The 52,454-nt window shown below is 60.3% G+C and carries 44 protein-coding genes and 1 pseudogene; 21 read left to right on the forward strand and 24 right to left on the reverse strand.

Going from position 1 to position 52,454, the window contains the following annotated elements:
• Positions 1 to 207: 207 nt before the first annotated feature.
• The gene (locus GSQ93_RS31630) at positions 208 to 1,683 is read right to left on the reverse strand and encodes a PLP-dependent aminotransferase family protein (RefSeq protein ID WP_158939923.1); all 1,476 of its coding nucleotides are present in this window, start codon (positions 1,681 to 1,683) and stop codon (positions 208 to 210) included.
• 219 nt (positions 1,684 to 1,902) lie between these two features.
• Between GSQ93_RS31630 and GSQ93_RS31635 the strand changes: the two genes are divergently transcribed.
• Both GSQ93_RS31635 and ggt read left to right on the forward strand, forming a co-directional pair.
• Complete coding sequence (locus tag GSQ93_RS31635; protein WP_158939885.1) at positions 1,903 to 2,625, forward strand: GNAT family N-acetyltransferase; 723 nt, start codon at positions 1,903 to 1,905, stop codon at positions 2,623 to 2,625.
• Positions 2,626 to 2,911: 286 nt separating this feature from the next.
• On the forward strand, positions 2,912 to 4,534 hold the full coding sequence (gene ggt / locus GSQ93_RS31640; RefSeq protein WP_254074167.1) for a gamma-glutamyltransferase: 1,623 nt from the start codon (positions 2,912 to 2,914) through the stop codon (positions 4,532 to 4,534).
• A 104-nt stretch (positions 4,535 to 4,638) separates the two neighbouring features.
• Here the strand turns inward: ggt and GSQ93_RS31645 are convergent, their stop codons facing one another.
• From GSQ93_RS31645 to GSQ93_RS31655, 3 genes are all read right to left on the reverse strand, one after another.
• Entirely contained in the window at positions 4,639 to 5,949 is a 1,311-nt protein-coding gene (locus tag GSQ93_RS31645) for a UDP-N-acetylglucosamine 1-carboxyvinyltransferase (RefSeq protein WP_158939887.1), read from the reverse strand.
• Positions 5,950 to 6,142: 193 nt separating this feature from the next.
• Entirely contained in the window at positions 6,143 to 6,883 is a 741-nt protein-coding gene (locus tag GSQ93_RS31650) for a hypothetical protein (RefSeq protein WP_158939888.1), read from the reverse strand.
• Between the two features lie 275 nt (positions 6,884 to 7,158).
• Entirely contained in the window at positions 7,159 to 7,722 is a 564-nt protein-coding gene (locus GSQ93_RS31655) for a TetR/AcrR family transcriptional regulator (protein WP_158939889.1), read from the reverse strand.
• A gap of 128 nt (positions 7,723 to 7,850) precedes the next feature.
• Here GSQ93_RS31655 and GSQ93_RS31660 point away from each other — a divergent pair, with 128 nt between their 5' ends.
• Positions 7,851 to 9,056, forward strand: coding sequence for an MFS transporter (locus GSQ93_RS31660; protein ID WP_158939890.1), 1,206 nt, complete (start codon positions 7,851 to 7,853; stop codon positions 9,054 to 9,056).
• A 64-nt stretch (positions 9,057 to 9,120) separates the two neighbouring features.
• Here GSQ93_RS31660 and GSQ93_RS31665 read toward each other — a convergent pair whose 3' ends face one another.
• Positions 9,121 to 10,365, reverse strand: coding sequence for a nitrate/nitrite transporter (locus tag GSQ93_RS31665; protein WP_158939891.1), 1,245 nt, complete (start codon positions 10,363 to 10,365; stop codon positions 9,121 to 9,123).
• Positions 10,366 to 10,369: 4 nt separating this feature from the next.
• Complete coding sequence (locus tag GSQ93_RS31670) at positions 10,370 to 11,323, reverse strand: helix-turn-helix domain-containing protein (RefSeq protein WP_158939892.1); 954 nt, start codon at positions 11,321 to 11,323, stop codon at positions 10,370 to 10,372.
• A 212-nt stretch (positions 11,324 to 11,535) separates the two neighbouring features.
• On the opposite strand from GSQ93_RS31670, the gene GSQ93_RS31675 reads away from it, so the two are divergent.
• Positions 11,536 to 12,429, forward strand: a complete 894-nt coding sequence (locus tag GSQ93_RS31675; RefSeq protein ID WP_158939893.1) for an NAD(P)H-binding protein — start codon at positions 11,536 to 11,538, stop codon at positions 12,427 to 12,429.
• A 217-nt stretch (positions 12,430 to 12,646) separates the two neighbouring features.
• On the opposite strand, the gene GSQ93_RS31680 is transcribed toward GSQ93_RS31675, so the two are convergent.
• Positions 12,647 to 14,743: a pyridoxamine 5'-phosphate oxidase family protein gene (locus GSQ93_RS31680; RefSeq protein ID WP_158939894.1), complete on the reverse strand. Its 2,097-nt coding sequence runs from the start codon at positions 14,741 to 14,743 to the stop codon at positions 12,647 to 12,649.
• Positions 14,744 to 14,794: 51 nt separating this feature from the next.
• The gene (locus GSQ93_RS31685; RefSeq protein WP_158939895.1) at positions 14,795 to 15,445 is read right to left on the reverse strand and encodes a glutathione S-transferase family protein; all 651 of its coding nucleotides are present in this window, start codon (positions 15,443 to 15,445) and stop codon (positions 14,795 to 14,797) included.
• Positions 15,446 to 15,559: 114 nt separating this feature from the next.
• Here GSQ93_RS31685 and GSQ93_RS31690 point away from each other — a divergent pair, with 114 nt between their 5' ends.
• On the forward strand, positions 15,560 to 16,471 hold the full coding sequence (locus GSQ93_RS31690; RefSeq protein ID WP_158939896.1) for a LysR family transcriptional regulator: 912 nt from the start codon (positions 15,560 to 15,562) through the stop codon (positions 16,469 to 16,471).
• A gap of 66 nt (positions 16,472 to 16,537) precedes the next feature.
• On the opposite strand, the gene GSQ93_RS31695 is transcribed toward GSQ93_RS31690, so the two are convergent.
• Positions 16,538 to 17,773, reverse strand: coding sequence for an acyl-CoA dehydrogenase family protein (locus GSQ93_RS31695; RefSeq protein WP_158939897.1), 1,236 nt, complete (start codon positions 17,771 to 17,773; stop codon positions 16,538 to 16,540).
• A gap of 351 nt (positions 17,774 to 18,124) precedes the next feature.
• Between GSQ93_RS31695 and sfnG the strand changes: the two genes are divergently transcribed.
• The 9 genes from sfnG to GSQ93_RS31740 all read left to right on the forward strand — a co-directional run bounded on the left by sfnG (position 18,125) and on the right by GSQ93_RS31740 (position 28,342).
• Positions 18,125 to 19,237 carry a dimethylsulfone monooxygenase SfnG gene (gene sfnG, locus GSQ93_RS31700; RefSeq protein ID WP_158939898.1) on the forward strand — a complete coding sequence of 371 codons (1,113 nt, stop codon included), beginning with the start codon at positions 18,125 to 18,127 and terminating at the stop codon, positions 19,235 to 19,237.
• Between the two features lies 1 nt (position 19,238).
• Entirely contained in the window at positions 19,239 to 20,372 is a 1,134-nt protein-coding gene (locus tag GSQ93_RS31705; RefSeq protein ID WP_158939899.1) for an AMP-binding protein, read from the forward strand.
• Positions 20,372 to 21,169 (forward strand): ABC transporter ATP-binding protein, encoded by a 798-nt coding sequence (locus tag GSQ93_RS31710; protein ID WP_158939900.1) that lies wholly within the window; start codon positions 20,372 to 20,374, stop codon positions 21,167 to 21,169. Before GSQ93_RS31705 ends, GSQ93_RS31710 begins: the two co-directional genes overlap by 1 nt.
• 46 nt (positions 21,170 to 21,215) lie before the next feature.
• On the forward strand, positions 21,216 to 22,097 hold the full coding sequence (locus GSQ93_RS31715) for a branched-chain amino acid ABC transporter permease (protein ID WP_158939901.1): 882 nt from the start codon (positions 21,216 to 21,218) through the stop codon (positions 22,095 to 22,097).
• An 8-nt stretch (positions 22,098 to 22,105) separates the two neighbouring features.
• Entirely contained in the window at positions 22,106 to 23,152 is a 1,047-nt protein-coding gene (locus tag GSQ93_RS31720) for a branched-chain amino acid ABC transporter permease (protein WP_158939902.1), read from the forward strand.
• Between the two features lie 64 nt (positions 23,153 to 23,216).
• Positions 23,217 to 24,587 carry an ABC transporter substrate-binding protein gene (locus GSQ93_RS31725; RefSeq protein WP_158939903.1) on the forward strand — a complete coding sequence of 457 codons (1,371 nt, stop codon included), beginning with the start codon at positions 23,217 to 23,219 and terminating at the stop codon, positions 24,585 to 24,587.
• Positions 24,588 to 24,589: 2 nt separating this feature from the next.
• Positions 24,590 to 25,387: an ABC transporter ATP-binding protein gene (locus GSQ93_RS31730; protein ID WP_158939904.1), complete on the forward strand. Its 798-nt coding sequence runs from the start codon at positions 24,590 to 24,592 to the stop codon at positions 25,385 to 25,387.
• Positions 25,388 to 26,016: 629 nt separating this feature from the next.
• Entirely contained in the window at positions 26,017 to 27,297 is a 1,281-nt protein-coding gene (locus GSQ93_RS31735) for a lactonase family protein (RefSeq protein WP_216857705.1), read from the forward strand.
• A 130-nt stretch (positions 27,298 to 27,427) separates the two neighbouring features.
• Positions 27,428 to 28,342: a LysR family transcriptional regulator gene (locus GSQ93_RS31740; protein ID WP_158939905.1), complete on the forward strand. Its 915-nt coding sequence runs from the start codon at positions 27,428 to 27,430 to the stop codon at positions 28,340 to 28,342.
• A 5-nt stretch (positions 28,343 to 28,347) separates the two neighbouring features.
• On the opposite strand, the gene GSQ93_RS31745 is transcribed toward GSQ93_RS31740, so the two are convergent.
• Positions 28,348 to 29,064: a peroxiredoxin-like family protein gene (locus GSQ93_RS31745; RefSeq protein ID WP_158939906.1), complete on the reverse strand. Its 717-nt coding sequence runs from the start codon at positions 29,062 to 29,064 to the stop codon at positions 28,348 to 28,350.
• Between the two features lie 267 nt (positions 29,065 to 29,331).
• Between GSQ93_RS31745 and GSQ93_RS31750 the strand changes: the two genes are divergently transcribed.
• On the forward strand, positions 29,332 to 30,099 hold the full coding sequence (locus GSQ93_RS31750; protein ID WP_158939907.1) for an SDR family NAD(P)-dependent oxidoreductase: 768 nt from the start codon (positions 29,332 to 29,334) through the stop codon (positions 30,097 to 30,099).
• A gap of 222 nt (positions 30,100 to 30,321) precedes the next feature.
• Complete coding sequence (locus GSQ93_RS31755) at positions 30,322 to 30,609, forward strand: DUF1330 domain-containing protein (RefSeq protein WP_158939908.1); 288 nt, start codon at positions 30,322 to 30,324, stop codon at positions 30,607 to 30,609.
• Between the two features lie 134 nt (positions 30,610 to 30,743).
• On the opposite strand, the gene GSQ93_RS31760 is transcribed toward GSQ93_RS31755, so the two are convergent.
• Complete coding sequence (locus tag GSQ93_RS31760; protein ID WP_158939909.1) at positions 30,744 to 31,097, reverse strand: hypothetical protein; 354 nt, start codon at positions 31,095 to 31,097, stop codon at positions 30,744 to 30,746.
• 323 nt (positions 31,098 to 31,420) lie between these two features.
• On the opposite strand from GSQ93_RS31760, the gene GSQ93_RS31765 reads away from it, so the two are divergent.
• The gene (locus GSQ93_RS31765) at positions 31,421 to 32,374 is read left to right on the forward strand and encodes a LysR family transcriptional regulator (protein ID WP_158939925.1); all 954 of its coding nucleotides are present in this window, start codon (positions 31,421 to 31,423) and stop codon (positions 32,372 to 32,374) included.
• On the opposite strand, the gene GSQ93_RS31770 is transcribed toward GSQ93_RS31765, so the two are convergent.
• Positions 32,371 to 33,315: a cupin domain-containing protein gene (locus tag GSQ93_RS31770; protein ID WP_158939910.1), complete on the reverse strand. Its 945-nt coding sequence runs from the start codon at positions 33,313 to 33,315 to the stop codon at positions 32,371 to 32,373. The genes GSQ93_RS31765 and GSQ93_RS31770 overlap by 4 nt on opposite strands.
• A gap of 174 nt (positions 33,316 to 33,489) precedes the next feature.
• Positions 33,490 to 34,380, reverse strand: a complete 891-nt coding sequence (locus GSQ93_RS31775) for a LysR family transcriptional regulator (protein WP_158939911.1) — start codon at positions 34,378 to 34,380, stop codon at positions 33,490 to 33,492.
• 155 nt (positions 34,381 to 34,535) lie between these two features.
• On the opposite strand from GSQ93_RS31775, the gene dld reads away from it, so the two are divergent.
• Both dld and GSQ93_RS31785 read left to right on the forward strand, forming a co-directional pair.
• Positions 34,536 to 36,281 carry a D-lactate dehydrogenase gene (gene dld / locus GSQ93_RS31780; protein WP_158939912.1) on the forward strand — a complete coding sequence of 582 codons (1,746 nt, stop codon included), beginning with the start codon at positions 34,536 to 34,538 and terminating at the stop codon, positions 36,279 to 36,281.
• A gap of 12 nt (positions 36,282 to 36,293) precedes the next feature.
• Positions 36,294 to 36,700 (forward strand): annotated as a pseudogene (locus tag GSQ93_RS31785) (hypothetical protein).
• A gap of 89 nt (positions 36,701 to 36,789) precedes the next feature.
• On the opposite strand, the gene GSQ93_RS31790 reads toward GSQ93_RS31785, so the two are convergent.
• The 11 genes from GSQ93_RS31790 to GSQ93_RS31835 form a co-directional block, all read right to left on the reverse strand.
• On the reverse strand, positions 36,790 to 38,142 hold the full coding sequence (locus GSQ93_RS31790) for a TAXI family TRAP transporter solute-binding subunit (RefSeq protein ID WP_158939913.1): 1,353 nt from the start codon (positions 38,140 to 38,142) through the stop codon (positions 36,790 to 36,792).
• A 260-nt stretch (positions 38,143 to 38,402) separates the two neighbouring features.
• Positions 38,403 to 38,981 carry a peroxidase-related enzyme gene (locus GSQ93_RS31795; RefSeq protein WP_158939914.1) on the reverse strand — a complete coding sequence of 193 codons (579 nt, stop codon included), beginning with the start codon at positions 38,979 to 38,981 and terminating at the stop codon, positions 38,403 to 38,405.
• Positions 38,978 to 39,502 carry a CMD domain-containing protein gene (locus GSQ93_RS37680; protein WP_174254704.1) on the reverse strand — a complete coding sequence of 175 codons (525 nt, stop codon included), beginning with the start codon at positions 39,500 to 39,502 and terminating at the stop codon, positions 38,978 to 38,980. Before GSQ93_RS37680 ends, GSQ93_RS31795 begins: the two co-directional genes overlap by 4 nt.
• A complete protein-coding gene (locus GSQ93_RS31800) occupies positions 39,499 to 40,833 on the reverse strand; it encodes an acyl-CoA thioester hydrolase/BAAT C-terminal domain-containing protein (protein ID WP_174254705.1) in 1,335 nt (444 codons plus the stop codon). Before GSQ93_RS31800 ends, GSQ93_RS37680 begins: the two co-directional genes overlap by 4 nt.
• A 7-nt stretch (positions 40,834 to 40,840) precedes the next feature.
• Complete coding sequence (locus tag GSQ93_RS31805) at positions 40,841 to 42,418, reverse strand: ABC transporter substrate-binding protein (protein WP_254074166.1); 1,578 nt, start codon at positions 42,416 to 42,418, stop codon at positions 40,841 to 40,843.
• 39 nt (positions 42,419 to 42,457) lie between these two features.
• Positions 42,458 to 43,471, reverse strand: a complete 1,014-nt coding sequence (locus GSQ93_RS31810; RefSeq protein ID WP_158939915.1) for an ABC transporter ATP-binding protein — start codon at positions 43,469 to 43,471, stop codon at positions 42,458 to 42,460.
• Positions 43,468 to 44,514 carry an ABC transporter ATP-binding protein gene (locus tag GSQ93_RS31815; protein WP_158939916.1) on the reverse strand — a complete coding sequence of 349 codons (1,047 nt, stop codon included), beginning with the start codon at positions 44,512 to 44,514 and terminating at the stop codon, positions 43,468 to 43,470. The genes GSQ93_RS31810 and GSQ93_RS31815 overlap by 4 nt, the downstream gene beginning before the upstream one ends.
• Complete coding sequence (locus GSQ93_RS31820) at positions 44,511 to 45,446, reverse strand: ABC transporter permease (RefSeq protein WP_158939917.1); 936 nt, start codon at positions 45,444 to 45,446, stop codon at positions 44,511 to 44,513. Before GSQ93_RS31820 ends, GSQ93_RS31815 begins: the two co-directional genes overlap by 4 nt.
• Complete coding sequence (locus GSQ93_RS31825; RefSeq protein ID WP_158939918.1) at positions 45,443 to 46,417, reverse strand: ABC transporter permease; 975 nt, start codon at positions 46,415 to 46,417, stop codon at positions 45,443 to 45,445. The genes GSQ93_RS31820 and GSQ93_RS31825 overlap by 4 nt, the downstream gene beginning before the upstream one ends.
• A complete protein-coding gene (locus tag GSQ93_RS31830; protein WP_158939919.1) occupies positions 46,414 to 47,889 on the reverse strand; it encodes an NAD(P)/FAD-dependent oxidoreductase in 1,476 nt (491 codons plus the stop codon). The genes GSQ93_RS31825 and GSQ93_RS31830 overlap by 4 nt, the downstream gene beginning before the upstream one ends.
• Positions 47,886 to 48,875 (reverse strand): LysR family transcriptional regulator, encoded by a 990-nt coding sequence (locus GSQ93_RS31835; RefSeq protein ID WP_158939920.1) that lies wholly within the window; start codon positions 48,873 to 48,875, stop codon positions 47,886 to 47,888. Before GSQ93_RS31835 ends, GSQ93_RS31830 begins: the two co-directional genes overlap by 4 nt.
• A 576-nt stretch (positions 48,876 to 49,451) precedes the next feature.
• Here GSQ93_RS31835 and GSQ93_RS31840 point away from each other — a divergent pair.
• Positions 49,452 to 51,506 (forward strand): alkyl/aryl-sulfatase, encoded by a 2,055-nt coding sequence (locus GSQ93_RS31840; protein WP_158939921.1) that lies wholly within the window; start codon positions 49,452 to 49,454, stop codon positions 51,504 to 51,506.
• Between the two features lie 33 nt (positions 51,507 to 51,539).
• Positions 51,540 to 52,079, forward strand: a complete 540-nt coding sequence (locus tag GSQ93_RS31845) for a hypothetical protein (protein ID WP_158939922.1) — start codon at positions 51,540 to 51,542, stop codon at positions 52,077 to 52,079.
• Positions 52,080 to 52,454 lie beyond the last annotated feature (375 nt).

Here is a 52,454-nt window from a genome sequence, read left to right on the forward strand (position 1 = left end):
CGTTTCTTTGTCGCTAAGGACCAAGAAATGACGTGCCGCCACGCACAGTGGCTAACAGTGATAAAGAGAAAATCCGACTCACGCAGACCGCTAACGCCGAAAGCAGCAACCCGGCACCAACCCCGCCCCCTAACCCCAAAACCGACCACCCCAAAGCCCAAACCCCCGACCCCGTCCACCGGCGCGAGCGAAAAACCAATCCAATCGCTAGACCTTCACTCCCCGAACCAGCCTAGCCAGAAGCCTGACCAAAGGTTCGAACAACTCCGCGGAAGTATTCCCATACCCGAGCACGAGCCCGTTGTCCTCTGGCATGGGCTGCAGCGCAAAGCTGGATAGGGGAGCAGGCGCTATGCCATGCTTCCGGGCGGCATCGGCGATCTCGCGGTCCGGGTAACACGCCGGCAACCGTACCGTTAAGTGCAAGCCACAATACCCGCCTTCAATGACATGTGGCATCGGCAAATGCCGGGTCAGCGCTTCTCTCAACGCGTGCTGCCGGTCGCGGTACAAACGCCGCATGCGGCCCAAATGCCGGCTGAACTGGCCGCTCTCAATGAACTCGGCCAACGCGAGCTGTTCATAACGGTGACCGCCTCGCAGCATGTCGTCCAGCGGCGTGCGCATCTGCGCCACCAGGGTCTCGGGCAAGACCAGAAACCCCAGTCGTAACGACGGAAACATCGTCTTGCTAAACGTGCCCACATACAGCACGGGCGCCTGTGTCACCAAACCCTGCATGGCGCCAATAGGTTCGCCTGCGTGGCGGAATTCACTGTCGTAATCATCTTCGATAATCCACGTGCCATGACGTTGCGCGTTAGCAATCAGCTCAAGGCGCCGCGCGACGGTCAGCACCGCGCCCGCGGGATATTGATGCGAAGGCGTGGTGTAGATCAGCCGCGGCGGTTGTGACGTCCAAGCGTTTTCATCGGCGATGAGGCCATCGGCGTCCACGCGCATGGGCACCATGTGCAGGTCACCCGCGCGCATCGCGGCCTTTGCCCCCCGATAACCCGGATCTTCGATCCACGCCGTATCGCCGGCATTGGTCAGCAAGCGCACGCACAACGAAAGCGCTTCCTGTGCACCCTCGGTTATCACCACTTGAGCGGGATCACATCGCACGCCTCGCGCTATACCCAGATGCCGCGCAATGGACGCACGTAACGCCGGTTCCCCCGGAGGATCGCCATAACCCAGAGCCGATGGCCCCCCGTGGGTAATGGCACGGTCGATGGCCCGTCGCCACGCCGCCAGCGGGAAATGAGACAAGGCGGGGACACCCGGACGCAATGCAGCATTCCCCTCAGCCGACGGCGCGGCCGCCTGAATGCGCGTCAGCCGCTGCGCAGTGGCCGGCGCTACGGGCGCACCGCGCTTGCCTTGCAGCGGCGCCGGACGCGACAACGCCGCTACTCGCGTGCCCTGCCGGTCAGGTTGCACATACCCCTCTGCCGCTAGCAGGTCGTACGCGGCAGTCACCGTGTTACGAGAGATCGCCAGCGCCTCAGCCAGCGAACGTGAGCCCGGCAGGCGGCTTCCTGGCGCGAGGTGACCGCCGAGGATGGCTTCCTTGAATCGATGATGCAACTGACGTTGCATGGGCGCCGCGCCGGGCCCTCTGGCAAGCGGCACTTCAAGCAGGGTTTGCGGCACGGGCGATGAAGCGACGGTTGTCATGAGCGGAGTAACCGGAATAAGCAGCGTAAGCGGAATCAGCGCAATGAACGGAATGGAAAATTGCACGCTTGCAGGTGGTACCACGAGCGTGGAGCCATGAAAAATAGGGAATGTGGCACTTTTTAAGGTTCCATGATGCGCGTACGTTAGCACATGATTCGCCTACGTTTTTGCGTAAGCTCTGCTTTACGACCGCCCCATGCCGCCCGAGGAACCGTTATGCCCAGCACCTTGAATCAGTATCAGCAACCCGTTGGCGAGTCCATGCCTCACTGGACCGCGCGCGTGCACCCGCCGCGCAATCCCATCGAAGGGCAGTATTGCCGGCTGGAGCCGCTCGAACCGCACCACGCGGCCGACCTCTTCGCTGCCTTCAGCCAAGCTCCCGATGGCCGTGACTGGACCTACATGCCGGTAGGCCCTTTCGATGATGCAGCGAGTTATCTGGAGTATGTCGAACGTGCCGCGGTCAGTCCCGATCCCCAGCACTATGCGGTCATCGACCTGAAGAGGGGAACCGCGATCGGCACCCTGGCGCTCATGCGGATTGACCGGGCCAATGGGGTGATCGAAGTCGGCAACGTGGCGTTCTCGCCGCTGCTCAAACGCACGCCGATCTCGACGGAAGCCCAGTACCTCTTGATGAAACACGCATTCGATGTACTCGGCTACCGCCGCTACGAATGGAAGTGCGACGCGTTGAACGCGCCTTCGCGGCAAGCGGCGGCGCGGCTCGGTTTTCAGTTCGAAGGCATCTTCCGGCAGGCCGTGCTCTACAAGGGACGGACGCGGGATACCGCGTGGTTCTCGATCATCGACAGCGAATGGCCCACCGTGCGTGCCGCATTCGAACAATGGCTCGCGCCGGAAAACTTCGATGCCGAAGGCGGCCAGCGCAAGTCACTGAGTGACTTGCGCGCTCAACTATCCAAGGCAGCCTAGCCCCAAGTTTTTCTACTGCGGCTTTTGCGGGTTCCCGTTTGTAATCTTTGTTGGTATTGTGCGCGGTGACTGTGCGGCCCGGTTGAACGGGACGTCAGGTCACCGCTGTCCCAAGCATTGCTCGTTCGCCTCTCGCGTCTTTTCTGCTTTTACCTTTTACTCAGCAACGGACATTCAAACAATGAAATTCGATCGTCTTGCCCAGTCGCTTCTTGCGGCTGCGCTCGCCCTTTGCTATGCCGGCGCCCAGGCCGCTTCGCAAGCCCCGGTTGCCGCCGAGAATGGCATGGTCGTCACAGCCCAACATCTCGCCACGCGCATTGGCGTCGACGTGCTCAAGGACGGCGGCAACGCGGTCGATGCGGCCGTCGCTGTTGGCTATGCGCTGGCGGTGGTTTACCCGGCGGCCGGTAACATCGGCGGCGGCGGTTTCATGACGATCCAGCTCGCCGATGGCCGCAGGACCTTCCTCGATTTCCGCGAAAAAGCGCCGTTAGCCGCGACCGCGAACATGTACCTGGATAAGGACGGCAACGTGATCCCGGGCCTGAGCACGAAGGGCTATCTGGCGGTCGGCGTCCCGGGCACGGTGTCCGGTATGGAAATGGCATTGACGAAATACGGCACCATGAAGCGCGCCGATGTCATCGCTCCGGCAATCAAATATGCGCAAGAAGGATTCGTGCTCGACCAGGGCGACGTTGATATCCTCGGGACCGCGACGGATGACTTCAAGAAAGATCCGAACGGCTCTGGCGCGATTTTCCTGAATCACGGCGAGCCGTACCAGATTGGTCAGCGGCTTGTGCAAAAAGACCTGGCGAAGACCCTGCGCGAGATCAGCGCCAAGGGTCCCGACGGTTTCTATAAGGGCTGGGTCGGCGACGCGCTGGTCTCTTCCACGCAAGCCGGCAAGGGCATCATCACGCAGGCCGATCTCGACCAGTACAAGACGCGCGAACTCGCGCCGGTCGAGTGCGATTATCGCGGTTACCACGTGGTCTCGGCACCGCCTCCCAGCTCGGGCGGCGTCGCTATCTGCGAGATCATGAATATCCTCGAGGGCTATCCGATGCAAACCCTCGGCTTCCGTTCAGCCCAGGCCATGCAGTACCAGATCGAAGCCATGCGCCACGCTTATGTGGACCGCAACAGCTATCTGGGTGACCCCGACTTCGTGAAAAACCCGCTGGACCGTCTGCTCGACAAGAACTACGCGGCCAAGATCCGGGCGGCAATCGATCCGCATAAGGCGGGCGTGTCGCAGGAGATCAAGCCGGGCGTGGCGCCGCATGAAGGCACCAACACGACGCACTATTCGATCGTCGATAAATGGGGCAATGCGGTCTCGGTGACGTACACGCTGAACGACTGGTTCGGCTCGGGCGTGATGGCGAACAAGACGGGCGTGATGCTGAACGACGAGATGGATGACTTCACGTCGAAGATCGGTGTGCCCAACATGTATGGGTTGGTGCAGGGCGAGGCTAACGCGATTGGACCGGGACGGCGTCCGTTGTCGTCCATGAGCCCGACGATTGTCACGAAGGACGGCAAGACCGTGATGGTGGTGGGCACGCCGGGTGGCAGTCGCATCATTACCGCGACACTCCTGACCATGCTTAACGTGATCGACTACGGCATGAACATTCAGGAGGCTGTGGATGCCCCGCGCTTCCATCAGCAGTGGCTGCCGGAATCGACGAATCTCGAACGCTTCACGCTGAGCCCCGATACGCAGAAGATCCTCGAAGGATGGGGTCAGAAGTTCTCCGGGCCGCAGCCGTTCAACCACGTAGCGGCAATTCTGGTGGGCGCGCCTTCGCTGGGCGGCAAGCCGGTCGGCAAGAATCGTTTCTATGGCGCGAACGATCCGCGTCGTAACTCGGGACTCGCGCTCGGCTATTGATTTGATGCATGGAAAACCGTGCCGGCGGATGTTTGACTAACGCCGGCACGGTTGAAGCTTCAAGGCGTCGCGGCTACCGGCCGCGACGCGTTTCACCTCTTACTTCACTCGCTGCTGGTCCATTCCACGTCGGCTCCGACCGAGCGCAGGTTCTCCACGAAGCGCGGATGTGCGCGGCGGATCGGCAGTGCATTGATGATCTCCGAACGCCCCTTGATGCTCGCCGCGACCATCAGCAACGCAATCGCCACGCGAATGATGTACGGGCTCTCCACTTTCGCAGGACTCAAGGGCAGGCCGCCGAACGTGATCAGCCGATGCGGGTCCGATAGGAACACGTGCGCGCCGAACTTCGATAATTCGGTCGACCACCCCATGGCGCCGTCGTAGACCTTGTTCCAGAACATGGCGCTGCCTTCGGCTTTCACGCCGAGCGCAATGAAGATGGGCAGCAGATCGACTGGCAAATACGGCCAGGGCGCGGCTTCCACCTTCGTGAGAATGTTCTGCGTGAACGGCCGGCGCACGCGCAATGGACCGTCCTGGAACGCGCGCGACCAGCCGTCTTTATGCTCCACGTTCACACCGAACTTCGCGAAGGTCCGATCGATTAGCGGAAACTGGTCGGGTGCGGTATTTCTCACCGCGATGTCGCCGCCGGTGATCGCCCCAAGCGCGAGGAAGGTCGCGATTTCGTGGAAGTCCTCGCTGAAACGAAACTCGCCGCCACTGAGTTTGCGGCCGCCCGTGACGCTCAAACGCGACGTGCCAATGCCATCGATGGGTACGCCAAGCAGCGCGAGGAAGCGGCAAAACTCCTGCACATGCGGTTCCGATGCCGCGTTGACCAGCGTCGAGGTGCCGTCCGCCGTTGCCGCGCAAAGTGCGAAGTTTTCGGTGGTGGTGACTGAGGCATAGTCCAGCCAGTGATGATTCGCGGTCATCTGCCTGGCAGTCGAAGGGGTGCGCACGATAAGCGAGTCGGTCGTGCGTTCGACCTGCGCGCCAAAACGTTCGAATACCTCTACGTGCGGATCGATTTCGCGAACCCCAAGCGTGCAGCCCTTGACGTCGTTTTCCAGTCGGGCCACGCCGAAACGTGCGAGCAAAGGCGGCACGAGCATGATGGAAGAACGCATCTCCTCGGGCAAATGATGCGCGACGGGGTCGAAGGTCGTTGCGTGATGATGCAGGTCGAGGATGCCGGTGGAAAAGTCCATCGACACGTTGCTGCCGAGCGTACGGAAAATCTCGAGGATCTTCTTGACGTCGGTGATTTCAGGTACGCCGATAAGACGGAGGGGTTGATCGGTCAGCAGTGTGGCGCAAAGGATGGGGAGGACAGCGTTTTTATTGGCGGACGGTGTGATCTCCCCGCGTAGGGGGACACCGCCATGCACGATCAGATTCGACATGTTCGCAAGAGGCTCGTGGAAGAAGCGAGGGGACAATGATGCCACCGTGTGATGCGCAGGGGCCAGAGATGTTGAGGCTAATTTTGCGTGGCGTCAGGGGGTCGTATCAGCTACGCAACGTGAGATGGATTCGACGAACCGTGGTAAGCGTACGCAAATGCAGTGGGCGCTGAGTCACGCATTGAGCGATGGCTTAACCCGGCTTCACCAGATTCCGCCGTTCATGCCGATTACGCAGCAGACCGGCCCCCACCGCGCCGACAACCAGCGACGCATAGAGCATCAGGAGATCCCGACGCCAGTCATCCAGCTCGATCCGATGCGCGGCGAGTTTCGGATCAGGGGCCGGGAGGGGGGCATTAGCCGCCTCCACTATCCGCGTCATGTGCATGAAGCCGGCCGCCGACAGCAGCGGCAAACCAATGAGCAAGGCGATCAACGCAGGCTTACAACGGCGCATGAATTCGTAGTGGCGAAAACGAAGCCAGAGTCCGAGGCAACCATGTACCCAGCCCGGCGCGAGCAGCGCAAGTTGCAAGCCCTGTGTGCCACTCGAAATCAGGGCGATCACTATTTTTTCGTAGTCCGGTTCGAAGCCGTAGAGCGAGGCGGCGAGGCGGGTTCCCACTGCATGGCGGATCAGCAGGAGAGGCAGGCTGAGTCCTGCCCAGAGACGAATCCATTCGGTGACGGGCAGTACCCAGTGGCGGCGCCCGTAGAGCGTGCGCAAGGCCAGCGAAAAATGGAGCGCGGCCGAGCCATAGAGCAGGATCGTACCGGGGGTGCTGTGCCAGAGCTTGATGGCAAGTATCAGACCGCGTCCTGCCAGATCCAGCGACCAGATGCCGAGCGCATGATTGACCAGATGGAGGAACAAATAGGTCAGCAGCACCACGCCTGACGCAAGCTGCAGATGACGCGAAATCGGTTGCATCTCCATTCCTCTTGACGTCGAACGTGTGCGGTATGTTGTTCTCAATCGTCATTTCGTGCGCAACCGTGTCCATGAGACCTGACAACAAGACCGTCGGCATGCTGGGTTTATTCCCCGTGAACGGGTTCTGGAACAAATCGAGCTTGCCCTATGCGCTCCGATAGGACGATTTCAAGTACAAAACATGAGTTATGGTCGGCATACCTAAGTAGATACTTTTCATTAGATACCCGATGCCGGAAGCCTGAAACAACGAGCTACGCTCCTCACGGCGCTTACCGGCCCGTGGTCAGCAACGTCGCCATGCGGCTGCGGGCAAACGTAGGGTCGATCGGGGCATCGTCGAATAGCAGGCGATAGATAAGCGGCGCGACGACGCCATCCATCACGTTATTGATGTCGGGCGGCGTTTCGCCTCGCTCGATAGCCCGGTCCAGGATCATCCGGATCTGCGAGCGCGTGATGGCCGCGCACTGGCAGGCGGGGCTGCGGGTATCGTTGCTTGCCAGTACATCGCGCGTCATGGCGCGACCGGGCGCCGACGACATCTCTTCCTGATATCCCTGCGCCCACGTTTCCAGATCGCTGCGCAGCGAGCCCGTGTCGGCCGGGCCGTTATCCGGATGAAAACGCTGCAGGGCGACATCGGCGAGAAGGGTTGGTAAATCGCCCCAGCGACGGTAGATGGTGGACGGTGTCACCCCGGCGCGCGCCGCGACTTGCGGCACCGTCAGTTCCTCGCGTGGCATGTCTTCCAGCAACGTCTTGACCGCCTGATGCACGGACTCCTGCACCCGAGCACTCCGTCCGCCGGGTCGCAACCCTTCTCTTGCTGCCATTGCCGTCTATCTCCGCCTTGCTCGTTCGTATCGATGAAACTCGTTAAAGCTAAAAAGTTGCATTAACGAAAAACAACGCGCACAATTCGCTAAAGCAATTATTTTGCGTTTATTTTCCGGAGTGTGCAATGGTCTTCGATGCCGTCCCGCGTTTTAGCCGTGACAGGACACGTTACGCGCTGCCGCTTTATGCGTTGACCTCGGCAATGTTCTTTGCCGCGTCGAGTGCGCCGACACCGCTTTACCGGTTGTATCAGGAGGCATGGGGGTTCTCGTCGGCGACGCTGACGCTGGTGTTCAGCGTCTACGCGTTCAGCCTGTTGGTCGCGCTGCTGACGACCGGGTCACTCTCCGACCACATTGGCCGGCGTCCGGCGATTATCGGTAGCGTAGTGCTCGAGGTCGTGGCGATGCTGATTTTCGCCGATGCCCACAGCGTCGGAGTACTGATAATGGCGCGTGTCCTTCAGGGCTTTGCAACCGGTACGGCCACAAGCGCGCTGGGCGCAGCCATTCTCGATGCCAGTCGTACGCGCGCATCGCTGGTCAATACGCTTTCGCCGCTGCTGGGCATGGGAGTGGGCGCGCTTGGCACGAGCATGCTGGTCGACTATGCGCCCGCGCCCATGCAGAGCGTCTACTTCTTGCTGATCGCGGTGTTCATGCTTCAGGCCGTGGGCGTGTGGATGTTGCCGGAGACGGTCAGCCGCAGCCCGGGCACGCTGGCTTCGCTGGTGCCGCGCGTGCGTGTGCCTCGGGCGGCGCGAGCGGCCATGTTGCGCATTGCACCGGTCAACGTCGCGGTGTGGGCGCTGGGCGGGTTCTATCTGTCGTTGGGGCCGACGCTTGCGCGCGCTGTGACGGGCGACAACGACGTCATGACGGGCGGTTGGGTCGTGTTTGCATTAACAGGTGGCGGACTGGTCGCTGTACTGCTGTTGCGCGCAATGAGCACGCCCCGGTTGCTGATGACGGGTGCGATCGTGCTTGCAGCCGGATTGCTGGTGACCCTGACCGGCGTGCACGCGGGCAATGCGGGAATCTTTTTCACCGGCACCGTTCTGGCCGGCATGGGCTTTGGCTCGGCGTTTCAAGGCGCATTGCGCTCGGTCTTGCCGCTGGCTGAAGCGCACGAACGCGCGGGGCTGATGGCAGCGTTCTACGTGCTGAGTTATCTGGCGTTCAGCGTGCCGGCGATTGTTGCAGGGACGATGGCCCATGTCGTTGGATTGCGTCTGACCACCGACGTGTACGGCATGACGCTAGTGACCTTGGCGGGGATGACCGTTATTGCCAGCGGATGGGGAAGGGGACGGCGCATGGTTGGCGGGTGAGGGTACGCTTGCTGGCAGAACGGTCGCTGCAAAATCCCGCTGCCAAAGAAACGCACCCGAACCGTCACTTGCGCGCCGCTCCCGGGCTAAACCAATAAGCGAGCGCACCAACGGCGAGCGGCACCGACGTCACGACAAACAACCTCGAGTAGAGGTCCGCACTCGATACACCCGTCATGCGCGCTTCCTCTGCGATCAAGCCAAAGACGCTGCTTGCCAGCGCCACGCCTAAAAACACGAGGCTGTTGAGCAGGCCTAGTCCGAGCCCCAACTTGCCCGGCGCAATGATCGCCCGCGCCTGCGACATGACCAGCGGATGAATGCAGCCGACCGACAACAACAGGCAGATAGCGGCAACGCTTAGGATCGGGCTTCGCTGCGGCATTGCCGCGAGCAAGAGTGCCGCCAGAACGCCGCCCGCCTGCCAGAAGAGAGACAAGGACTTGGGAGACCACTGCCGCACCAGAAACGGGATGCAAAACGATGCGCCTATGCCCGCGATACTCATGACGGTCATCGCATTGCCGCGCGCCATCACGTCGAAGCCAAATACGTCGGCCAGATACGGTCCGCCCCAGGACGTGCGAAATGTTCCGCCCACCGACATCGCCAGGCAAATCGGCATCAACGTCCACAAGTCGCTCGTGCGAGCGGGGGCTATCGTCTTTCCTCCGGACGATGGTTGCAATCGCCGGGCGTCATGCAAAGATTCTTCGTCTCGCCGGCGCACGAAGAAAACAACGCCGAGCGTTGCCAGCAGCATCAGCATGGCCGACAACGCCATGACCGGTCGCCAGCCGAAATTCGCCGTGCCCCAGCTTAGCGGGAACGCCGCGAGCAGTCCCCCCGACATGCCAATCGCGCTGGCGGTGGTGATCGAGCGCACATCGCGTGGCCCCGCACCATGACGCAGAACGTGATTGAGCAGTCCCATGAAGACCGGCGCGCAACCGATTCCAATTCCCGCCTGCGCGATGATGGCGAGACGCGGGTCGGTCGTAACCGACACAATCCCGGCGCTCACTGTTCCCACGCTCATCAGGACTGCTGTGGGAAAACGCACGCCGTACCGGTCGAACATGAATCCAACCGGAATTTGCGCTGCGGCAAAGACGAGGAAAAACGCGCCGGAGAACCAGCCGAACAACTGCGGAGTGAAATGAAAATCCCCGATGAGCTGTGTCGAAATCACGGCTACATAGCTGCGGAAAAACTGGCTTAGTACGTAGCTGAATGTCAGCGCCCACAGACCGTAATCGGTTGAATGCCTGGTTGCGGGATTAAGCCGGGTGCCTGAAATATCGGTCATCGACTCAACGTGAAAGCAGTTTCTTATGTGTCGTATTTGCTGTGCTCGCCAGAGCCAGCCCAGCGAGTTGAATCGTCTGCCCACTGTCCTTCACGATCTCGCGCGGCGTAAGTCCAAGCAGCCGGTTCATCCAGTGCGCCATGTGGCTCTGATGGGAAAAGCCCGTTTCCAGCGCCACCTGACTGGTACTGAGCTTGCCCTGCAACAGCAACGCCTTCGCACGTTCGACGCGGCGCTGCACGACGTATCGATGCACCGGCACACCGAGCGTCTCGCGAAACAGCACCTTGAAATGCGGCACGCTAAGTTGGGCCAACGCGGCGAGTTCGTCAAGCGTCAGGCGCTGATCCAGATTGCTTTCGATAAAGTCAGTCACTCGCGTAGCCGTTCTCGGCGCTAACGTACGCCGACGGCCTTCGAGCGTGGCGATGGCCCCGCTGGCGCCACTGTTGGCCAGTCGGACCACCATCGCTGTGCAGAGGCTTTCTGCAAAGAGCGGATCGGACGCGTCGCCCGCTTCGAGTTCCGCCTGCAGCGCCCATGCCAGGTGCTGAAAGCGCGGATCGCGCATCTGCAGTTGTGGACGGATCTCCGCCTCGCCTGATTTCAATTCAAGTTGCTCGAGCGTCTTGAGCGTGAATGACTCACTGATCCAGATGCTGAGGATCGTACAGTCCGATTCGTCGGTCCATTGCCCTTCGAGTCCCGCGGGGATCACGTCGGCGTCGCCATGCGCTTGAACACGTGCATAGCGTCGTTGTTCGCACAGGCAGCGCGCCATCACCGGGGGCCCAACATGCACGCCAACGCGATGATGCGGCATGGCCGGAATCTTGTGCGTGCCCGCCGAAATACCCAGCAGTGCGGCACCGAAGCCGCTCCAGCCTCGGCCGCTGCTGGAGCGCAAATTGACGCGTGAGCCCGAAAGCGGCATGGGCAATGGTGTCACGGCATTCATGGCAGGTCCCGGCAGAGGTCGGCAAGCGAGCATTGTGCTGGGTTTTTCGGCAGTTTGCTCGATGTCCTTACGGGACGGCGTGGTGAGCCGAACCGTCTTGCGGCAGTGCCACAAAACAATCATCCGTATCTGCGCATGCTGATCTTTCCCTGCGCGCCCGGAACCGTCAACCTCCCTACGATAACGACATCCAGTCCAACAAGGAGTTGAATGTGTTCGTGATCTTTGGAGCATCGGGCAAAGTAGGGCGTGTGAGCGCTGCATCGCTTCGCAACGCGGGTCATGCAGTCAGGGCTGTGGTCCGAAACGAGGCTCAGGGAGAACAGCTTGCGCGGATAGGCTGCGAGATCGTGCTTGCCGATCTGACGAACCCGGCGTCGGTCGCGAGAGCAATAGAGGGAGCCGATGCAGTGCAGATACTGTGTCCGGTCCCAGTTGGCGACGCACATCCCGGCAGCACGATGCATCGCATGATTGAAGTGGCCACCGATGCGTTGCGCGCTAATCCACCCGCTCATGTACTCGCGCTCTCCGACTATGGTGCGGAACTGGACCACGGCACGGGCATCACCTTGCTCTTTCATGCCCTTGAAAAGCAGTTGCAAACAGCGGTTCAAAACCTGACATTGTTGCGCGCGGCGGAACATATGCAGAACTGGGCACGCGTGATTCCTGTCGCGCTGGCAACGAGGAAGTTGCCGAGCCTGCATCATCCGTTGAGCAAGCGTTTTCCAACGGTGGCGGCTCAGGACGTGGGGCTGCTGGCGGCAGAACTGATCGTTGGCGAGTCGCGTGGGAGCGGATTCCGTGTCGTCAGTATTGAAGGTCCGCGTCGAATGTCAGCGCTCGATCTCGCTCGCGCATTGAGCGAGGTGAGCAAGCGTGAAATCAGCGCACATGAAGTGCCCCGCAACGAATGGCCGGCCATGCTGGAGCGCGCCGGCCTTGGCGCGGACCATGCACAGCTTATTATCGATCTCTACGAAACGCACAACGCCGGCCGCATCGACGTGGAAGAAGGAATAGGCGAGCGGCGGTTCGGGACGACCGAATTCACCGAGGTCCTGGCTTCGATGCTGCCAGATGCCGCAGTGGTGGCTAGTTAAATGCGCCGCTCGACACAGCAGAAAACGGCGCACTCCGCGCGTTCGCCAGAGGGTTCCGCAATTCGTGCACGCCGCACTAAGCGTGCGTGGCTTGCGATCATCATTGGCCTTGCGGGAGTGGTGGGCGGCTATCGGTTCAAGCGCATGTTAAACGCTCTGCCCGATAGCAACGATGACTTTATTTTCTTCTGATTATCTAAAGCCGTCTATGCCACTTTCACAGATCCAGTACGACGGCCGACGCTTCGCCCGAACCCATCCTCGCGGGTATGGCGCTGCATATCAACGCGTGACCCGCCGGGATCTCGCCTTCGCATGGAATGGGGTATGTCACGTCTCCTGACAGCACGCGTGTCGCACAGGTGCCGCACACTCCGGACCGGCAATTCGATGCAACCGATACCCCGTTCGCCTCTGCAAAATCGAGCAAACTTCCGTCTTCCGGCGCCCACTGCGCGTCGCGATGCGTACGCATGAACACGACCTTCGAGGACCGCTGGGGGTCACGAGGCGCAACAGGCTCCGCCACCGTCAGCGCCGGCACAGCGGTTTGAGTCCGCTTGACACTCGCCGGTCCAAACGCCTCGAAGCGAATCCGGTCGTCCGCAATGTTGAGTGAACGCAAGCCGCTGTACATATCCTGCATGAACGCGCCGGGACCGCACAGGTAAAAGTCGTAATCGCCGAACGGCAACACGCTCTTGAGATACGCAATATCAACCCGTCCGGCGGATGACTTCGCTCCGTCGAGCACATCAGCGTGGCTCTCGCGGAACTGCACCGAGAGATGCGAGTGTGCTTGTTCAGCAGCCTTGAGTTCGTCAGCGAACGGATGGTCTTCGGACCGGCGAGCACCATGGATAAAATGAATATGCTCAGGCTGCGGCTTCCCGCTCGTGTCGGTGAGCAAGCTGTTCAACATGGCGACCATGGGCGTGATGCCAATGCCGGCAGACACCAGGACCACCGAGCGGCCATTCGTGCGATCAAGGACGAACGCCCCGCCTGGTGTCTTGGCCTCGATCTCGATTCCTGCCTCGGCATTGTCATGCAACCACGTCGACGCAGCACCCTCGCGCTTGACTGTGATCCGATAGAACTGGCCTTGGTGAGCATCGGAGAGGGTATAGGTTCTGATCAACGGTGCTGCGAGCCCGGCAACGTGCAACCGGATTGGCAGGAACTGGCCGGGTTCGTAAGCAGGCAGCGTCGATCCGTCAGCCGCTTGAAAATAGAATGACCGCACGCTGGGCGCTTCGTCGATAACCTTGGCGACCTTCAGCTTGCGCCATGCGTTCGTGACCACTTGCTTAATCTCCGGCGCTTTCCAGCTACCCAGCTTCGCAAGTTGCGGCGCGTACTGCACGCCCGACCAGCGCATGGGCAACGCGCGCGACGTGCGACGCACCTCACGCACATGCCAGCGGATCAAGCGCTCGGCGCCATCGAATGATTCGAGTTCCGAGCCTTCCCAAATGATCTCGGCATCGACCGCCAGGTACAGCAGATCGCCGCTGTCGAAGTCGATTACGAGCAACCCGGCACGCGGATCGTGCATCAGGTTGCCGATAGTATTGAAGAACAGATTGCCGCTGAAATCGGGCGTGGTCAGCGTGTTGTCATCGTCGATGCGGATAAATCCCGGCTTGCCGCCACGATGCGATACGTCGGCTCCACGTCCCATCCCTGCCTCGGTCGATGTGTTCGCGCTGGCCACGAAGAACGTATCCGCCCGTGCAAGCAGCGCCCGGTCAGCATCGTTCAGACGATTTGAAACAACCGGCTGCTGCGGCTCTTCTGCTACATCAAATTCGACAGGCGTACGGCTTTGGATGTATTTCGAGCAGTTGCCGAAGCTCTGGCTGACGGCAATGGTGATTGCGTGATCGTCGATGGCGGTAATCACACCGTTCACACGATTGCGCCGACGCGTAGCGGGCTGAATGCCGAGTCCACCCAAGACCGCTCCGACTTGCCACGTACGGGCAAGCGGATCGCCTGCCAGACTTCGGCCGGCTATACGCAAAGTGTGTTCATCCGGCGTCGAAATAAAACCCGGCGCGCCGACCCGCAGCGTGGCCCACGGTTGCCCGGTTTCATCGACTCCACCGAGCACCATGAACGGCTGTTCCGCAAAGAACCGGCGATGCTGCTCGGGCATGTAGTCGCGGATCCCGCGACGCGCGTCAACATCCATTCGTTCGCGCACCCCCGCACGTTCCTGCGCGGCAAGTTCACCGGCATGGAACGGCGATTCCACCGCACGCCAGCCTGAAGGCGGCGCGGCAACAGCAGCAGGTGCAAGAGCGGACATGATGTTCTCGGTATCAAAGAGAAACGTGTGATGGTTGAAGTGCTGCGTGTGTTACGTGGCCTCGGCGAGCAGACCGGCCTTGGTCGCGGGCATTGGTACAAAACGCGGCAGCGCTTCAACGCGCTTCAGCCATGCGCGCAAATGCGGGAACGGTTCGAGCGAGATGCCGCCTTCAGGCGCATGGGCAATGTACGAATAAGCCGCAATATCTGCGATGGTCGGCGTCTGCCCGACCGCAAACGGCTTGTCGCGAAACTCGGGATCGATGATCGCGAACAGATCCTCGGCCATCTTCTTCGCTGTCGCGTAGTCCTTCGGTGCACCGAACACGGTGACCAGCCGCGCGGCACAGGGGCCGTACGCAATCTTTCCCGCCGCCAGCGACAACCAGCGTTGCACCGCAGCCGCGCCTACGGGATCTTCCGGCAGCCACGACGGCTCGCCGTATTTGCGCGCGAGATAAACCAGAATCGCGTTGGAATCGCTCAGGACAACGTCGCCATCTTCGATCACCGGCACTTCGCCGAACGGATTGAGTGCCAGATGCGCCGGCTTGCGGTTATCGCCGGCTTTCATGTTGAGTTCGATCGTTGTGAAAGGCAGATCGAGCAGCGTCAGGAAAAGCTTCGCCCGATGCCCGTGTCCGGACAACAGGGTGGTGTGGAGGCGTATGGGCTGAAGGGGCTTGGGCAGTGTGGGCATGATGGACTCTGAGAGGGTTGAATCAATGTTCCGATAGAGTCAGGATAGTGCGCCGTATTGGGTATGAGAAGACGGATAATGACGGTTATACAATCCTCTTAAAGTGGACAATCCATGACGAGCCTGAGCGCTGTTAACCTTAACCGGCTGGTGGTTTTCGCGGCGGTGGTCGAGGCGGGTTCGCTGACGGCCGCAGCCGACCGTCTCGGGATCGCGAAGACCATGGTCAGTACGCACATGCAACGTCTGGAGGCGGAAGTTGGGGCGACCCTGCTCATGCGCACCACGCGCCGGGTCAGCGTGACGGAGGCGGGCAAGACGTTCTACGAAGCGAGCCGGCAGATCCTGAGCGCGACCGAAGAGGCAATTTCGGCACTGGCGCAGGAGTCGGGCGTGCTGCGAGGAACGCTGCGCGTCGCCACGCCTATCGACTACGGAGCGAGTGTGATTGCGCCCATGCTCGTCGCGCTGCAGCAACGCCATCCGGAACTCAAAGTTGAGTTGGTGTCAGCTGATCGTCAAGTGGATCTGGTCGCAGAAGCGGTCGATGTCGCGATCCGGCTTGGGCGGCTGGCGGATTCGAGTCATCGCGCGGTGAAGATCGGCGGCTTCGTCAAATGGCTCGTTGCGAGTCCCGGTTTTGTGGCCCAGTGGGGCAAGCCGACCACACTCGAAGCGGTCGCGAAATTGCCGTTTGTCGGCATGTCCGCTTTGCAGAAGCCGCTGGTTGCGCCGCTTGAAAGCACGCGCGGCGGGAAGCGGACTGTGCGCTTCAGTGGAGGATTTCTCGCCGACACCGCGCCTACCTGTCGCGCAGCAACATTGGCCGGCGGCGGCGTGGCTTACCTGACGAATTTCTCGATTGGGGAGGACGTTGAAGCGGGACGGCTCGTGCGCTTGTTGCCGGCGTGGTCATCGCCGCCCGCGGGCATTCACGCTATCTTTCCTTCGGCACGATATCCGGTGCCGAAGGTGCGTGTATTTATCGATGCGCTGAAGGCTCATCTGGAGATGAATGGCGGGTAGGCCGATACACCGTGTGCCGGGTGTGCTCGCTCGCGCATTTTCGCAAGCGCTCTAGCGCTCTAGCGCTTACACCGCTCCCGGTCCTGCGCCGATCTGCCAGACGTAGATGGGTTCCTTCTGGTTGATCGACCAGTCGCCAACGAGTTTGGACTTGTACACGATCGGGTTGTGCGACGAGACCGCGCGTGCATTGCGCCAATGGCGATCAAGCGCTTTGCCGCCGCCAATGGCCGATGCACCCAGCGCATCGAACAGATGGGTCGAAGCGCGCAACGCAAGTTCCGTCGCAACGATCTGTCCTTTCGCCGACTCAATTTCGGCCTCTATATTGAAGTGTTTTTCTGCATCGATGTCATCGGCAAAATGCGCTTCATAGGCCCGTTGCGCCGGTTCCGTTGCGCGCAACGCGATCGCCTCTGCGGCATACGCCCACGCCGCAATTTCGCCAACCACTTGTTGAATCTGGACGTCCTGGCTGACATGCGGCGCGTTGCCGTGGCTATAGATGCGCTTGCGCGCACGCACCTCGGCCGCGGCGTCGAGTTCAGCCGCCCGGGCGATGCCGGCCAGCGTCGCCAGATGGAACAGTTGATAGAACGCGGTCTGATATTTAAAGCGCCGCGCGAAGTCGACAATATGACCCGGCTCGACCACCGCGTCCTTGAACACCGTGGTGCCGCTGCCCGTGGTGCGCTGACCGAAACCATCCCAGTCGTCGCTTAACGTCACGCCCGGCTGCTTCGCGGCCACCGCGACAATCACGTCGCTGCCGTCTTCAGCACGCTGTGCATAGACATCGATCCAGTCCGCGAAAATGCTGCCCGTGCTGTAGTACTTCTCGCCGTTCAAGACCCAGCGGTCACCTTGCTTCGCTACTCGGGTGTTGACGCTACCGAGCGCGACATTGCCAACTTCTGTCCATGCATTGCCAAACAGGTCGCCGCGTACAAAGCGCGCGAACCACTGGTCGCGTTTCGGGCTGGCGGGTGCATTGACGACGTCCTCGACGAAAGCGAAGTGGCCACGCAATGCCTGCGGCAGATTCGAATCGGCGGCACCGAGTTCGATCAGCAAGCGGAACAGTTGTTTGACGGAGACGCCCGCACCGCCATGCGATACGGGCACGCGTAGTGCGCCGAAGCCCGCTTGCTTGAGTTCCACGATCTGATCATAAGGCAAGGTTCTCAACTGGTCGCGCTCGACCGCGCCTGCAGCAATGCGTTCAAAAATAGGCCTGAAGCGGCTGGCGACACTTTCGTAATCGGCTCCAACCGATAGCGCGACAGGCGGCAGTTGTGTCATGTCGAAAATCCTTGGGTGCTAGTAAAAGCGAGTTGAGGGCAAGCTGGCGCAAGCGCGCAGGTTTCTCAATCTAGCCCATCGAATCCACCCGCGTTAGATCGTTTTCCGCAATGTTTATCGGCCTGGTACGCATCTCGGTCGCAGCCCAACATCATTGCGCCGATACCACTGTTTCAACGTCGCGTTCCGGCGCTGCTGCTTATCTAAGCCGGCCACCGCACATATACATAGCTGAATAAATTGCTTGGGCGGCTGCGGCTGGCTGAAATAGATTCTGGATCCGTGAGTCGAATTTGCAGCAACGATGCAGGACATCAGTGCATCGGTATGCTAATTAATAAGGAGATTGTCATGAGCGAGAGGCAGAACGAGAATCAGGACGCACTAAAGTTCGCCTATTGGGTGCCCAATGTCAGCGGCGGCCTGGTAGTCAGCACGATTGAGCAGCGCACCGACTGGAGCGTCGAATATAACCAGAAGCTTGCACAGACCGCAGAGAAAGCGGGCTTCGAATACGCGCTCAGCCAGATTCGCTTTACAGCGGGCTATGGCGCGGACAATCAACACGAGTCGGTGTCGTTTAGTCAGGCGTTGCTGCACGCAACCACCAAGCTAAAAGTACTCGCCGCAATCTTGCCGGGACCGTGGAGTCCGGCGGTGGTGGCAAAGCAGTTGGCGACCATCGATCATATCTCCAAGGGACGGATTGGGATCAACGTAGTAAGCGGTTGGTTCAAAGGCGAATTTACGGCAATCGGCGAGCCGTGGCTCGAACATGACGAACGTTACCGCCGGTCGCATGAATTCATTGAAGCGCTCAAGGGCATCTGGACCCAGGACAATTTTACGTTCCGAGGCGATTTTTATCGATTCAACAACTACACGCTCAGCCCGAAGCCGATACAAAAACCGCACCCGGAAATCTTCCAGGGCGGCAGCTCGCGCGCAGCCCGCGACAATGCCGCAAGCGTCTCGGACTGGTATTTCACAAACGGCAATACGCCCGAGAATCTCAAGCTGCAAATTGACGATATCCAGGCGAAGGCCGCCGTCAATAAGCACAAGGTGCGCATTGGCGTGAATGCATTTGTGATCGCCCGCGATACGGAGGAAGAAGCTCAGGCGGTGCTCGCTGACATCATCAAGCATGCACATGTGGAAGCGGTTCATGCATTCGGCGACGCCGCGAAGCAGGCCGGCAGTGCGTCGCCTGAAGGCGAGGGCAACTGGGCCAAATCGACATTCGAAGACCTGGTGCAATACAACGACGGTTTCCGTACCAACCTGATCGGCACGCCACGCCAGATTGCCGAGCGGATCGTGGAGCTTAAGTCGGTAGGCGTGGATCTGGTGCTGGCCGGATTTCTGCACTTCATCGAAGAGGTCGAGTATTTCGGGCAACGCGTGTTGCCGCTCGTGCGTGAGCTTGAAGAGGCAGCGCAACTCGAAGCAAAGGCTGCGTGACATGGGTGCGCAGCAGTCGGAGCTCCCGGACACTTTGCCCGCATGGCTCGCCAAGCAGGCGAGGCACAGCCCCAACGGGATCGCGTTGAGGCATAAGCGGCTGGGCCAATGGGAGCAGCTAAGCTGGCACACGCTGGCCGAGAAGGTCGAGGCACTCGCGGCTGGCCTGGCGGCGCACGATTTCGGTGCGGGCGATGCGCTGCTGCTCGTTAGCCAGCCGCGCGAAGAGGCGCTGTGTTTGTCGCTCGCTGCGCAATGGCGGGGAGGCGTTGCGGTGCCGGTCGAGCCGTCCGTATCGGATCAAACGCTGGGCCGGATCGTGCGGCACCTGACGCCGCTTTTTACCTTCGCCGATGATGACCAGCAGGTCGACCGCCTGCTTGCATTGTCTCAGTGGGTGATAGACGCGAATCCGCGTGGTTTGCGTCCGCATCCGAATGCGGATGTGATTGAGTACAGCACGTTAGCGTCGCCGGGCAAGGACGCCAAAGCCAGCGCGCGACCCGATCATGACGCGTTTATCTTCTATCGCGATGACGCCGGGCACGGCATCGAAGAGCAGCGCATCACTCATGCAACGCTGATTCGCGAGGCGCGTCTGGTCGCGGCAAAGGAACATCTGGATCCGGCCGACGATGCGTTCGCGGCCCGCGCATTTGCAACATCGGCGCAGGCGCGTTATCTCGTTGCGCCGTGGCTCCTGACCGGTTTCCGCCTGAATTTTCCCGAATCGCTGGAGACGCGCGATAACGATCGGCGTGAACTCGCGCCCACCCTGGTTGCAGGAACGAGAGAAACCTATGGCCGCGTTGCACGGCTTGTCGATGCAAGGTTGCCTGGCGCGCATTCGGTCCGGCGCCGCTTGCTTGATCGTTTGGGCGACGAACGCTCTTCCTGGTTTCTGCGCACGGTTGCATGGTGGCTGGTCGCGCGGCCGTTGCGCGAGGTGATCGGCTTCAGGCGAACCCATGCCGCATTGGTTGCCGGCGCCGCGCTGGACGACGATGCAGCACGTCTTTTCAAAGCGTTGCGAATCGATGTCCGCACTTGGCCGGACGAGGGTCAATGGCAGCGTTTGACCGAGCATGTTCCGTCCGCTCAGGAAGCAGCCGACGTGCAAGGACAACCTGCGTGATGTCGCAAGAACAGGCTTTAACTTCCGCCTCGCAAGCCCTGCTTTCACTCGACCGGATTTCGTTATCGTTCGGCGGTGTCAAGGCCATCACTGACATCAGCTTCGACGTCCATCGAGGCGAGATCTGCGCGTTGATCGGCCCGAACGGCGCAGGCAAGAGTTCGCTGCTTAACGTGATCAACGGCGTCTACCGGCCGCAGCAGGGTACCGTGCGTTTCGATGGCACGGAAAGCCGCCGCATGAGTCCGCATGACGCGGCGCATCGTGGAATTGCGCGCACGTTTCAAAACATCGCGTTGTTCCGACGCATGAGCGTGCTTGACAACGTATTGACAGGGCGCAATCTGCATCGCGGCAGCACATGGGTCGAGCAAACCTTTCGAGTTGGCCGGGCTCAACGCGACGAAGCAAGACAACGTCGCTACGCCGAGATCGTGATCGAAGCGTTGGATCTGCAACGCGTGCGGCATAGCGTTGTCGGCACGCTGTCGTATGGCGTTCAGAAACGCGTGGAACTTGCGCGTGCATTGGCTGCCGAGCCGCGTTTGCTGTTACTCGATGAACCGATGGCCGGTATGAACGCCGACGAGAAACGCGCGATGGCGGGTTTCATCGTCGATGCCAACGAGCAATTCGGCGTGACGGTCGTACTGATCGAGCATGACATAGGCGTGGTGATGGATCTCTCCGATCACATTGTCGTGCTCGACTACGGAAAGAAGATTGCGGACGGGATACCCGCCGATGTGCGTGTCGATCCCGCCGTGCTGGCGGCTTATCTGGGCACGCGTCACTGACCTTGCCGATATCGCTTATTTCACCGATTCACCTAAGGCTGCATCCATGAGTTTTTTCCTTGAAGTGCTGCTCGGCGGTTTGTTGGCCGGCGTGATGTATTCCCTTGTCGCAATAGGTTTCGTATTGATCTACAAGGCATCGGGCGTGTTCAATTTCGCGCAGGGCTCGCTGGTGCTGTTCGGCGCACTGACATTCGTGAGCCTGGTCGAACGCCACGTTGCGCCCTGGCTCGCATTCGCGGCGACGCTTGCAGCGTTGGTGCTGATCGCCATCGCGATAGAACGAGCGGTACTGCGACCGCTTGTGAACCGCACGCCTATTGTCCTGTTCATGGCGACGCTGGGCTTGAGCTTCATTCTCGAAGGCGCTGCGCAGTTGTTCTGGGGCGCGCAGGTGCATGGACTGGATCTCGGTATCGACGATAAACCGCTTCAATTGGGCGGCGTGATGATCAGCCAGTTCGATCTCTTCGCGGCAGCCACGGCGGGTGTGCTGGTGATTGCTTTGTCGCTGATGACGAATCGGACGCGGCTTGGTTTATCGCTGCGCGCCGTGGCCGACGATCCGCTTGCCGCGCTCGCTGTGGGTATCCGCCTGCCGCGGATCTGGGCCATTGTCTGGTCGCTGGCGGGGTTTGTCAGCCTCGTTGCAGGCCTCCTGTGGGGCGCACGGCTCGGCGTGCAATTCTCTCTGTCGCTGGTGGTGCTGAAGGCTTTGCCGGTGCTGATCATTGGCGGCTTCTCGTCGATTGGCGGGGCGATAGTCGGTGGTCTGCTGATCGGCGCCTCGGAGAAGCTGGCCGAGGTTTATATAGGCTCCCTAGTGGGCGGTGGCATCGAGAACTGGTTTCCGTATGTGCTTGCCATCCTGTTCTTGCTCGTGCGTCCGGCGGGGTTGTTCGGCGAACCCGCCGTCGAACGGGTATGAGGCCGCTTATGTCGAACATCGCCATTCGCCGCGCGAGGCTGAACGTTGCAACGCCGGTCGCTCCCGGACTCGTTATAGCCGCGGGCTTGGCCATCCTCGCTGCTGTGCCGGGCGTAGCCAGCCAGTACTGGTTAAGCGCGGTGCTGACACCGTTCTTGATCCTGTCGCTGGCTGGGCTCGGCCTGAATCTGCTGACGGGCTATGCCGGTCAACTGTCGCTGGGTACAGCGGCGTTCATGGCTGTCGGCGCCTACGCAACCTATAACTTCGCCGTCCGCGTGCCGGGGTTGTCGCTGCTGGTGGATCTTTTGCTCGGCGGCTTGCTTACTGCAGCTATTGGCGCGTTATTCGGCCTGCCGAGTCTTCGTATCAAGGGCTTTTACTTGATTGCCTCAACGCTGGCCGCGCAGTTTTTCATCGAATGGCTGCTCACCAAAGTGAGCTGGTTCTCCAACAACGATACGTCCGGCGTCCTGAGTGCGCCCCGGTTGTCGATCTTCGGCTGGTCCATCGCCACGCCGGTATCGCGTTATCAGTTTGTTCTCGGCGTTGTTGTTGTGGTGTTCGTGGTGGCCGCGAGCCTTGTGCGCAGCGAACTCGGCCGGCGCTGGATGGCCGTGCGCGACATGGACACGGCAGCTGCGGTCATCGGCATTCCGATTGGCCGCACCAAGTTGCTGGCATTCGCGGTCAGTTCGTTTGTCATCGGCATTGCGGGCGCGCTCTGGGCGTTTGCTTATCTCGGCACGGTCGAGCCGCATGGCTTCGATCTCAACCTGTCGTTCGAGGTGCTGTTCATCATCATCATTGGCGGGATGGGCAGCATTGCAGGCAACTTCTACGGCGCTGCTTTCATCGTTTTGCTACCTATTGCGCTGTCCCACGCGGCCGGTGCGCTTGCTGCTATTGGCGTGGATGTCGGGCAACTCCAGAACCTTCAGAAGATCCTCTTTGGCACGTTGATCATCGTGTTCCTTATCAAGGAGCCGGACGGGCTTGCGCGGCTGGTGCAGATCGCCCGGCAGCGGCTCAGGAACTGGCCGCTGCGGGCCTGACTGTTTGCGCAGAGAAACTTGCATATCCCTAATCTCAATCCAGACAAACACGGACCCGTTCAGCATGAATCTTTCACTATCACGTTTATTCCGCGAGACCTTTTCGCGCGTGGCTGGCATCGCAGGCATATCGCTCGTGCTCGCGGCCGGCGCTCTTACAAGCTCTTCAACGGCGTACGCGGGGGGCGAAGAATATTTCCCCTTGCAGAGTTACCGGGTAGGACCCTACGCGGCGGGCGGCACTGGTTTCTTCGGCGGTTTTATCGACTACATGCAGCTCATCAATACCCGTGACGGCGGCGTGAACGGCGTCAAGCTGACGTGGAGCGAATGCGAAACTGAGTACGTAGTGGAGAAGGGTGTGGAATGCTATGAGCGCCTGAAGTCCGGCCTCAACGGCGCACCGGCGGCTGCCACGAATCCGCTCTCGGTCGGCATAGCGTACGCAACCATCGACCGGTCGACCGCGGACAAGCTGCCGCTGATCACGATCAATCATGGCCGCACGGACTCGACCGATGGCGCCGTGTTCCCCTACGTGTTTCCGCTGCAACTGAACCCGTATAGCGAAGTGTCCGCGATCATCAATTACATTGGGACGCAGTCAGGCGGGTTGCAGGGTTTGAAGGGCAAGAAGATCGTGGTGCTTTATCACGGCTCGCCTTATGGCCGCGAGACCATTCCCGTACTCGACATCCTCGCGAAGAAATATGGCTTCGAACTGACGCAGATCGAAGTGCCGCATCCGGGCAATGAGCAAGGTTCGCAGTGGCTGAACATTCATCGGATCAACCCTGACTGGGTCATCCTGCGTGGCTGGGGCGTGATGAATCCGGTAGCGCTCAAGTCCGCGCAGAAGGTGGGCTTCCCGGCGAATCACATCATTGGCAACATCTGGAGTAACTCGGAAGAAGACGTGCGTCCTGCAGGCGATGCCGCCAAGGGTTTAATCTCGATCACCACGCATCCGTCGGGTACGAACTATCCCGTGCTCCAGGCTATCGATCAATATGTCATCAAGCCGGGCAAGGGCAACCTCAGTGATCCGGCGCGCTTCGGGACGGTGTATTACAACCTGGGCGTCGTGAACGGGATTCTCAATGTCGAAGCGTTGCGCGTTGCTCAGGCGAAATACGGCAACAAGCCGCTGACGGGCGAACAGGTGCGCTGGGGTTTTGAACATCTCGATCTCGACAACCCTCGCCTGAAACAGCTAGGCGCGCTCGGACTGGTACAACCGCTCAAGCTTTCTTGCTCGGATCATGAAGGCGGCGGTGCCGTGCGATTCCAGCAATGGGACGGCCAGCACTGGAAGGTGATCAGCGACTGGGTGCAGGCGGATCGTGCGCTGTTGCGTCCGATTATCGAAAATTCGGCGAATGCGTATGCGAAAGAGAAGGGCATCACGCCGCGCGACTGCAGCAAGGATCTGTAGCAATGGGCGACGCCACGGCACTCGATGTGGACGGCATCGCCGTCACTTATGGCGGCCTTATTTCAGCGCTGCGCGGGGTCTCGCTGAAGGTGACGGAGGGCGCCGTGGTCGCGCTGCTGGGCGGCAACGGCGCGGGCAAAACCACTACGTTGAAGGCTATTTCAGCGCTGCTCGGTGCCGAACGCGGGGAATTGACGGCGGGGCGAATTGCGTATCGCGGCAAGGACGTGACACGGGCGAACCCGTGGACGCTCGCGGAGGCTGGTCTCGTTCAGGTGCTGGAAGGACGGCGTTGTTTCGCGCATTTGTCGGTGGAAGAGAACTTGCGGATCGGCGCGTATGTTCGCCGTCCGTCGGCACGTGATGTCGAGGCGGGGCTTGAGCGTATCTATGAGATCTTTCCGCGCTTGAAGGACCGTCGCAAGTCGCTCGCAGGGCTGACGTCGGGTGGCGAGCAGCAGATGGTCGCGATCGGCCGTGCGTTGATGGCGTGGCCATCGGTGATCCTTCTGGATGAACCTTCAATGGGACTTGCGCCGCAGATTGTCGAAGAGATCTTCGAGATCGTCGCGAGGCTTAATCGTAAGGACGGAGTGAGCTTTCTGTTGGCTGAACAGAATGCGGCCACGGCCTTGCGATACGCAACCTACGGTTATGTGCTCGAAGGCGGGCGTGTCGTGGCGCAGGGAACATCGGCTGAGCTGGAACAACTCGACGTGCTGACGGAGGCGTATCTAGGTGCAGCGAATGGAGCGAGCGGTCGTGCAATACGTCGCTCGTCACGCTTTGCATCGGTGTGACGGCGTCACGGCCTTAAACTCACTGCAACTCACTGCAACTCGCTCCGAATCCCGATCTGAACAAATCAGCTCGGGATTCGTCACTTTGAGTGCGTGACTATCGTGTTCGGAATGTCTGAAAACGGCACAGACGCCGCACGGCGTAAATATATTGGTATCCTAATTAAGTTAAGAAGAACAAGCGTTACCGCCCCTCCGATGGTGAGTGTTTTTTGCTTGGTTGACGCCGGAACATTGCGTGCTAGAATAATCTTCAATTAAAACATATATTCCATAATTAAGGAATACAGCACATGAGACGTTCCCCTATCCTCGATGGACTGATGGCCAGCATCGTGCAGGTCAATAAGCGCGGGTGTGCACAGTTCACATCCAGAGCGGCCGCATTGACTACCGCATGAGGCGAACAAGGCATTGTCAGTGCGATGGCCAAGCTCGAACATTGGCAATAACGCGATCAAACGGCGGTGCGCGCTTCCTGAGCACGGTCTGACGCTCTGTCACGAAGCGCTATCACGCTGGATCGGTGAATCAAAGCTTCAAAACGTGAACGGTATGCGAAACGGTCATCTCTGTCGCGGCGCTCATCTTCACTTGAGGGCTGTCAGTCATCATCCAGGAGGCAAGCAATGAGCAAAGTTCGACATCTCGAAGTCCGTGCATCGCAGGCGCGACGTGGTTGGCTCAAACGCGTGAGCGCGCTGGCAGCCATGTCGGCCATGGGTTCGCTTACAGTAGCTCGTCCCGCACAGGCGGCGAGCGCGGGCTCGGCAACTACATCGCGGACGGCTAAGCCGCTATTCGCCTACGTCGGAACCTATACGCCTAACGGCCTTGGCATTCATCGCTTCCAGGTCGACCCGAGCACCGGCAAGCTAGACGCGCTCGAGCCGCTGCGTGGCATCGAGAATCCGAGCTGTCTCGTCGTCGACCGGCAGCAGCGCTTCCTGTTTGCCGTGAGCGAGATAAAGACTTACAGCGGCACCAAAAACGGTTCCGTCAGCGCCTATGCAATCGAGCAAGGCACGGGTTCATTGCGTCTGATCAACACGGTCAATTCGCAAGGCGCCGGACCGGTGTATTTAAGCCTGCATCCGAATGGCCGCTTCCTGCTGGTGGCGAACTACAACAGCGGAAGCATCGCGGTGTTTCCGGTGGCGAGCGACGGCACGCTGGGCGACGCCGTTTCCGTGCAACAGCCGCAGGCTCCGGCAGGTGCGCAACACGCGGCGGAAGGCGTTCCCGGGAGCTTCGCGGTTAGTGATCACGACGGTTCGCATGCGCACAATATCGTGGCTTCGCCGGATGGGCGATTTGTGATTTCGACTGATCTTGGCGTCGATCGCACCTATGTCTGGAAGTTCGATGAAACGACCGGCGCGCTGTCGCCGAACGATCCGCCGTTTGTTGCCGCTTCGGCAGGCGCGGGGCCGCGACATGTGGTGTTTCATCCGAGCGGCCGGTATCTGTACGAAGTCACCGAGGAAGCGTCGACGCTGGTCGTCTACGCCTATGACCGCGCGCGCGGCGTGCTGACGCAATTGCAATCCGTCTCGACGTTGCCAGCGGCATACCAGGGCACGAGCTTCGCATCGGAGATCCTGCTTTCACATGATGGCCGCTTTATCTATGTCGCGAACCGTCTGCATGACACCATCGTGCAGTTTCGCGTGGGCACGGACGGCCGTTTGACGCGTGTTGGTGAAATTCCGACCGGTGGCGACTATCCGCGAGTGATCAGGTTTGATCCTTCGGGCCGGTTCCTGTATTCATTGAATCAACGCAGCGATCAAATCGCGATCTTTGCGGTTGATGCGCCCAGTGGCAAGCTTCGATTCACGGGCACCTATGTTGCGGTTGGCAGCCCCTCGGATATCGCTTTCGCGTCTCCGGCCGCCACAGGAAAGTAGCGCGCAACGCAACGCGCCATCCGGTCGCGAGCGCTTCGAGCTTGGGCACCTCGAGTCATCAAAGACAGCATGTACCGATGCTCTGTAGACTGTGCTATCCGATTCTGAACAGTTTGCAGGAGAGCGCCGCATGGACCGCATGACCGCGATGGAAACGTTTGTGACCGTAGTGGACGCAGGTTCATTTTCTGCAGCGGCCCGCCGGCTGAAACTGGGCCAGCCGGCGGTCTCGAAGTCGATCGCGCAACTCGAAGAGCATCTCGGTGCGCGCCTCTTGCTCCGGTCAACGAGAGGCCTGACACCGACAGATGCAGGCCAGCGATTCTACGAGCACGCCCGCCGTGCAATCGATGAAGCGGATCAGGCCGAGCAGGCAGTACACGAATCGTCGGACGGCCTCTCGGGACGCTTGCGCATTGGTGCAGCCGTTACGTTCGCGCGGCTGCATGTCCTGCCCGCGCTCAAGATTTTCCTGGACCAGCATCCGAAACTCAGTATCGACATCATCCTCGACGACCGCTCTATCGATCTGCTCGAACAGGGCGTCGATGTGGCGCTCCGGATGGGGGCGCTCGACGACTCGACCATGACCGCGCGGCGCATCCTGCGTGGGCGGCGAGTGGTGGTGGGAACGCCGCGCTATTTTGCGGAAGCGGGCATTCCGAAGACGCCTGCCGAGTTGAGCCGGCACCAGGCGATCGTTTATTCGCTGCGAGGCGGCGGCGAGTCGTGGTCGTTTAGCCGCGATGACGGGACCGAGGTGGCCGTGGTTGTGTCTGGCCGGGTTAGCGTGAGCGCTGCCGAGGGCATGCGCACGGCGGTGCTGGGGCATGTGGGTCTCGCGGTCGCATCGGAATGGATGTTCTCCCCCGAACTCGCCGACGGCACTGTGCAAGCCGTTCTTACCGAATGGACGCTACCGCCCATCGATGTCTGGGCAGTCTTCCCCTCTGGCCGCATGGCGACCACCAAGGCGCGGGCCTTCGTCGCTTTCGTGGAGCAGCTGCTGGGTGAAAGCGGCGCCAGCACTCAAGTCGACGCGTAATCCGCTTACGCCTTCGCGATGGCCTTTTCGAGCACCGGGAACATGTCGCTCGGATCAGGCCGGCGCGTGTAGTCCGGATTGACTTCCGAGTACAGCACGACTCCGTCTTGCCCAATCACGTAACGCGCCGGCATGGGCAGGGTCCAGCTGGGATCGTCGTTGAATGCCGGGAGATCGTTCCTCCGGCGCTTGTATATATCGATGAGATAGTCCGGCAGCGCGAAGCGCAGACCGAATGCCGCGCTGGTCTCTCCGCCGACATCGCTCAGCACCGGGAAACTCAGCTTGTTCTCGCGCACCGCCTTGCGGCTATTAACCGCCGTCTGCGGCGAGATGGCGGCCACGTTCGCACCATGGGCACGAATCTGCGGCAACACGTCGTTGATCGCCTGAAGCTCCAGATTGCAGTACGGACACCACACTCCGCGATAGAACGTCACCACGAGCGGCCCCTGCGCGAGCAGATCGGCCGATGAGACGTCGTGGGCGTTCTGATCCTTTAGCGTGAACTGCGGAGCGCGGTCGCCCGCCTTGATGGCGAGGCAAGCTTGACCGCTCGCGGCCAGTTCAGCCGTCGCACGCGCCATGATGGCGTGGATTTCCGGCGACGCGTTATAGGGCGGCTTGCCGGCCTTGAAGTCGGCCTTGAAAGCGTCGAGTCTGTCTTGCAGTGCCGTCGCGAATCTCCTTGAGTGGTTGAGGCTGCTGGAACCCCGGGTCATATCCCGCCTGCCAGCACGGCGAAAGTGTCAGCCATTACGCGCTGCTTGCTACTCGCGATAGCTACAGATTGAAGCGCTCAGATCATAGGCAGAAGACCCCCGCCATCGATAACAGCTATTCCTCGCGCAGTACTACCGCATATACCGGCACGAGCGGACGATGCGCATCAACCAGTGCATGAATGCATTGGCGCACATGCAGCAGTCGGCTAGCGCCTGCATCTGGGCATGTGAGCGGACCCCTTCAAATTCACTATCGAGACAATCATGACTCAAGCTCTTAAAGGCAAACTCGCACTCGTGACCGGCGCGTCCCGTGGCATTGGCGCGGCTATCGCAACTCGTTTGGCACGAGACGGCGCATCGGTTATCGTCCACTACGCATCGAGTCCGGACCGTGCAGAAAACATAGTCAAGGCGATCCGCGATGCAGGCGGCGAGGCCGAGGCTGTCGGCGCCAATCTGGCAAAACCCGAGGGCGTCACGGCGCTGACGGCTTCGTTGAACGGCGTCTTCGGCGGCAAGTTCGAAGGCCGGCTGGACATCCTTATCAACAACGCGGGCACCGTCGAATACGGACCGTTCCTCGAGTCGTCGGAGACGTCGTATGACACGCATTTCAACCTGAATGTGCGGGCCCCGATCGAACTCGCGAAGGACGCGGCAAAACGCATGATCAAGACGGGCTGGGGGCGCATCATTAATGTAGGCTCGGCTTTCGGTGAAGCAGCGCCGCTGCCCGGCGTGACGCTTTACATCGCGTCGAAATTCGCGATTCGGGGCTTCACACGCGGTCTTTCGCGTGAACTCGGGCAATTTGGTGTGACGGTCAATGCAGTTCAGCCTGGCCCGATCGACACGGAACTGGCTCCCCAGCCCGGAACGGATGCGCACGCCACGATGATCAAGCTCGGCAGCGTCGGCCGCTTCGGCAAGCCCGAAGAAATCGCGGCGGCGGTAGCGTATCTGGCGAGCCCGGAAGCAAGCTACACCACCGGCGAAAGCCTGACGGTCGATGGTGGATGGATTGCCTGAGGAGGCGAAGAGCGGTTTTCGTCAGCTTGCTCCCAGGCGCTGATTCGCTGGCAGAGCCCGCGTGAATCCGGTGCGCCGTGCGGGCGCGAAAGCAACCGCACAGCGCACCGGGTGCCACCGCCGGAAACAGCGCCGTTAGTTTGCACGCCCTCAGTATCCAATAGACTAAGCGATGCAAGCAGCGTGTTTGATTCTTCACCTATTTTTTCAGGAGCAGCAAGCATGGCCACGTATATCGTTTTTACGCGAGAAAGCACACAGGACCAGAGTGAACTTGACGCTTACCAGGCCAAGGTGGGCGAGTCGTTTGCCGGTCATCCGATAAAGGTTCTTGCGGCTTATGGACCACAACAGGTGCTTGAAGGGCCGGCACCCGAAGGCGTCGTCATCGTCGAGTTTCCGGATACCGGCTCTGCCCGTGCGTGGTATGACGGTCCGGAGTATCAAGCGGTCGTGCAGCACCGCTTCAGGGGCGCGACCTATCGGGCTGTCCTTGTCGAAGGCGTGTAGGACATCCCGACGCGCGGAATGTATAGGCCATCGCGGTCCACTCGGGCTCATTGGGCGCGTCATCTGGCAACCGGCTCCTACGCCGGTTTGCGGACCGGCATGATGGTTCGCATTTGAATTGCCAGAGTGGGTGTTTATTTCGAGCGCGAAGCGCGCCGGTGATTGAGCCAGACAAGGCCGAACAGCACAACGCTAATGGCGGTAAGAATGGCGCCTGCGACCATGCAAATGGGCGTGAGCGCGGGGAAGAAGTCTCCGCTTTTATCACGCGTGAAAGCCCAGGCGCCGCCATCAAGCATCAGCCCACAAAATCCCGTGAAAACCGCGGGTTCGATGCCGCTAGACCCGGTCGGCAGTTTTCGAGGTAAATCTGGCACCGGCTCGCGTTTAAATGGTGTCGTGTCTTTGTGTGGCGCGTCCGCGGGGTGTTCTGAAGGCATGGCATTGGCGGCTTTGATCAAGGTGCCAGTGTATAGCGGTAGCGTCATCTTCGCGCGCTTCGTCGTCCATTCGTGCGGTCCGCACTCGTCACCCGATGCGACGATGCACCTTCCAAGCTTTGCGAGCCGTTCGTTGATGAGTTCGCGCAGGCCGGCGTAGTGGCGTGCGCACGCTCGCGTTAATCAAACTTGGCAGCGATCGTCTACATTACACCGTTAGCAGCGGCGTGCCAGTACACTACCCGCTTGAGAAAAACCAGGAACATCCGCTCTGCCACATGCGCCGAAGTTTCGCTGGCAGAGCGTTGAGCGGGGTCGGGGCTTCACGTCGTGAAATCTTTTCGGATCACTCGATCCGCACCATAAACGCCATGGACTATTTTGCCGCGGTACGCGCCTTCGTTTGCGCAGCGGAACTGCAGAGCTTCAGCAAGACCGCGCATGAGATGCAGGTCAAAACCTCGACCGTCTCGCGCTATGTGAGCGAGCTCGAAAAGGACCTGGGCATTGCCCTGTTCAACCGGTCGACGCGGGGTCTGGTACTGACGGAGGGCGGCAGGGTATTTCGTGAGCATGCGCTGATTGCGCTACAGGCGCTCGATGACGCACGCCAGGTCACGTCGTCGCTGAATCTCACACCGCAAGGCCTGCTACGCGTCACAATCCCCTCCGCATTTGGTCGCCGCCACGTCGTGCCGCATCTCGCGGCTTTCATGAAGCGCTACCCGGACATCAGCCTCGATATCGTATCGGCCGACGAAACCCTCAACATGATCGAGGCCGGCATCGACGTTGCGATTCGCATCGGCGTGCTGCCTGATTCGTCGTTGATGGCTAAACGTGTCGCCTCGCACCGGCGCATCGCCTGCGGCAGTCCAGACTATTTCGAGCGGAACGGGATGCCTGCCGTCCCTGAAGATCTGGCCGCTCACGATTCGCTGCGCTTGTCGCTGTTTCCGGACGACAAATGGTCTTTCACCCGAGTCGGGAATACGCAGACGTCGCCGGAGGCGGTACTCGTTGGGTTGAAAGGACGCTTCCGCGCGGACGATTCCGAGGCGGTGCTGGAACTCGCCCTGGCCGGCTGTGGCGTTTCACTGCTGCCAACCTGGCTGGCGGGCGCGGCCCTGCGCGAGGGGCGCCTGGTGCACGTGCTGCCTGAATGGGAGGCGCGCACGGGGCGAGCCGAACCGGCGATCTGGGCGGTCTATCCGCCGAAGAAAATCGTTTCGTCGAAGGTGCGCGCGTTCGTCGATTTCTACGCTGGTGTGATTGGCGAGCCGCCGTACTGGGACGACGGACTTGCACTGAAACGTCAGGCTTAGCGGGCGAAGCGGATGTCGAGCGTACGCAGCCAGGTTTGCAAGCCGGCATCCTGGATCGGTATCACGTAGGCGTTTTCGTTCGTTTCATTGAAATGCGCATGCCAGTATCCCGGCGGCGTGACAAAGGTCATTCCGGTTTCCCAATCGACACGGGTTGGGTTCAAGATATCGCCGTTCTCATCCAGCTCGCTACCGACCAGCGTATAGACGCCCGGCTGGCCCCCGGCGATGAAGTCGAGCGCAATCGACTGGTGGCGGTGCGGCTTTTGCACCGAGTTGGGCGGCACAATGCCGAACATGGCCCACAGGACATGCGTGACCGTCCGCGTTTGCGGGAAGTTGGCGTTGCCCATCAACACACTGATGCGGTTACGTCGGCCTGCATTAGCTTCATTTGCAACCTTGCGCAATTCGGCCTGCGCCTGTGCGGCTGGATACAGCGTCGGTGCGAAGCGCGGGCGGACGCCGGTTGTGCCGAGATAGGTGAGAAGAGGGGCGTCGTTGACGTAGTAGAGCGTAGCGGTTGCATCGGCCGACAGCACAGCGGCATCACCGCCTGGCAGCGTGAAAAAATCGCCTTGCGCGAATGGGACGTTCGACGTGCCTTGTGTCACGTTGCCTGAGCCACCGATCACGTAGCAAACCTGCGAGGTTGCGTTTGGATTCAGCGTCAATTCGTCGCCGGTGTTGATTCGCAGGAAATTGGCGCTCAGCCCGGGCCCGGTCGCCGGGCCCGGGCAACCCAGTTCTGCGGAAAGATCGAGTGGCACGACTCGCGTTGCGCCATCTGAGTACAGCGAAGGCGGGAAATTGCGGAATGGCACGCGCGAGATAAGCTTCGCGCCAATCGGATTGGCTGACGACGTGTACTCAAAGTACTGCGCGTCCTGGCTCGCGGTAGCGGTTTCAGCGAAGGCTGTAGGAGATGTTCTGGTCAACATGGTCTGCTCCTGAAAGTGAGGGAAGCTTCGCGCAAGTCCCATCATGGCGGTGTGACTTGCTTTCGAAAGCTGGTCTGACTATAGGTGCGGGTCACTGACCGAAGAAGTGCCGGGCGTCGAAATCACCTTTGCACAAAGGGGTGTGCCGTGCGTCCGCCTTGAGGGCTGCTGGCATCAGCAAGCCGCTCGCTGCTGCCGCAAGATCCTCACAAAGTTCAGCACCGTCGGCGCCTTTTCGCGCTGCCGGTGGACCAACGCGATACCCGTCGAAAGCGGCTTGCCTTGCAGTTCGTGATACGACACGCCTTCAACCTGGATTTGCCGCATCGACGCGGGCACCACGGCAACGCCGAATCCGGCCGCGACGAGATTCGCCGCCGATGATATCTGTGGCGACTCCATGCCGATCGATGGCGCGAAGCCGGCCTCGCGGCAGGCGCTGATGATCGAGTCGTATAGATCGGGGCCGATCGGCCGCGGAAAGAGGATGAACGGATCGTCCGCAAGGTTTGCCAGGTCGACGCGTCGTCGCCGGTTCAAGCGATGGTTCGCCGGCAGCACCGCCAGCATGTCCTCGTCGACTAGCGGTTCGACGATCAGATCCCGGCAATTCAACGGCATGCGCACCAGAGCAGCGTCAAGTTGCCGCTCGGCGACCCGGTCGAGCAGCAGCGAGCTATTGCTTTCCTCACAACTGATCGCGACATGCTCATATGCATGCCGATACTTCTGCATTGTTGTCGCGACCATGGGATGAAACACCGTGGAGCCCGCGAACCCGAGCGATAGCCGTCCCGTCTCCCCGCGTCCCGCGTTCTGTACTTCAACGAGCGCCTCCTGCGCGTCCTCGACAATGCGCCGCGCGCTCTTACGGAAGAGCCGTCCCGCCTCGGTTAATTCCACGCGGCGCGGATGTCTGACAAAGAGCTGCGTGCCGATCTCTCGCTCGAGCTTCAGGATCTGCTGGCTCAAGGGCGGCTGGGCGATTCCCAGATGCGCCGCGGCATCGGTGAAATGCAGGTGCTCGGCGACGGCGAGGAAGTAGCGCAACTGACGAAATTCCATATCTTTTTCGTCTCCAAAAAGCGGCTTCAAGATATTGGACTAATGACCGGCCTGATTTTAACCTTTGCGTCAACTTGATGCGCTCAGAGGCCGCACGCAAAGCGGCGGGATGAAGCCGCTGCGCGTCACGCTCAATTTTTCATCAGGAGAATTCGATGTCAGCAACGCGCGCACCCCTAGCCACGCTCCCGTCCGACGGGCCTCGCACGCTGATTGCGGATTTGCGCAACATTGTCGGCGAGAAGCACACCCTGACGGATGACGACGCGACCCGCCGCTACCGCACGGGTTTTCGTTTTGGCGCGGGCAAGGCTCTCGCGGTTGTACGCCCCGGCACGATCGTCGAACAATGGAACGTGCTGCAGGCGTGCATCGCGGCCAATGTGATTGTCATCACGCAAGCGTCGAACACGGGCCTCACGGGCGGCTCGACACCCGATGGCGATGATTATGATCGCGACGTCGTGATCGTTAGTACGACCCGCATGAACAAGGTGTACGTGATCAATGACGGCAAGCAGGTCGTCTGCCTTCCGGGGGCCACGCTCGACCAGTTGGAGAGCATGCTGAAGCCCCTTGGCCGCGAGCCACATTCGGTAATTGGTTCGAGCTGTATAGGCGCGTCGGTATTCGGCGGTGTCTGCAACAATTCGGGCGGTGCGCTGGTGCATCGCGGACCGGCGTATACGGAGATGGCGGTATTCGCGCAGGTCGATGCGACAGGCAGGCTGAGCCTGGTCAACCATTTGGGAGTCGAGCTCGGAGAAGCGCCAGATGACATCCTTGGGCGGCTTGAACGTGGCGAGTTCTCTGATGCCAATGTCCGGCACGACGCCGGCGCCGGATCGGACCACGGCTACGCGGCTCACGTGCGCGAGATCGATGCCGACACACCGGCACGCTTCAACGCCGATCCACAACGACTCCATGAAGCGTCAGGCTCGGCCGGCAAGGTGATGGTGTTCGCGGTACGGCTCGACACGTTTCCGATCGAGCAGAACGCCAAGGTTTTTTATATTGGCACGAACCGGCCCGACGAGCTCACCGAAATCCGCCGTCACGCGTTGCACGATTTCGATTATCTGCCGATCTCGGGCGAGTACCTTCATCGCGACGCCTTCGATATTGCTGAGGAGTACGGCAAAGATACCTTCCTTGCAATTAACTATCTTGGTACGTCCCGACTGCCCGCCTTCTTCGGACTAAAGAGCCGTTTCGACGCGCTGTGCGATCGCATCGGGTTTTTCCCTTCGCATGTCACCGACCGCGTCATGCAGGCGGCAAGCCGGCTGTTTCCAAACCATCTGCCGCCGCGCATGAAACAGTACCGTGACAAGTACGAACATCACTTGATGCTGAAGGTGAAGGCAGAAAGTGTCGAAGAAACGCGCGCGTTCCTTTCGTGCTACTTCGAAAGCGAAAACGCTACTGGCGGCTATTTCGAGTGCACCGACGACGAGGGCAGGAAAGCGTTTCTGCACCGCTTCGCGGCCGCCGGCGCCGCGGTTCGCTATCGCGCCGTGCATACCCGGGAAGTGGAGGACATCGTCGCGCTCGACATTGCACTGCGCCGCAACGACCGTGACTGGATGGAAACGTTGCCGCCTGACATTGAAGAGACGATCGCTATCAAGCTGTATTACGGCCACTTCCTGTGCCACGTGTTTCACCAGGATTACATCGTCAAGAAGGGCAATGACTGCCTTGAAGTCGAACACAAGATGTGGACGCTGCTGGACCGCCGAGGTGCAGAATATCCGGCGGAACATAACGTTGGTCATCTGTACCACGCGAAACCCCAGCTTGCCGCGTTCTATCAAAAGCTCGATCCTTGCAACTGTTTCAACCCGGGGATCGGACGGACGTCGAAGTTCGCGAACTACCGGGAAGCGGCGGCTTAGAGGAGAAGCACGGTGTTTGCGATCAAGGCAAAGATTGTCGATCCACGTGTGAACGCGTTCACGTTCACCGCGCAGAAAACGATGTACGGAGGCAAGCATATGCCAAAGGCGACACTGTTTTCGTGTTTGCGAGCGAGAATGAAGGCGGGCAAGGTCTTATCGCGCGTGGCATCGTTGCATCCGTCGAAGCGATCGCGAAGAAGCAAGGCGTACCCCGGCAAACGCCTCGTGTGAGTATTTGCGTCAGACGTACTGCGCTCGCGAAGCGAACATTGGGACGAAGCGACCTCAAGCAATTCACCAACTGGGATGACGGCCGTCCTGAGACTGAACTCAACTTCAAATTCTATCGGCAGGCAACGAACAAGATCGTGGGTATCTCGGAAGAAGCGGGGGCGTTTCTCGGTGCATTCTTCTAGCGTACTCGACTTTCGTTCTCCGACAGTTCTCTGACTGAATCCGACGACCAAAGCCGCCGACTATCCCGGGCGCGAACGAAACCAGAACCCTACCCAACCACCTTCGGCCGTGACGCCTCGCTCAAATGCGCACGCACGAAGCCGACGTGTTCGCGGAGTACATAAAAAGCATCGGCATGCGCGAGCGGCATCCGCAACGTATTGAGCGATTCCTCGATCTCGTCGAGTTCCGCTACGAGCGCCTTTCGCTCGTCCTCCGTCGAACTGGTCAGCGCGCTGCGTTCTATGGCGATGAGCGCGCCGTAATACCGATAGATCCGCGATCTCACGCGCCACGCATACAACGCGGGAATCAGGCGCAAAGCCGGGATCAGCAATACGGCTACGGGCAACAGCAGTACAAGTATCCGGTCAGCAATGCTGGCGAGCCAGAAGGGCAGGATGCGGTAGAGGAAACTTTTCCCCGACTTGTAATAGCGCGTGGCCTCTTCGCTGATCGGGTATTCGCGGGCGACCGGACTGGGAAACTGCCCGGCCTTTTGCAGCAGCCCTGGCATTCCGTGGACTTCCTGCGCAGCCTCAATGACCAGATCCGATATGGCCGGGTGCAAGTTCTGCCGCGCGAGGATCTCGACGGTCGGGCCGATCAGATGCAAGGTTTGCGGCGGTATTTTTCGCCGGAGATCGAGCACACCCGGGGGCAGGTCGATCTCATCCAGATACGGAAAGAGTCGCGTATAGGCGCTGGCTTCCGCGAAATCCATGAAGGAAACACCTGGTATGCTCAGCAACCTCAGCATCAACCCCCGCGTGGTCGAGTCGCCATTGAGCATCGCTGCATCAACGTTGCCGGCCACCAGTTGCTTTGCCGCGTCCATGCCGTCGAGCGGCACGAGTTGAGTAGCGCCGCCCGGTGCTATGCCGTTGGCTTCGAGCAGACTGAGTGACAAGCGGCGGGTGCCGCTGCCCTCGCGTCCAATTGCGATTCTCTTGCCTTCAAGGTCCGATAACTGCGTCAACCCCTTGCCGCGATAGAACACGACGATGGGGACGTAAAAGACACTCCCGAGCGACATCAGCGACGACCTGGCCGCTGCATCCGACACGCCTCCTTGGACCAGCGCAAGATCGACATGGCTTTTGGGGTCCATGAGTCGCTGCAGGTTCTGCACTGATCCGTCGGATTCGAGCACCTTGAGGGTGACACCATTGCGCGCCAGGATTTTTTTGTACTCGTCGGCGGTATGCAGGAGCGCGCTGTCTTGAGGACCGGCGCTGATCGTGATGGTTCTGGGCGGTGCCGGGTCCGCCAGCCACACGATCAACCCGATCATGACGATGAAAAACAGCGCGAACGGTGCCGACGTCAGCGAAAGATCGCGCCAGGCCACATGAGAGTGGTCGTGCGAAAAACGCGGAGGATGCGGACGATGTTGTTTCATGAGACCCCGAGGGAAAAGCCTCACACTTTTAGGAATGACATCAAGCCGTAGTCAGGCGGCGTTCAACTGGAGCACAGTCTGTGCCTTAAAGGATACGCGTGCCGAAGCAGACCTGACCTAGCGCAGAGTTTATAGGGGAAGTCGGAAGTCTAGGGAGAAATGCCCGGCGTCGTTATGCGCAGGGCGATCTGAAGAATCAGTAGGAGCGCCGGACTGAGCCGGCGCCTTGCTGATAGTTAGTCCTTGCTGGCGCCACCCGCTTATCCCACCGGCTCGCCAAGATTAAGCATCAACCGGTTGGCCCACGCGAAGATGGCAATGGAGTGAATCAGGTCGAGGATCTCGTCGTCGCTCAATCCCACATCGCGCAGCGCCCGCAACTGCGCCGGCTCAACCTGACCCGGCGTAAGCGTCAGGTCGATAGACGCCAGCACAATCGCCTTCTCGCGCGGCGACGTTCCAGCGGTAGCCGGATCGTTAAAAACCTGCTCGATCACATCGTCGCGTTTCGCCAGTTGCTCGAAACGCTGCGCATGCACGGACGCACAATACACGCAGCCATTGACCCGCGAGACGACCGTCGACGCCAGTTCCCGCTCCGCCCGCGGCAAGCCGCCCGGCGCATACATGATTGCGTTAAAGGCTGCCGAGCGTTGCCGCAGGATTTCCGGTTGATGCACGAGGAACAGGTAATAGTCGGATTCCTTCGCCTTCGGATGGCTCTCTTCGAGCACGCTTATCTGCTCGGGCGAGGCATCGGCGAGTTCCACCACGTCCAGCCATGCGTCCCATCCCAGCACGCGATTCGTGAAGCCATGCGCTTCAATTAGCCGGCTCATGCTGCCTCCGTTGCATTCAAGACCTGCAGCGCGCGCAAACCGGCCGTCAGGCGAATCTGATAAGAAAGAAACGCGATCAACTGCGCGAGGGCGACCACGGCGGGTGTCGGAATGCCGGCGGCGGGCAATCGTTCGAGCGCGGTCTTATCGCCATCTATGGGGGCTTCAATCAGCGTGCGCGTGAAGCTGAGCATTGCGCGCAAGCGCGGCTCCTGAGTGTCGATCGAACCTTGTGCGACTTGGTCGATCACGACACGGTCCGCATCGATCGAAGCAAGCCGTTCCGCATAATGTATCGCTAATGCAGGGGTTTTCGACAACGTGCAGGCATACAACGCCACAAGCAAACGGTCGGTCAGCGACAAATCCGGCAATGCCGGATCGAATAACGCGTCGTAGCTGCGCTGCGTCGCGGCCGCGACTTTATCGCGTTTATGCCGCGTTATGTAGGCCGGCGAACCGGACGTAAGGCCGGCAATCCGGTCGACAATATCGGTGCTGAGATCGTAGGTGTCTGTCATGAATGCTCCTGCCTGGAAGAGTTGCCAGCGCTTTTTGATGCGAGAGAATGAACGGCTGCGTCGAGAAAAGCCAGCACTTCGCGCCACGATGATTCATCGGCGCGTGCGTTCGCTGCGGGTTCTCCGCCGCCCGTGCTGATGCGTCCGGAAACGGGATGCGCATACACGAGTTGCGTGGTCGGCACGTACGGGAAAACGATCGCATGGCCGGCGTTATCGAAGTCGAGATGGCGCACCGGGTACGCATGCTTTTGCTCTTCAAGCCGTTCCACGACCATGCGCGAATAGTCGGAGGAGGGCCACGAACCATCGTCGGTAGCGGAGAGCAGCAGCACCGGCCCATCGGTATTCTCGACGCGAATCCGGGCGCGCTCTACCGCTTCCTTATCGAGTAATGCAGTTCGAATTGCGCGTTCATGACGGTGCGGCGGCGGGCCATCGTCGAAGGGTTTCCAACTTGCCGTGCGGTTGTTTTCCCACAGGTGCGGCAGCGGCTTGCCATCGAGCAGCCAGGTTGGACCTTCGCGACCTGTCGCCGGATCGGCAGCATTCTGCGCACTGTGAACGACTGCGCCCGGCACATAACCGATCACCGCCTTGATGCGATCCGGATACGTTGCACCGAGCAGCAACGCGAGTTCGCCGCCGCGCGATTGCCCGCTTACGGCAATAAAGCCAAACGCCGGTTGCAACTCGCGCGCGATCCAGTCGAGCGCGCGGCGAAAGTATTCGAGCGGCGTATTGGAGATGTAGTCGGACAGCCCCGGCGTCTTGAAGTAACCCAGCGCGAGGGCGGCGTATCCGCGCGATGCGTAAAGCGCTCCACGCGGTTCGTTGATGCCGCCGCCCGACCCGTTGAGTACAAGCACGACCGGATGCGGTCCGGGCGTTGCGGGCAGGAACAAGGTGCCGACACAGCCGTCAACGCGCATGTCGCGCCGTTGCACGCCGGGCGCCATCAGCCGTTGTATCAGCAGCGTGGCGCTCAGCACCTGTCCGCGTTCATCGATCACCTCAATGCAGGTCGACAACGCGTCCGAGACATCGGCAGGAAACACTTCGCGTTTGCCCGCTTCAACGGGAACTTGCGACCAGATGAGTCCCATCGCCGATACACCGCTGTAGTCGCCTTCAACCGGCGCATCGCGTGCAAGGTCGATGACGCCGTGGTCATCGGCACGGAAGACCGCGCTACTCGTCCAGACGGTGCCCGCGCCGCGCACCGTCTGTGTGCGAAGCGTAAGCAATGAACCCGCGCGCGCACCGCTCGCTGTAATGTGCCGCGCAACGTCGATCAGATCATCGGCCGGTGTTACCGTGATGTCGATCATGATGGCCTCAACCGCCGCTACGCGTAACCATCATCGCCGTCGTCCGGTCGCTGACCGCCGGTGCCACTTTCAAGCCTTTCTTCGCGGCCCAGATGTTCTCGTAGTGAAAGAGCGGAATGATGCCCACGTCGTCGCTCACGACCTTCACCGACTGCCGCAAAATGGCTTCGCGCTTGGTTGCATCGAACTCGGCCGTAGCGGCGTCGAGCGCATGGTCAACAGCGGGGCTGCTATAACGGCCCCAGTTCGACGAACCAATGCCCTTCTTCGGATCAACCGTACCGAGAATGTTGACGAGCGCATAGCTTGCTTCGCCCGTGCCGTTACCCCACGCAATCATGCTCACCGCAAACTCGTTTTTGTTTGCGCGGCTGGCGTAACTGGCCCACGGCATGACCTCGACCTTCGTCTTCACGCCAACGCGCGTCCAGAATTGCGCCACGGCCTGCGCCGTTTCGGGCGCTTGCGGATAACGGTCGTTAGGCACGCTGAGCGTCAACTGGAAGCCGTCCGGAAAGCCCGCTTCGGCCAGTAGCTTCTTTGCCTGGACCGGGTCGTTCGGGATGTCCTTCACGTCGGGGTTGTAGCCGAAGGTCTTGGCCGGCATCCACTGGTTGGCAACCGTTGCCGCGCCTTGCAGGATGCGGTCAGTGATGGCTGGGCGATTGATCGCCAGCGACAACGCGCGGCGCACGCGCACATCGAGCAGCGGATTCTTGGCCAACGGCTTGCCGGCGTTATCGGTAATGTATGGGCTCGGACCTTCACGGAAACTCGGCTGAAGTATTAGCACGCGCAGGCCCGGATACGCGAACACGGATACCTTCGGCGACTGCTTGAGACGGGGCAGATCAGAGACGGAGACCTTGTCGATCATATCCACATCGCCGGACAGCAATGCTGCGGTGCGTGCCGCCGCGTTGCTCACATAGCGGTAATTCACCTTGTCCCAGATCGGCTTGGCGCCCCAGTAGGCATCGTTACGCGTCATCACCACGCGGTCCCCCGGCAAGTACGAAACAAACTTGTACGGCCCGGAGCCGATCATCGCGCGACCGGAGTTGTAGTCTTCCGTCGTCGACTTCTCGCCCACATGCTTGCTCACGATATGAACGGAGGTCAGGTTCAGCGGCAGGTCCGGCGTCGGCGAGCTGGTCTTGATGATCAGCGTGTACGGATCGGGCGCGGTGACGGACGCGATAGTGCGCAGATAACCGGCGAAGGTGGCGATGGTTCCCGGCACATTGCGCGCCCGCTGATACGAATAGATCACGTCGTCCGCGGTGAACGGTGTGCCGTCCTGCCACTTGACGTCATGACGCAGCTTGAATTCCCATGTGTCGTTGCCGGTCGATTTCCAGCTTGTCGCGAGTCCCGGCGCGAGGACGTTGTTGTGATTCTCGACCAGCAGGTCCCAGAAGTGCAGGTCGACGGAGCGGTCGCCCGCGTAGTTGTTCAGTTGCGGATCGAGCGACGAGAGCGGATCGGCGAACGCAATATTGAGCGTTTGCGCCGACGCGGCCGAACTGAACAATGCCGCAGTGGCGAGCGTGGCGGTCAGCGTGGAAAGGACCAGGCGTTTCACGATGCAATTCCTTTTTATTAAGTGTGTTCTGGATTGAACTTATGGAGCGTCGTTCAGATGACACGCGCTGACATGCTCGTTGGCGATGCGCGTCAAACGCGGCACTTCGGTCTTGCAACGCGGCATCGCGTGCGGACATCGCGGATGAAAATGGCAACCGGAGGGCGGCGAAAGCGGGCTTGGCATCTCGCCGCGAATGGCGGTGAAGTGCTTCTTGCGTGCGTCGATACGAGGAATTTCGGCCAGCAAGGTCTGGGTATACGGATGATTCGGATGCCGGAATATTTCTTCCACGGGTGCGCTTTCCACCACCCGCCCGAGATACATGATCACCACGCGATCCGACAACTGCTCGACCACGCCCAGGTCGTGGCTGATGAACAGGTACGTGAGATTGAGCTGTTCACGCAGGTCCATGAAGAGATTCAGGATCTGCGCTTGTATTGATACATCCAGGGCGGCGACCGCTTCATCGCAGACGAGCATGGATGGGTTGACCGCGAGCGCTCTTGCAATCCCGATGCGCTGCCGCTGACCGCCGCTGAACTCATGCGGATAACGATCGGCAAGCGACGGATCGAGGCCCGCGCGTTTTAATTGCTCCGCCACGTAGGTGTCGAGATCGGCGCGTTCAACCACGCCGTGAATGAGGGGTGCTTCGCCAACGATATCGCGAATGCGCCTTCTTGGATTCAGGCTCGAATACGGGTCCTGGAAGATCATCTGGATCGCCAGCCGCGCGGCGCGCAGCGCAGCCGGTGACATGGCCGCGCGGTCCTGTCCATCGACCAGCACGTCGCCTTCGGTCGGTGCGATGAGCCCCGAGACAATTCGGCCGAGTGTCGATTTTCCGCAGCCGGATTCGCCGACCAGCCCGACCACTTCGCCCGGCGTGATCGCAAGATCGACATGTTCGACGGCGCGCGTGACCGCTTGCGCTGCAAGCACGTTACGCTCACGTAACCAGCGTGTTGCGGCGTTCTCGTCGCGTTCACCGAAGCGCTGGCTGACGCCGCGCAATTCGATGAGCGCGCGTGGTTTGATCTCGCTCATGCGGTTGTCTCCGTACGGACATTGGCTTGCCGGCCGGGATGAAAACAGCGCACGAGATGCGTGCCATGCTCGGACGCTTGTGCGGCCGGCGAGGGGCCAAGTACCGGAGGCGTTGAGCAGACCGACGTGGCACGCATGCAGCGCGCAGCGAACCCACAGCCCGGCGGCAGCGAGCGCAGGTCGGGCGTGATGCCCGCAATCTGCGTGAGCCTTTTGCCGCGCGTATTGAGGCTCGGCAAACTGTCGATCAGACCCGCCGTGTACGGATGCTGCGGACGGTCGAGTACCGCATCCACGGTGCCCTGTTCAACGATCCGGCCCGCATACATCACGGCGATGTCATCAGCGAGGCCCGCCACCACCGACAGGTCGTGCGTGATCCAGATCAGCGACGTGCCTTGCGTGCGCACGAGCGTTTGCACTTCGGACAGAATCTGCGCCTGGATGGTGACATCGAGCGCGGTAGTGGGTTCATCGGCGATGATCAGGTCCGGCTTGTGCAGCATCGCAATCGCAATTGCTACACGCTGGCGCATCCCTCCTGATAGCTGATGCGGATACGCGCGCAGCCGTTCGTCGGGACTCGCAATGCCCATGGCCGCCAGCGCTTCGCTCGCCTGTTCGCGCGCGGCGCGTCGGCTGACGTCGCGATGCGCGCGCACCGCTTCAATCATCTGCGCGTCCACGCGCTGCACCGGATTGAGCGTGGACATGGGGTCCTGAAACACCATCGCGATACGGCTGCCGCGCAGGCGTCGCATCTCCGCTTCGGGCAAGCCGACGAGGTTCTTGCCTTTGAACAGTATCTCGCCGCTGACCACGCGGCCGGGGGCATCAATGAGTCCCATGATCGAGAAGCCGGTCACGGATTTTCCCGATCCCGACTCGCCGACCAGACCCAGTACGCGCCCGCGAGCGAGCGTCAGTGAGACGTCTTCAACAGCGGGCAGTTCGCCTTCGCGGGTGAAGAAGCGCGTGCGCAGATGGCGGACTTCGAGCGTGTTGTCCGCGGTATGAAAATCATGGAAAGCAGCGTCGCTCATTTCACGAACCTCGGATTGAGCAATTCGCGCAGACGGTCGCCGACCATGTTGATCGACACCAGCATGGCGAGCAGCGCAAGACCCGGATACACGCTGGTCCAGTATTCGCCCGAAAGCATGGTCTGGTAGCCGTTGGCAATCAGCAGTCCCAGCGAGGGTTCCGTGATCGGCACGCCGAGGCCCAGGAACGATAGCGTTGCTTCAAGCGTGATCGCGCGCGCGACTTGCAGTGTGCCGACCACGATCAGCGGCGGCAGGCAGTTCGGCAGGATGTGAACGAGCACGATGCGCCAGTTGGGGATCGCGAGACTGCGCGCGGCTTCAACATATTCGCGTCGCGCTTCGACCAGTGCTTGCGCTCGCGCGGTGCGTGCGTAATACGCCCATTCGATCAGCACCAGCGTGAGCACGACGTTGGTCACGCTCTTGCCCAGGAACGCGAGCAGCATCATGGCGACGAGGATGGACGGGAAGGCCAGCAGCAGGTCCACGAGCCGCATGATGAGGCTGTCGACCTTGCCTCCGGCGTAAGCCGCGACCAGGCCAAACACGGTGCCGACCACGCCCGCGATCACTGCCGAGCCAAGGCCCACTGACAGGCTCAGGCGCAGGCCGTAGAGCATCGCGGAATACAGGTCGCGGCCCTGACCGTCGGTGCCGAGCCAGTACGCATGCGTGCCGGCGCCGTTCATCGAACCGGGGGGGAGGCGGGCATCGAGTACGTCGAGTTGCAGCAGGTCGTATGGATTTTGCGGCGTGATCAGCGGCGCAAAAATGGCCGCAAGCACCAGCAGTATTGCGACGATCAACGCAGCCATCGCCGCGGGAGAACGGCCAAAGTCCGAGACGAGCTGACGCCACGGCGACTGACGGCGTTTGAGCGCGCCGAGCACGGGCTTTTCCGTCTCGGGAACCAGCGGAGTCGTGCTCATCGCGCGCCCTCCAGCCGCACGCGCGGATCGAGGAACTTGTAGAGGATATCGACGAACAGGTTCAGCGAGACGAACATGCAGACGACCACGATCAGGTACGACAGGATCACTGGACGATCGAGCGCGTTGATGCTGTCGAGTATGAGCTTGCCCGCGCCCGGCCATGAGAACACGGTCTCGGTGACGACCGCGAACGCAATGGTCGAACCGAACTCCAGACCGATCACCGTGACAAGCGGAATCAGCGTATTGCGCAGGATATGAACCAGCACCACACGCGTGGGCGACAAACCCTTGGCGCGGGCAAAACGCACGTGTTCCATCGGCATGACTTCGCGTACACCGGCACTCGTGAGACGCAAGACCAGCGACACCTTGAAGAGCGACAGGTTCAGCGCGGGCAGGATCAGGTGACGCAGGCCATCGAGCGTGAGCCACGACCACTGGACACCGAACAGGCTTGCAGTCGCTCCGCGTCCGCTGGCGGGCAGCCATCCGAGCTTCACGCTGAACAACATGATGAGCATCAGGCCGACCCAGAACGTAGGCAGGGAGAAGCCGACAATACTGCCTGTCATCAGCATCTTCGAGAGCGGATTGCGTGGATGCAGCCCAGCGAAAAGCCCCAGCGGAATACCGATCACCAGCGCTAGCAGCAGCGCCGAGACAGCGAGCTCCAGGGTTGCGGGAAGGCGTTGCAGGATCAGGCGGATCGCGGGCTCGTTATAAACGAAGCTGTTGCCTAGATCGCCATGCATCGCACCGGCGAGGAACGCCAGATACTGTTTCCAGAGCGGCTGGTCGAGGCCGAGTTGAGCAATGATGCGCGCCCGGTCGACCTGATCGACGTCCTGTCCGATGAGAATATCAATCGGATTGCCGATCGCATGCAGGCCGATGAACACGATCAGCGTCATCAGCAGCACGACGAACGCCGCTTGCGCGATTCGGCGAATGAGCCAGCCGCTCATTGGTCCTCCGCATACTGGGGCGGCGCTTCGGCCGGTTGCCATTCGTCACCGTAGAGTTCCGGTTCGGCGTACGCTTCCAGCGCGGCGTAATGTTGCTCGACGTCCTCGCTATACAGCAAACTCGCAATGCCTTGCGCGAGCCGTTTTGCGCCCGTGCTGATCGCGGGAATGTCGCCGGAGACGGCGCCTTGTGAGAGCGACGCGGGATAGCAGAAGCAGTGGATGCGCGACAAGCCGGGGCAAACGCCGGGGGATTTTTCGAGGAATTCAAACGCGGGTCCGACATCGGGCGAATCCGACAACTCGGCGTCTTCGTCGCCGTGTGGCGGCGTGTAGCGGTCGGCCCAGGTGCGGATATAGGCGCCAAACGCTGCGAATTCCGGGCGCGCGGACCAGTCGACCTTGAAGCCTGTGGAGACCACGAGGAAATCGGCCGCGAAGGTGCCTTTGGGCGTGTGGATCGAAAGACCATTCTCTGTGCTTTCAACCGATAACACTGGGCATCCAAGGTTAAAACGTGCGTTCGGATGACGCGATACCCGCAGCGTACTGCCACGCGGCGGGGGTACCTGCACGGTATTGATGTAATGGCGGATCTTCCATTTCCATTCATCGGGCAGCGATTGATGACCGTGCGTGAGGCCCGGATTACCGGCGCCCTTGCCCTTGTTCACGCGTGGAAGGTCAGAACGCCTGATCAGCAGATCGACGCTCGCGGCACCTGCTTCGAGCGCCGTGGCAGCACTGTCCATGGCTGATGAACCGCCGCCGACCACGGCCACGCGTTTGCCGGCGAGAGTGGTGTAGTCGGTGGTATCCGATGAATGCGCCCAGCGATTACGCGGCAATCCTTCGACAAATCCCGGCAACGCTGGGCCGCCCAATCCGTCGCGCCCGGTAGCGAGCACGACACGCCGCGCGTAGACATCGAAGCGACGATCAAACGTTCGTATGCTTAATACGACGAGACCATCGGCGCGTGGCGTCACGGCTTCAATAGTGTGACCGTTGCGGACATCGAGTGCGAGCGCGCGGCGATACCAGACCAGATATTGCATCCATTGCAGGCGTTCGATCTTGTCGAGCGCTTGCCATGCGAGCGTACCGAATTGAGCCTCGAACCATGCGCGGAAGGTCAGTGCAGGTAAGCCTAAAGCGGGTCCGGTAAGTTGCTTCGGAGACCGTAGTGTTTCCATGCGAGCGGTCGTGGCCCAAGGGCCCTCCAGTCCCTGCGGCGAGCGGTCAAAGATAACCGCCCGCACACCTAGCAACTTGAGCGCGGCGGACGCAGCCAACCCCGCCATGCCGCCGCCAATTACCGCTACGTCCAGCACGTCGCTGCCGTTGTGCGTCTTGCCGGGCACCCATTCGCGCGCGGGCAATTCGAGCAGGGACAGGTCTTCCGCGAGGCGTGCTTCGAGCGCAGCGAGGCCAGTAGGGGGTATCGGTGATATGTTTTTGTCGAGGCTCACGTGGCGGGCTCTTCGGTCGGATTGAGGATGTCGTCGGGCTCGCCGTAGAGCGCTTGAAGAATCGCGCTGTGCTGGCTCGCGTCGTGGAGGACGAAGTCGGGCAGGATCTCGGCGGCTGCAATCGCCAGCGCTTGCGCCGCGGCAAGAGTCGCTGCACTGGGTGGCCGGAACTCGGGCGTAATAACGCCGAACAGGAACGCGATGCGGATATCGAGCGGACGGATCACCACGCCATCGACGGGCAGTCCAAGCGCCGTTACCGGCTCCAGCACGGCGAGCCCGAGTCCCGCGCGCACCGCGCCGAGCGCGTTCAGCGACGAGTTCGTTTCGATCACGCCGGCCGTGCGTACGCCCGCTTGCGCGAATGCCGAGTCGAGCCGTGGCCGCAGGCGGTAGGGATTCTGCATCGTCACGAGACGACGGTTTGCAAAATCGCTCAAGGCGATGCGCGGCGCTTGCGCGAGTGGATCGTCTGCGTGCACGGCGGCAACGCATGCAGCCTCGCCGATCCAGTGCACGAGTACGCCACGATGTTCGAGCGGGAGGCTTGAGACACCCATATCGACGATGCCGCTCAGCACGGCATCAACGACTTGTTCGGGGGCGGCGCTACGCAAATGCACGGACTCGAGCGGATGGCCCTCGTTGAGCAAGGCCAGCGCGCGAGGCACGAGCCCGGCGGCGAGCGCTGATGTGGCCGCGATGGTGAGCGGAGGCGGCGCTTGCCGTGCGATCTGCTCGGCGCGCAATTTCACCTGACGAAGGCTTGCGAGCGAGCGTTCGACGTCCTGGTAAAGCTCGGATGCCTCTCGTGTGGGCGCTACGCGTGGCCCGAAACGCTGGAACAGTGGATAACCGATCTCGGCTTCCAGCTCCTGGATCGAGCGCGATACCGCGGGTTGCGAGCGCCCGAGCAAACGCCCGGCGGCAGTGACGCTTCCGGCGGACATGACAGCGGCAAACGCTTCCAGTTGACGGATTTCCATGGGTACGGGCCGGCCGACCGGTTAGATCGATGAATGCATAAAACGCATTCTTGCGCGTCCAGCATGTGAAATGCAAATGATCAAAAATGCTTTAGATAGTGCTCGATCGGGGAAGCGCGTCGCAGGACAGCGGGTCCAGGCCGGAACGCCGAGGCACGACAGACCGCGATGCTGCAAATGGGAAAACGTTCGCGCGAATAGTTGATCAATACAGCGCTATTAAATTTTTCAGGAATTTCACCGGTGCATTGCACGCATTAGGCGAAACGACCGTAAATATCAAGAAAAAAATTTTCCGACAATCTCACCCAAACGCTGTGAAAAACGATATTGGTCGAGACAGCTCTCAAGGCGTCCAAATGCACCTTATCAATCGCTTGATCAGGGATTGAATCACTTCGCCTTGTGCATGGAGACAACCTTGCAACTATTATTAGCGGTCGATAAAAAGCCATAACCCATGCTTTCAATTACAAATAATTCTAATTGAAAGCATGGTTTGCAGGACTCGTTAATTACAAGTGCCTATCAGGCGATTTGCCATTAGGACAATCGGAAACCCAGGAGGTAATTCATATGTCCGACGAAAAAATACCGGCTTCCGCGAGCAAGCGTAGAGAGTTTCTCCGCGGTGTGGTTACAGTGGGCGTTGCATCAGGTTTAAGCGCAGTGGGTGGCGAGGCGCTGGCACAGGGAGCCTCGCCCACCATGCCCACCGGCATTGGATCAAAACCCCCGACCAAAGCAACGCTGGAAGCGAATTCCGTTTATGCCAATCAATTAGCTTTCAACGACACCCAGGATTTCCAGGATGCGAGCCGTGGGTTGATCGCCACGTTGCCGAGTCCCGGCATTATTCCGAGTTCCAAGGGCGGCGCGGCGTGGGATTTGGGTCAATTCGCGTTTATTACCGGTGGTCCGGAGAATAACGCTCCGGATTCCGTCAATCCCAGTCTTTGGCGAAATGCCAAGCTGAACATGAATCACGGTTTGTTCGAAGTGGTTGACGGTATCTGGCAGGTCCGGGGTTACGACCTTTCGGTGATGAGTATTATCCGCGGGGATACCGGCTGGATTGTCGTTGATCCTTTGATGACAGCGGATGTATCGGTTGTAGTTTGGAAGCAATTGGTCATACCGCATCTTGGTGACCGGCCGATTACCCACGTTATATATACGCACAGCCATGCAGATCATTACGGCGGCATACGCGGTATTGTTGACGAAGCCGATTTAAAGGCAGGCAAGGTAAAGATATACGCTCCGGCTGGATTCACGGAGGCCGCGGTGGGGGAAAACGTCATCGCGGGTAACGCGATGAGCCGGCGGGCCGCGTACATGTACGGCAATTTGCTGCCGCGGGGCGTGGACGGGGTAGTCGACGCGGGTCTGGGCAAAACCACGTCCGTAGGCGCGATCACGCTGCTGGTACCGACGGACTTTGCCACCGAGACGGGTCAGAAGCTGACCATGGATGGCGTTGAAATGACGGTGATCATGGCGCCGGAATCCGAAGCGCCGTCGGAGTTCATGTTCTACATTCCGAAATACAAGGCGTTTTGCGCCGCCGAGGATGCGACTCACACGCTGCACAACCTTTACACGTTGCGCGGTGCAAAAGTACGTGATGCCTTGTTGTGGTCGAAGTATCTTCAGGCGGCCATTGATATGTTCGGCAGCGACATGCAAGTCCTGTTCGCTTCGCACTATTGGCCGACGTGGGGAAACGAGCGGATCATTGCATTCCTGAGAGCGCAGCGCGACATGTACCGGTATTTGCATGACCAGACCATGCGCCTGGCCAATACGGGCTACACGCCTCTTGAGATAGGGGAGATGCTGCGCTTGCCTGACACCTTGGCAAAACAGTGGTATTGCCGCAGTTACTACGGCACGGTTTTCCATGATGTGGTCGCGCAATACAACTTGCGTCTGGGATTTTTCGACGGCGTGCCTGCGAATCTTCACAGATTGCCGCCGGTTGAAAACGGCAAGCGTTACGTGGAGTTCATGGGCGGCTCAGACGCTGTGCTGAAGAAGGCGCAGAAATATTACGACAAAGGCGAATACCGCTGGGTCGCGGAGGTGGTGAACCACGTTGTATTTGCCGATCCGAAAAACGTCCCTGCGAAGCACATGCTGGCGGATGCATATGAACAGCTCGGTTATCAGGCGGAATCATCGAGCTGGCGCAATTTCTATTTGACGGGTGCTATGGAGTTGCGTAACGGTGTACATAAGGTTCCGTTTGGCAGTTCGCAAAGTCCTGACACCATCAAGGCAATGCCGCTGGAGATGTTCCTGGATTACCAGGGCGTTCGCCTGAATGCGGATAGGGCTGCGGGAAAAACGATCTCGTTCAACTTCATCATGACTGACACGAAGGAGAGCTACGTGGTTGGTGTAGAGAATTCCGCGCTGCACTATTCGAAGGGCAGGACCTCGGATACGGCCGATGCATCCGTGACCATGGCGCGTACTGATCTTAATGAAGTCATGATGGGTAACACGACAATGGAGAAACAGATTATTGCGGGCAAGGCGAAGATCACGGGTAACACGCAGAAGCTGGGTGAATTTGTGTCCTGGCTTGATAACTTCGATTTCTGGTTCAACATCGTGACGCCTTGAGGGCTACGCGGCGCTTGCAAAGGAATTAAGACAATGTGCTCTATCTGCGACCTCAAGATTGAATTTAACGTTGACCATCCCGGGTCGCTAACGGTGGCGGTCGCCACCCGTGAAGCGATCGAAGCAGGGGTGCTGCCGGAAAAGGTTTTCGATGGCCCGCTAGCCAATGTGAAGTTGCGTGTGGCTGCCATTGATACGTTGAAGGCGTTGCAGTGTCGGCTGGAGTCGTCGATGTCGGTAAGCGAATTGATGGCGCTGCCGGATTTCTACGTGTTGCTCATTGAGATTGGGACGTGGGGCTTTTTCCACGCGACGGAGACCGGCTTCGATCCCGACTGCAGTCCGGAGCCGCCAGACGTGACTGCGGAAAACCAGGAGGACCGGGACGTGGTCTTTATTGCAACGGAAACGGCGATGGAAGCGGTGATCGAGGGTAGGCTTTCGCTGGAGAAGGCCTTCGCGGAGAAGTTGATCGTCCTGGACGCGGGCGCTGCGCATGCAGCGCTGCTGCATGCGGCACTCGATACGGCATTTCCGATAGAGAGCGCGGAGCGGCTTACGGTCGAGGTCTGAACAGAAGCGGTACTTGCGGCACACGTGCTACAAGTACCGCTTGATGGTTGGCTACGTAATGCTCCAAGTATACTGATTCGGAGGGTGGTGTCCGCGGATAGCGCGGGGTGAACCTTGGGCGGGTTCAATCACTGGTGGCGAAGCGAGTCAGAACCTGTGTTCGGAGAAGGAGGGTTTCACACATCCTTCGCTCTGGCGAGCACCGTGCTTTTGGGGCACCTATGAATGAAAACTGCACGCTGTCGACACTTAGGGTAGCGTGGTTGAAAGCGTTTTCTTTGCTTCGTTTCTTTGCCGCTTTCCCTCCATGTCAGGCTAGTTGTCGCGTCACTCGAATTTACTTTTAGTGCAAACTTGGGGGGCGGCAAGCGAATG

It is taken from the genome of Burkholderia sp. S171 (genome assembly GCF_009766085.1).
Classification (GTDB): domain Bacteria; phylum Pseudomonadota; class Gammaproteobacteria; order Burkholderiales; family Burkholderiaceae; genus Caballeronia.

Bases quoted from the DNA above. Each gene is read 5' to 3' on its own strand.
- GSQ93_RS31720 (WP_158939902.1), top strand. From the start codon at position 22,106: ATGTCGAACATCGCCATTCGCCGCGCGAGGCTGAACGTTGCAACGCCG.
- sfnG (WP_158939898.1), top strand. From the start codon at position 18,125: ATGAGCGAGAGGCAGAACGAGAATCAGGACGCACTAAAGTTCGCCTAT.
- GSQ93_RS31735 (WP_216857705.1), top strand. From the start codon at position 26,017: ATGAGCAAAGTTCGACATCTCGAAGTCCGTGCATCGCAGGCGCGACGT.
- GSQ93_RS31745 (WP_158939906.1), bottom strand. From the start codon at position 29,064: ATGACCCGGGGTTCCAGCAGCCTCAACCACTCAAGGAGATTCGCGACG.
- GSQ93_RS31670 (WP_158939892.1), bottom strand. From the start codon at position 11,323: ATGAATGCCGTGACACCATTGCCCATGCCGCTTTCGGGCTCACGCGTC.
- GSQ93_RS31770 (WP_158939910.1), bottom strand. From the start codon at position 33,315: ATGTTGACCAGAACATCTCCTACAGCCTTCGCTGAAACCGCTACCGCG.
- GSQ93_RS31695 (WP_158939897.1), bottom strand. From the start codon at position 17,773: ATGACACAACTGCCGCCTGTCGCGCTATCGGTTGGAGCCGATTACGAA.
- GSQ93_RS31815 (WP_158939916.1), bottom strand. From the start codon at position 44,514: ATGAGCGACGCTGCTTTCCATGATTTTCATACCGCGGACAACACGCTC.
- GSQ93_RS31845 (WP_158939922.1), top strand. From the start codon at position 51,540: ATGTGCTCTATCTGCGACCTCAAGATTGAATTTAACGTTGACCATCCC.
- GSQ93_RS31710 (WP_158939900.1), top strand. From the start codon at position 20,372: ATGTCGCAAGAACAGGCTTTAACTTCCGCCTCGCAAGCCCTGCTTTCA.
- GSQ93_RS31840 (WP_158939921.1), top strand. From the start codon at position 49,452: ATGTCCGACGAAAAAATACCGGCTTCCGCGAGCAAGCGTAGAGAGTTT.
- GSQ93_RS31790 (WP_158939913.1), bottom strand. From the start codon at position 38,142: ATGAAACAACATCGTCCGCATCCTCCGCGTTTTTCGCACGACCACTCT.
- GSQ93_RS31795 (WP_158939914.1), bottom strand. From the start codon at position 38,981: ATGAGCCGGCTAATTGAAGCGCATGGCTTCACGAATCGCGTGCTGGGA.
- GSQ93_RS31740 (WP_158939905.1), top strand. From the start codon at position 27,428: ATGGACCGCATGACCGCGATGGAAACGTTTGTGACCGTAGTGGACGCA.
- GSQ93_RS31820 (WP_158939917.1), bottom strand. From the start codon at position 45,446: ATGAGCACGACTCCGCTGGTTCCCGAGACGGAAAAGCCCGTGCTCGGC.
- GSQ93_RS31775 (WP_158939911.1), bottom strand. From the start codon at position 34,380: ATGGAATTTCGTCAGTTGCGCTACTTCCTCGCCGTCGCCGAGCACCTG.
- GSQ93_RS31750 (WP_158939907.1), top strand. From the start codon at position 29,332: ATGACTCAAGCTCTTAAAGGCAAACTCGCACTCGTGACCGGCGCGTCC.
- GSQ93_RS31635 (WP_158939885.1), top strand. From the start codon at position 1,903: ATGCCCAGCACCTTGAATCAGTATCAGCAACCCGTTGGCGAGTCCATG.
- GSQ93_RS31655 (WP_158939889.1), bottom strand. From the start codon at position 7,722: ATGGCAGCAAGAGAAGGGTTGCGACCCGGCGGACGGAGTGCTCGGGTG.
- GSQ93_RS31650 (WP_158939888.1), bottom strand. From the start codon at position 6,883: ATGCAACCGATTTCGCGTCATCTGCAGCTTGCGTCAGGCGTGGTGCTG.
- dld (WP_158939912.1), top strand. From the start codon at position 34,536: ATGTCAGCAACGCGCGCACCCCTAGCCACGCTCCCGTCCGACGGGCCT.
- GSQ93_RS31705 (WP_158939899.1), top strand. From the start codon at position 19,239: ATGGGTGCGCAGCAGTCGGAGCTCCCGGACACTTTGCCCGCATGGCTC.
- GSQ93_RS31825 (WP_158939918.1), bottom strand. From the start codon at position 46,417: ATGAGCGGCTGGCTCATTCGCCGAATCGCGCAAGCGGCGTTCGTCGTG.
- GSQ93_RS31690 (WP_158939896.1), top strand. From the start codon at position 15,560: ATGACGAGCCTGAGCGCTGTTAACCTTAACCGGCTGGTGGTTTTCGCG.
- GSQ93_RS31730 (WP_158939904.1), top strand. From the start codon at position 24,590: ATGGGCGACGCCACGGCACTCGATGTGGACGGCATCGCCGTCACTTAT.
- GSQ93_RS31800 (WP_174254705.1), bottom strand. From the start codon at position 40,833: ATGATCGACATCACGGTAACACCGGCCGATGATCTGATCGACGTTGCG.
- GSQ93_RS31810 (WP_158939915.1), bottom strand. From the start codon at position 43,471: ATGAGCGAGATCAAACCACGCGCGCTCATCGAATTGCGCGGCGTCAGC.
- GSQ93_RS31660 (WP_158939890.1), top strand. From the start codon at position 7,851: ATGGTCTTCGATGCCGTCCCGCGTTTTAGCCGTGACAGGACACGTTAC.
- GSQ93_RS31680 (WP_158939894.1), bottom strand. From the start codon at position 14,743: ATGTCCGCTCTTGCACCTGCTGCTGTTGCCGCGCCGCCTTCAGGCTGG.
- GSQ93_RS31685 (WP_158939895.1), bottom strand. From the start codon at position 15,445: ATGCCCACACTGCCCAAGCCCCTTCAGCCCATACGCCTCCACACCACC.
- GSQ93_RS37680 (WP_174254704.1), bottom strand. From the start codon at position 39,502: ATGACAGACACCTACGATCTCAGCACCGATATTGTCGACCGGATTGCC.
- GSQ93_RS31755 (WP_158939908.1), top strand. From the start codon at position 30,322: ATGGCCACGTATATCGTTTTTACGCGAGAAAGCACACAGGACCAGAGT.
- GSQ93_RS31665 (WP_158939891.1), bottom strand. From the start codon at position 10,365: ATGACCGATATTTCAGGCACCCGGCTTAATCCCGCAACCAGGCATTCA.
- GSQ93_RS31765 (WP_158939925.1), top strand. From the start codon at position 31,421: ATGGACTATTTTGCCGCGGTACGCGCCTTCGTTTGCGCAGCGGAACTG.
- GSQ93_RS31645 (WP_158939887.1), bottom strand. From the start codon at position 5,949: ATGTCGAATCTGATCGTGCATGGCGGTGTCCCCCTACGCGGGGAGATC.
- ggt (WP_254074167.1), top strand. From the start codon at position 2,912: ATGGTCGTCACAGCCCAACATCTCGCCACGCGCATTGGCGTCGACGTG.
- GSQ93_RS31630 (WP_158939923.1), bottom strand. From the start codon at position 1,683: ATGACAACCGTCGCTTCATCGCCCGTGCCGCAAACCCTGCTTGAAGTG.
- GSQ93_RS31725 (WP_158939903.1), top strand. From the start codon at position 23,217: ATGAATCTTTCACTATCACGTTTATTCCGCGAGACCTTTTCGCGCGTG.
- GSQ93_RS31760 (WP_158939909.1), bottom strand. From the start codon at position 31,097: ATGACGCTACCGCTATACACTGGCACCTTGATCAAAGCCGCCAATGCC.
- GSQ93_RS31835 (WP_158939920.1), bottom strand. From the start codon at position 48,875: ATGGAAATCCGTCAACTGGAAGCGTTTGCCGCTGTCATGTCCGCCGGA.
- GSQ93_RS31715 (WP_158939901.1), top strand. From the start codon at position 21,216: ATGAGTTTTTTCCTTGAAGTGCTGCTCGGCGGTTTGTTGGCCGGCGTG.